The following is a 55,332-nucleotide window of genomic DNA, read 5'->3' as shown; positions in this document are numbered from 1 at the left end:
GTCGCGGGCGTCGTTGCGGGAAAGCTCCGCGCGCTCGCGCGGATGCAGCGCGCTGGCCGGGGCCTCGCCGGCGGCGGCCGCGTCGACGCGCTCGCCGCGCAGCGCCGCGGCCGCGGCCGCGCCCTCCATGCCGAACAGGCTGCGCAGGTGCAGGTCGCGCTGCGGAAACGGGATCGCGATTCCGTGGCGCTTGAGCGCGGAATCCAGTTCCCACAGGTATGCGGCCTCGATCGCCGCGTTGCGCCGCGCCGCGGCCTCGTTGAGCCACACCGCGAGAATGAACTCGACCGCGCTGTCGCCGAAGTTCACCAGCCACACCTGCGGCCGCTTGTCGCCTTCGGTCGCCAGCGTGAAGGGCACCTGCGCGGCGGCCTCCAGGGCGGCCTTCTTGACCAGCTCCTTGTCGACCCCGTAGGCGACGCCGAAGCGCACCCGGATCCGCCGGTTCACCGAGCCATGGGTCCAGTTGACCACCCGGCCGCTGACGAACTCGGAGTTGGGAACGATCACGTCGATGTTGTCGTTGGTGGTGATCAGCGTGGCGCGGATGTTGATGGCCCGGACCGTGCCGCGCAGTTCGGCATCGAGCTCGACGAAGTCGCCGACCTTGAGCGAACGGTCGAACAGCAGGATCAGGCCGGCCACGAAGTTGCTGAAGATCGCCTGCAGCCCGAAGCCCAGGCCGACCCCGAGCGCGCCGGCGAACACCGCGAACTTGCCGACCGGAATCCCGGTCGTCTCCAGGGCCAGCAGCACGCCGAGCGCCAGCACCAGGTAGTGGACCAGTCGCGACACGGTGTACAGCGAGGCCTGGTTGGCGTTCGGATGGCGGTTGCCGTAGCGCCGGATCCCCCGCCTCAGCAGCACCGAGACCAGCCATGCCAGCAGCAGCGCCAGCAGTGCCGCCGACACGGTGCCCGGGGTGACCGTCACCTCCGATACCCGCAGCAGCGGGTAATCGAGCAGCGCGCGCAGGCCGACGATGGACCGCGCGCTGGCCTCCACGACCGGGGACGCCGCCGCGCTCATTCCGGCCCGCCGCGCTCGCCGGCACGACCGGCCGACCCTCCGGCCGCCGCGGCGGCCGTCGCGCGCGCCGGCGGCCGCATCGTGCCGCTCGTGGGCGCGAGGCTCATGCCGCCTACAGCAGCACCCGGCGCATGTCGCCGAGCAATTGCGCCAGGTATGCGGTGAAACGCGCCGCGGCGGCGCCGTCGATCACCCGGTGGTCGTAGGACAGCGACAGCGGCAGCAGCAGGCGTGGCTGGAACGCCTGGCCGTCCCAGACCGGCCTGGTCGCCGACTTCGAGACGCCGAGGATGGCGACCTCCGGCGCGTTGACGATCGGCGTGAAGCTGGTGCCGCCGATCCCGCCCAGCGAGCTGATCGAGAAACAGCCGCCCTGCATCTCGGCCGGGCCCAGCTTGCCGTCGCGGGCCTTCTTCGCCAGCGCCGAGGTCTCCTGGGCGATCTCGATCACGCCCTTGCGGTCGACGTCGCGCACCACCGGCACCACCAGACCGTTCGGGGTGTCTGCGGCGAAGCCGACGTGGAAATACTTCTTCAGGGTGAGGGTCTCGCCCGCGGCGTCGAGCGAGGCGTTGAACTGCGGGTACTTCTGCAGCGCGGCCACGCTGGCCTTCATCAGGAAGGCGAGCATGGTCAGCTTTATGCCGGCCTTCTCGTTCTCCTTGTTCAGGGCGACGCGCAGCGCCTCCAGCTCGGTGATGTCGGCATCGTCGTGCTGGGTGACGTGCGGGATCATCGCCCAGTTGCGCGCGAGGTTGGCGCCGGAGATCTTCTGGATCCGCGACAGCGGCTTCTCCTCCACCTCGCCGAACTTGGAGAAATCCACCTTCGGCCACGGCAGCAGCGAAAGTCCGCCGCCGGCACCACTGGCGCCGGCCGCGGTCGTACCGCCGCCCTGCAGCGCCCCCTTGACGAACTGCTGTACATCCTCGCGGGTGATGCGGCCACCACGCGCGCTGCCGGCGACCCGTCCCAGATCGACCCCCAGCTCGCGGGCGAACAGCCGGACCGCCGGACTGGCGTAGGGCACCTTGTCCGGCATCACCGCGTCGGCGTCGAAGCGCACCGGCGGCTCGCCGCCGCCGGCCGCGCGGTGCTGCATGGCGGCCTCGGCGATGTTGTCCGGGCGGCGACCGGGGGAAGCCGGCTCGGCGGAGGTGTCGTCGCTGTCATCGGCCGGCGCCGCGGCCTCGGGCTGCGCCGGCGCCGGCCGCGCCGCACCCTTCGCTTTCTCGCTGTCGGCGGCCCCGTCGTCCCCGGACGGCCTGGCGTCCCCGGACCCGGCGTCCGGCTTCGGGGCCGTCTCCTCGCCGGCACCCGCGTCCGCGGCCTCGACCATCGCCACCACGCTGCCTTCGGAAACCTTGTCGCCGACCGCGACCTTCAGTTCCTTGACCACGCCCGCGAACGGCGCCGGCACTTCCATCGTCGCCTTGTCCGACTCCAGCGTGACCAGGCCCTGGTCGGCCTCGACGCGGTCGCCGACCGCCACCAGGACTTCGATCACCGGCACGTCGTCGTAGCCACCGATGTCGGGGACGCGTGCTTCCTTCAGGTCGGCCATGCGGCACTCCGCGCTGCGAGGGGGGAAGAGCCGTATTGTGGCCGCAGCGGCGCCGGCCGCCAACCGCAGCCAAAAAAAAGCCCCCGGGGGATGCGGGGGCGGAGGAGGAGCGGCGGCACGCAGCCGTCGCCGGGGGTCAGGCGCCGTCTGCGCGACGCCTCGATGTGCGCTCGACCTGCAACAGGTCGAGCGGGCGTCCGTCGGGCAGCCGGTACTCGAGGGCATCGTCGATCCGGTCCAGCGCCTCCATGCGGGCGCACAGGCGTTCGGCCTTGCGCCCCAGCGCCTCGGCGCGCGGCTCGATCAGCGCCTCGAGTTCGGCGTCGAGGTTCTCCATGCGTTCAAGGCGCGCCACGTCGCCACCGAACGCGGCGCGCACCGCGCCGCTCACGATGTCGCCCATCACCGTCGGCAGCACCTCGCGCACCGCCAGGCCGATGGCCTCGCCGAGCTCGTCGTTGCTGAAACGGTTGGCCGACATCGAGCCTGCCAGCCGTCGGTCCAGCTTGGCGCGCGCGGTTTCCAGCCTGCCGCGGGTGGCGTCGGGGTCGCTGCTGAACCCGGCGGCCACCTCGCCCAGCGCGATGAATGCGATCTCGGTCGCCTCGCGGCCGATGTCGCGGGCCAGCGGCACCACCGCCCGGGCCTCGCGCTCGTAGTCGACCAGGCGCCGGCGATCGGCGCTGTCGAGCGGCACCCAGGCGTCGTCCACGAACAGGCGGCCCCGGCGCATCACCAGGCGGCGCGGCGCGCCCGAATCCCGGGTGAGGATGACGCTGCGCTCGGAGAGCGAGAAGTCGTAGTCGCTGTCGACGTTGCAGGAGACGTCGACCTCGTTCGCGGCAGCGCCGCCGCACGCCAGCAGCAGTACCGCGGCCCCGATCCGTCGCTTCATGCGCATGTGCTCTCCCGAAACGCGTTGCCGATGCGCGGAGTCTGCGCGAGCGCGCCCCGCGAAGCGTGTGCCGGTGGATGGCATGACTTTCGTCAGGTGGCGGCGAACTCGCTGCAGCGCCGGTGAAACGCGGGTGGGGCGCGGCGGACAAGTTCAATCCCCGCGTGCGCGGCGACCAGGGCAAGATCGGCACCATCGAGCAGCAGCCGGTGGCCGTGAGCGGCCAGTACCACTTCGGCCACCCCGACACCGCCTTCCGGCCGTTCGTGGGGCTGGGCTACTACCGGTCCGACATCGGCAACGAGGATCTCAATCCGGGCGGCGACCACGTCGGCCTGACCACCCCGAAGGGCGCGATCGGCACCGTGGGCCTGGACTTCAACATCAACCCGACCTGGTTCGCCCGTGCCGACGCGCGCTACATGCGCGCCCGCACCGACGCCGAGCTGGCCGGCGAGACCGTCGAGCGCGACATCGAGCTCGATCGCTGGACCGTAGGCGTGGGCGTCGGCGCCCGGTTCTGACGGCGCAAGACCCGTGAAGCGGCGGGCGGACCCGGCCGGGTCCGCCCGTCAGGCGAGCCGCACCCGCCGGCGCAGCCCCCAGGCGTAGGCGGCGTGGTAGCCCAGCAGCAGCCCGCCCGCGGCGAACACCCCTGCCGGCGCCGTGAGCCATTGCCACGCGGACTCGCCGCCGGTGTCGGCGGGAATGCCCTGCAGGCGCCGCGCGAGCTGCCACAGCCCCAGCCCGATGCGGGTCGCGACCAGGATCACGAGCGCCCGCGCCAGCCAGCGATTGGGGGTGTAGTGCAGCCCGGTCGGCAGATATTCGAAGCGGGTGATCGATAGCCCGGCCCGGGCCAGCAGTACACCGGCGAGCAGGCCCGCCGCCGCGTGCGCCAACGCGGCCTCGATCCACACCCCCGACATGGCCGCTCCGGCCAGGAACAGCGCCGCCGAGACCGGCAGCAGAAGCGCGTTGAGGCGCACCGCCCAGGCCGGCGCGCGACGCCTGGCGCCGCCGGCGCGCAATTGCAGCCAGAGCCCCAGCGGCCACAGCAACAGCACCGCGACGAGGCCGAACAGCACGAGCACCGGAATCAGCAACAGCGGCATGGTGGCAGCCTGGGCGGAACGGGGTGAAGCGGATGCATCGCCGGCACGCTCAGGGCTGCGCCCCGATCGCGAGCACGCGCTCGCGGCGCAGCAGGTACAGCCCGCTGGCGATGATGATCGCCGCGCCGATCCAGGTGGGCGTGTCGGGCAGCACGCCCCAGACGCCCAGGTCGAGCAGCACCACCCAGACCAGGCCGGTGTACTCGAGCGGCGCGATCCGCGACGCCTCCGCCAGCCGGAAGGCGTGGGTCAGCGCCACCTGCGCCAACGCCCCGCTGACGCCCACCCCGGCCACCGCCCACACGTCGTGCGCGCGCATCGGCCGCCAGTCCGGCCAGGCCAGGGCGCCGGCGCCGAGCGCCAGCAGCAGCAGGAACCAGAACACCATCGCCTCGGTGCTGTCGCGCTGCGCCAGGATCCGCACGGTGATCGCCGCGGCCGCATAGCAGGCCGCCGCCCCGAGCAACGCCAGCCCGGCCAGGGTCATCACGCCCTCGCCGGTCGGCCGCAGCACCACCAGGACCCCGGCCATGCCCAGGGCGATCGCGGTCCAGCGGCGCGGCCCGACCCGCTCGCCCAGGATCGGGACCGCCATCGCGGTGACCAGCAGCGGCGCCACGAACACGATCGCGTAGGCGGTCGACATCGGCATCCGCGCCAGACCGTAGACGAAGCCGGCCATCATCGCGATGCCGAGCGCCCCGCGCACCAGGTGCAGGCGCCAGTGCACCCGCAGCAGGGTGGCCGCGCGCCCGCCCAGCAGCACCCAGGCGAACACCAGCGGCAGCGCCGCGGCGCCGCGCAGCGTGGCCACCTGCAGCGGCGGGTAGTCGGCCGCCAGCCACTTCATGCCGGCATCCATCAGCGCGAAAAGCGCCACCGCGAGCAGCATCCAGGCGGCGCCGCGGCGCGAGGGGTCGTCGATCGAAGCGGCCACGGGAGCGCCTGCGGTGGGGGCGCATAGGGTATGGCCTGCCGCGGGCGGCAGCCATCTCCGGCCGGGTCCCGGCAGCGCGCCGCGCGCGGTGCGCATGCTCCGGGCGCTCCGGGCAGAATAGGGCCATGAACCGCGAAGCCGTCGCCAGCGACCCGATCGCCGAGACCCGCCGCTGGCTGCAGCGCGCGGTGATCGGCCTGAACCTGTGCCCGTTCGCCAAGGCGGTGGTGGTCCGCGACCAGGTGCGCTTCGCGCTCAGCGAGGCAGGCACCCCGGACATGCTGCTGCAGGCGCTGGCCACGGAGCTGGCGCTGCTGCGCGACGCCGATGCCGACGTCGTGGACACCACCCTGCTGATCCACCCGCGGGTACTGGGCGACTTCCTCGAGTACAACGACTTCCTCGATGCCGCCGACGCGCTGGTCGAGACGATGGAGCTCGATGGCGTGCTGCAGGTGGCCAGCTTCCATCCGCGGTATCGCTTCGCCGGCAGCGACGAGGACGATCCCGGGAACTTCAGCAACCGCTCGCCGCATCCGATGCTGCACCTGCTGCGCGAGGACAGCGTGGCCCGGGCGGTGGCCGCGTATCCGGACCCGGGAGTGATCGTCGAGCGCAACCTGCGCACCCTGCGCCGGCTCGGCCATGCCGGCTGGCGCGCGCTGCTGGCCGAGGAGCCGGGCGCCGCCCGCGACTAGGGCGCGAACAGGCGCGCGCGCTCCGCGGCGCCGAGCATGCGCCATTCGCCCTCGGCCAGCCCGTCGAGCGCCAGGCCGCCCACCCGGCTGCGGTGCAGCCGCTCGACCCGGTTGCCGGTGGCGGCGAACATCCGCCGGACCTGGTGGTAGCGGCCCTCGGTCAGGGTCAGCCGCGCGCGCCGGGCATCGAGCGGCTCGAGCCGCGCCGGCTTCAGCGGGGTGCGCTCCGAGTCCAGCAGCAGGGTACCGCTGGCGAACAGTGCCGCCTCGTCGCCGCGCAGCGGCTCGGCCAGCGCCGCCTCGTACACCTTGGGCAGGCTGGATTTCGGCGCGATGATCCGGTGCAGCAGCGCGCCGTCGTCGGTCAGCAGCAACAGGCCGCTGGTGTCGCGGTCCAGACGCCCCACGGTCGACAGTTGCGGCGAGCGCAGCCGGAAGCGCGGCGGCAGCAGGTCCAGGACCACCCGCCCGGGATCGCGGGTCGAACAGGTGTAGCCGGCCGGCTTGTGCAGCATCAGCAGCACCCCGTGCGCAGGATCGAGCGGCGCGCCGTCGAGCCGGACCTCGGCATGCGCCACCACGTCGTCGGCATACAGCGGTTCGCCCGCGGCGTCGGTGACCCGGCCCGCGCGGCACAGCGCTGCGACCTGCCGGCGGCTGCCGTAGCCGAGGTTCGCGAGCAGGCGGACCAGCTTCACTTCCGCGCCTTCCGCGCCTCGACGACCTTGAAGCCGGCCTGCTGGGCGACCATGCGTACCTCGCCGAAGCCGGCGCCCAGCGCCTGCTCGTAGGGCAACTGGCGGTTGGCGACCAACCACAGCGCGCCGCCGGGCCGCAGCGCCTGCGCGGCGACCTCGATGAAGCGGCGGCCCAGCTCCGGCAGCGGGGCCCGGCCATGGCCATGGAACGGCGGGTTGGTGACGATGAAGTCGTAGCGCCGCGGCAGCCCGGTGGCGACGTCGTGCCAGTGCCAGCCCAGCGTCACCCGCGCGGCGTGCGCCGCCAGGTTGCCCCGTGCCAGGTCCAGCGCACGCCGTTCGGCCTCGTAGAGGTCCAGCGCGGTGACGGCCGGGCAGCGCTGCAGCAGCTCGGCCGCGAGATAGCCGTAGCCCGCGCCCAGGTCGGCGCCATGCCCGGCAAGGCTCGGCGGCAGGTGCGCGGCCAGCAGCGCCGAGGCGGCATCGACCCGGTCCCAGGCGAACACGCCGGGGCGGCTGAGGAAACGCCCGCCGGCGACCGCCCGCGGCGCGTCGAGGCCGCGCCACTGCGCGGCGAGCGCGGCGTCGCCGTCCTGGCCGGCCCGCGCCCAGAAGACCCGGCAGTGGTGCTTCGACAGCACCTGCACGGGGCCGGCGATGCGTGCCAGATCCGCCTGCCCGGATTTCGCTCCTTCGTCGTTGGCGAGGCTGGCGACGATCACTCCGTCGTCGGCCGCCCGATCCAGCGCGCGGGCGTACAGCGCGCGCGCTTCGTCGCGCTGCCGCGGCGGCAGCAGCAGCACCAGCCGGTGGCGCGATTCGCCGCCTTCGGTCACCCGGTAGCCGTCGCGCTGCAGTGCGTCGAACAGCGGACGGAAGGTCTGCTCGCACAGCACCCCCTGGCGGCCATGGCGCGCCAACGCGGCGCCAGGACGGGCGCGCAGGAACAGCACCGGCGGCACTCCATCCGCGGCTTCGGGCCAGCCGAGCCGGCCCTCGGCGAAGGGCAGCAGCAGGGTTTCGAGTGCGGGATCGCCTGCGGCGCTCGGCACGGGCGGCACACCATCTTGCGGACGAATGCCGATTCTACGCGTGGCGGGCGGCCGCGCCGGCGCCCATCGGACTGCGCTCGGCGTCGTTGGCCGCGGGCAGCGGATCCGGAGCGAGCCGGGCCTTGCAGCGCAGCAGCTCGAGGTCGTTGATGCGCAACATGTTGCGGCGCCTGCTGATCAGCCCGCTGCGGTGCCAGCGCTGCAGCTGCGCATTGAGCTTCGGGCGGCTGACGTTGACCATCGCGGCGAGGATGCCCTGGGTCGGCGGCAGGGCGATCTCGCCGGCGCTCCCGCATCCCCCTCCCTGGGCCTGCAGGCAGGTGAGCAGGTGCCGCGCCAGCCGCGACTCCAGCCGGTGCAGGCACATCGTCTCCAGGCCGTCGATCGCCTGGCGCAGGTCGAGGCACAGCGCCGCATGCGCGCGCGCAGCCACCACCGGGTCGGCCAGCAGCAGCGGGAAATGGCGACGCTGCAGCCTCAGCACCCGCGTCGGTCCGCGGGCGATCGCGGTGAAGCTGTGACGCTGCCGGTCGACCAGCACCGCGGCATCGACGGTCCCGCCGGCCTCGACCGCGCCGACGATCAGCTCCTGACCATCGGGCCCGTATAGCACCCGGAAGATCTGGCCGCCCAGCACCAATGCCAGGAACTCGCCGGGGTCGTTCTTGAAGAACAGGATCTCGCCTGCGCCCAACCGGCACTCGTGCGCATGGCCGAGCAGGTGGTCGAGCAGCTCGGCCGGCGATCCGCGCAGCAGCGCGCAGTTCTCCAGGATCGGGCGGATGTCGCGGCCCGGTTTCGCCTGTGCACCCATCAGCGCTCCCTGTCGCGCCGATCGCGCCTCTGCGGCGGCGTCCTCGCCGCGCGCGCGCGGCAATCCCCCGACCGTCGTCCCTGCATGCGCTCGCTCATCCCGCCCCCCTGTCGGTCCGGCGTCCCCCGCGCCTCGCGGGGGACGCCATCGTCGCCTTGCGTGGCTTACAGGCCCGACGGGGTCGACGGCGGGCGGAAGGCGTTGAGCACGGTGAGCAGGCTGCTCAGGTTGTCGGACACGCCGGTCTGCGCGACCTTTTCGCTGGCGCCGGCCGCGGCGGTGGTGTCGAGGCTGTAGACCTGCATCACCCCCTGGTTGGTACCGGCCTGGGCCAGCGTGTTCTGCTGCTGCTGCGCCGCCACCGCGTTCTCGTAGAGGATGCCGGTGGAGTGCGCCAGGCTCTGGAACATCGAGGCCATGCCGAACGCCGGCGCCTCGGCGATCACCTTGACGTTGGACTGGGTGACCGCGTCGGTGATCTGGTTGTTGACGGAAGTGGGGTATGCCATGGGATGGATCTCCTGGGTGCGGAATCAGACGCGTGCACGGGCCCTGATGGCGCCGGCGGCGTCACGGATACGACTGCCGGCCTCAGCGCCGGAACGAGTCGAGGACGGTCAGCAGGCTGGTCAGGTTGTCGGCCACCCCGGTCTGCGCGACCTTCTCGGTGGCGCCGGCCGCCGAGGTGGTGTCGAGGCTGTAGATCTGCATCACGCCCTGGTTGGCGGCGGCCAGCGCCAGCGTGTTCTGCTGCTGCTGCGCGGCGACCGCGTTCTCGAACAGGATGCCGGTCGAGTGCGCCATGCTCTGGTAGATCGAGCCCATCGCGAACGCCGGCGACTCGCCGATGACCTTGACGTTGGACTGGGTGACCGCGTCGGTCACCTGATCGTTGACTGCGGTTGGAAAAGCCATGTGTGTCTCCTGGTGTTGGCGGCACGGCGTGGGCCGTACGATCCGAATAACGTTGCTCGCTTCGATCCGTGAACAAGGGAAAGCGGATCCGTCCGTGGACCCGCCCGGGGATCGCTAGCCCGGTGCGCCGGGGCCGGGCGGCGGCGGTGCGCTGGGTGCGTCGGGCGTGGCGCGTGCGGGGGGTGCGGCAGGCGTGGGCGGGGCCGCAGCGGCGCGCACTTCGCGCAACAGCGCCTCGACCCGGCTGGCCAGCGGCGCCAGTTGGCGCTCGAAGCACTCCTGCACCTCGGCCCTGACCAGATTGGCCAGGCGGTCGGCGATCTGCGCGATCAGGATCCGGCCCGCCGGGGAATCCTGCCCGTCGGGCGGCAATGCGGAGGGACGCAGCTCGGCCAGGCTCCCGGCGCTCTCGACCATCCGCAGGATGGCGCGGTCTTCCTGCTCGCGCTCGCTGGCCATGCGCTGCGCGAGCCGGCGCGCACCGTCCAGGACGTCCCGCATCGCCGCCTGCGCCTGCGCACGGGCGTCCCGGATCGCCTGCGCCGCGGCCTGGCCTGCAGGCGGGCCGGCACTCCCGCCGCGCTCGAGCGACTGCCGGAAGCGCGCCAGCTCCTGCGTCTCCGCGGCGCTCAGCGGACGCTCCAGCCAGCGCTCGGCCAGCGTGTGCAACTGGGCGGAAAGCGGGTCGTCGGATGCGGTCATGGTCGTCTCCAGGACAGTCGGTTCATGGGTCGACGGACCGGCTGCCGTCGATGCTCGATGCGGGAAGCTGGCGCACGAGCGCTGTCATCCGCCGCCCTTGCGGGCGGCCAGCAGGCTGGCGTACTTGTCGATGCTCTGGTCGATCCGGTCGATCGCGAAGCTGGCCGATTCGGCCTCCATCGCCCCGGCGGCGGCGGCCACGGCGGCGGCGGCGGCCATCATCACGTCGGTCGCGAGCACGCCGAGCGCGTCCTCGGCCGCCTGCGGCAGCTTCTCCGCTACGAGGTTCTGGGTCATCTGCTTGAGCAGCACGCCCTGGCTGGCCAGGGCCAGCTTGCTGACGCCATCGAAATAGGCGGCCGCGGACTGTGCGACCAGCCCGGAGGCCTGGGCGATCATCATGTCCGGCCCGATCGCCACCTGCGACGGCGCGTAGGCCGTGGTCTCGGCATTGCTGGCCCGCACCGCCTGCACGATCTTCTGGTTGAGCGCATCGGCCGCGGGCGCGGGCGCGGCGGCCTGCGCCAGCAGGTGGCGGTTCATCGTCGCCAGCGTGGTCGGCTGGGTGGGAATCGGTGCGGGTGCGGGTGCAGGTGCCGGTGACGGCGAAGGCGCCGGTGGAGGGGGCGGCGGGGGCGGGGCCGCTGCCGCCGCATCGGCCGTGCCCGCCGCGGGCTTCGCCGCCCGCTTCCTGCCGAACCACGGCGCCACGGCTCAGCCCTCCCGCCGAGGCGCCGGCAGCGGCCGGCGTGCGGAGCGGGCGCGGCGATCGCGGCCGGCGCCGATCACGGCTTCTCTCCGATCGCCATGATCAGCGCGACGGCCTTGGAGATCACCGCGCTGGAGATCTGGTTGAGCGCCTGCTGGCTGTGCACGGCGTTCTGCAGCGCCAGGCCGGTGGAATGGCTGGAAACCTGGTAGAGCGAGGCGATCGCCTGCGCCGGCGCTTCGGCCACGACCTTGACGTTGGTCTGGGTCACCGCGTCGGTGATCTGCGAGTTCACTGGCGTGCTGTCGGCCATGGACCTGTCCTGTGCTGGGCGGCGCTGGCCGCCGGGAGCGGATGGGAGGCGGCCCGCGGCCGGCACCGGCCGGGTTCGCGGGCTACCCTTGCTTGAACGCAGCGCGGCGCGAAGCGTGAACCCCGCGCCCGCTACTCGTCCGAGGCGGCCTTCAGCCGCTGCCTCAGCAGCTGCACGCGCTTGCGCGCCAGCGGCTGGGTGATCCGCAGCCTGGCGGCGATCACCGGGTAGGGCAGGTCCTCGACGAAGCGGTAGGCGAACAGCCGGCGCTGGTCGCGGCTCAGTTCCGCCACCGCGGCCACCACCCTGTGCAGCTGGTCGTGCAGCTCCAGCCACTGCGGCGCGGCCAGCCCCTGGCCGGCGGCGTTCTCGACGGCGCCCTCGGCGGCGCCGCGGTCGATGGTTTCGGCTTCGCGCTTGCCGCGCCGGACCGCATCGAGGAATACGTGGCGCAGCACCACGTACAGGAAACCGCGCGGATCGGTCATCGCATCCGGCGAGCGGCGCATGAACAGCAGCGCCTTGATCGCGGTGTCGGCGATCAGGTCCTCGGCGCGGTCGCGCTGCCCCGCCGCCAGCCGCAGCGCGCGGCGCCGCAGTTCGGGCAGTTCCGCGCGCCACGCCGCGACGAACATTTCATCGGCGATCTGGAAATCGCCGCACTCCGGTGTTCGGTATTCCATGCCTGCTCCCCCCCCTGGTCCTTCGGGCGAGTCTCGGCAGCCGGGGCGCCCGCGGCCTGTTACCTGCGGGACAGGGACCAGTCCCGCGATCGGCGGGCTGGTTCCGATAGGCAACGAGTCACGCTCCGTGGCGGAAGGCAGTCACGGATTCGATGCGGGCCGCTGCCTGTCGCCGCGCGACGGACGCGCGGGAGCGGGTCATGAACGGCGCCTCGCCGGCGCATGCAATGCCAACCATTGCTTCATCGCATGCAAACGTCGCGCCTGCGACTGTCGCCGCATCCCCCAACCAAGGAGCCCTGCATGCGCGCACTCTTCGTCGGCGGCGTGGTCGACAACAGCGAGCTGGACCTGGAAGGCGAGGTACCGCCACTGCACTATCCGGCGGATGGCGGCGGTGGCCGGCCGCGCTACCGCCTGCACCAGATCGGGCGCCAGGACGGCGCCGTCGCGTATGCGGTCTACGGCGCCCCGGAACTGCCTGCCGAGCAGATCAGGCAGGTCGCCGAGGAGCGCGCGTACGCCCGCAGGTTCGAGGCCGAGCCGCAGGACGTCGAATCCTGACCGCGGCGCGGGCTCAGCCCTGCAGTTCGCGCAGGGTTACCGAAGGCGGCGCGTCCAGCACGCGCCGCGTCGCCACCAGCCCCGCCAGCAGGGTCATCAACACCCCGAGTCCGCCGCCGGCTGCGGCCAGGCGCCAGTTCGGATTCCAGGGCAGGTCGAAGACCTGGCTGGCGACGACCCCCGAGAGCACCGAAGCGGCGATCGCCGCCACCAGCCCGGCCAGCAGGCCGATCGCGGCGAACTCGGAGGCCTGGGCCAGCCGCAACTGGCGGCGGCTGCCGCCGAGCACGCGCATCACCCCACCCTCGAGCAGGCGTTCGTCCTGGCTGGCGCTCACCGCTGCCAGCAGCACCAGCACCCCGGCCCCCAGCGAGAACCAGAACACCGCCTGCACCACCACCGAGACCTGGTCCGCGGTGCTGCGCACCTGCGCCAACACCGCATCGACGTCGATCACCGACAGATTCGGGTAGCGCTCGACCAGCTCGGCGGTGAAGCGGTTGCGCTCAGGCGGCACGCTGACCGCGGTGATGTAGCTGGCCGGATAGCCGTCCAGCGCCCCGGGCGAAGCGAGCACGAAGAAGTTCGGCCGGAAGCTCTCCCATTCCACGCTGCGCAGGCTGGTGATCGGCGCCTCCAGGCGCTGGCCGGCGATATCGAAAGCGACCCGGTCGCCGATGCGCCAGCCCAGCGACTCGGCGAAGCCCTCCTCCACCGAGAATTCCGGGCTCGCCGGCACGCCTTCCCAGAAGGTGCCTGCGGTCACCTTGTTGTCGTCGCGCAGGGTCTCGGCGGTGGACAGGTTGAACTCGCGCTCGGCGCGGCGCCGGGTACGCGGATCCGCGTCGGCGTAGCGCTCGCCCGCCACCGCCTGGCCGTTGTGCGCGAGCAGGCGCGCGCGCACCATCGGGAACAGCACCGGCGGGTCGACCCGCTGCTCTTCCATGAACGCGCGCACGCCGTCCAGCTGGTCGGGCTGCACGTTGATGATGAAGCGGTTCGGTGCGTTCTCGGCCAGCGCCATCTGCCAGCGGTCGAGCAGGTCGGTGCGCACGAAGGTGAGCAGCAGCAGCGCCATCAGCCCCAGCCCCAGCGCCGAGATCTGCGCGATGCTGGTGCCGGCGCGGCGGCTGACGTTGGCCAGCCCGTAGCGCAGGCTGCCGCGCAGCCGCCCGCGCAGCCGCCGCAGCAGCGCCACCAGCGCCCAGGCCAGCAGTGCCAGCACCGCCAGGGTGGCGACGATGCCGACCAGCATCGCGGTGGCCAGTTCCGCCGAACCCGCCTTCCACCACAGCAGCGCGCCGAGGCCGGCGAACCCGGCCAGCGCGACCAGCAGCGCGCCTGGCTCCACCGGGTCCAGGTCGCGCCGCAGCACCCGCAGCGCCGGCACCCGCCGCAGCGCCAGCACCGGCGGCGCGCCGAACGCCAGCAGCACCACCATGCCGACGCCATAGCCCTGCAGCACCGGCAGCCACCCGGCCGGCGGCAGCGAGACCTTCAATGCGTCGGCGATCCAGCCCGCCACCGCCCACTGCAGCACGAATGCCAGCACCACCCCCACCGTCCCGGCGATCAGCCCGAGCAGCAGCAGCTCGCCGACGTGGATCCCGACCAGGGTGCGCTGGGTGGCGCCGAGGCAGCGCATCACCGCGGCGCCGGACAGGTGCCGTTCGCTGTGGCGCCGCGCCGCCATCGCCACCGCGACCGCCGCCAGCACCACCGAGACCAGCGCGGCAAGGCCCAGGAACCGGCCGGCGCGGTCGAGCGCCGAGCGAACCTCCGGGCGCGCGTCCTGGATCGTCTCCAGCCGCTGCCCGCGCTGCAGCCCGGCGCGAACTTCGGCGGCGAAGCCCTCGACCGCGCCGATGTCCCCGGCCACCACCAGCCGGTAGCGGATCCGGCTGCCTTCCTGCACCAGGCCGGTGGCGGGCAGGTCGGCGAGGTTGAGGAAGACCTTGGGCGCGACGTTGAAGTAGTCGATCGACGCGTCCGGCTCCTGGACCACCAGCGCGACCAGGCGCAGGCGCAGTTCACCGATGCCGATCTCGTCGCCGAGGCGCGCGCCCAGGGTATCGGCGCCGGCCCGGCTCATCCACACCGTGCCCGGCGCGGGCACGCCGCCGGCGTCGCGTTCGGCGCCGCCGCGCGCGTCGACGATGCGGAACGCGCCGCGCAGCGGGAAACCTTCGGCCAGCGCGCGCAGGTCGCCCAGGCGCGGCTCGTCGCCGGCGCGGATCATGCTGTCGAGCTCGACGGTCTCGGTGCGGCGCAGGCCGGCGGCGTCGGCGGCCGCGCGCACGGCCTCGTCGATCGGCGCGTCGGCGCGCAGCACCGCGTCGCCGCCGAGCAGGCGGTTGGCCTCGACCGCGAGCGCGCGCGCGGCGCGGTCGGTGACCAGGCCCACCGCGGTCACCGCCAGTACCGCCAGCACCAGCGCCGCCAGCATGATCCGCACCTCGCCGGCGGCCAGGTCCCGGCGCAGCTGGGTCCAGGCCAGCGCCGCGACCCTCATGCGCCGGACACCAGGCGGCCGCCGTCCAGCCGCAGCACCCGGCCGCAGCGCGAGGCCAGGTGCTCGTCGTGGGTCACCAGCACCAGGGTGGTCCCGGCCTCGGCGTTCATCGCGAACAGCAGCTCGATGATCGCCTGCCCGGTGCGGGTGTCCAGGTTGCCGGTGGGCTCGTCGGCGAACAGCAGCGACGGGCCGGTCACGAAGGCGCGCGCCAGCGCCACCCGCTGCTGCTCGCCGCCGGACAATTGCCGCGGGTAGTGGCCCAGGCGCTCGCCCAGGCCGACCTTGCGCAGGGTCTCCTCTGCCGGCCCGCGGGCGTCGGCATCGCCGCGCAGTTCCAGCGGCAGCATGGCGTTCTCCAGCGCGGTGAGCGAAGGCAGCAGCTGGAAGCTCTGGAACACGAAGCCGACCTTGCGCGCCCGGACCCGGGCGCGGCCGTCCTCGTCCAGGGTCGACAGCGGCACGCCGTCGAGCCGCACCTCGCCGCTGCTGGGGGTGTCGAGCCCGGCCAGCAGCGACAGCAGCGTGCTCTTGCCCGAGCCGGAGGCGCCGATGATGGCGACGCTGTCGCCGTGGGCGATGCGGAACCCGACCCCGTCGAGGATGGTCAGCTCGCCGGACGGCAGCGGCACGCGCTTGCCCAGGCCGGCAACCTCGAGCGCGTGGCGGGTCTGCGCGGGGGTGGCGGGGGAGGAGTCGGCCATGTTGGTCCTCGTGCGGGGGAATCGGCGATCATCGGCGGCGGCGATTAAACGATTTTTAAGCGCTTCCGGCTCGACTGGCGCCCCGGCCGCGGCGGCGCCTATGCTGGCGGCCACGATCATCGGAGCGGGGAATGGCGTTGCGAAACCACGGGTATGCGGCCTTCCGCCGCCAGTTGCAATGTGCCATCGGCTGGGGACTGCTGCTGGCGGCCGCGTTGTTTTCGGTGGCCCAGGCTGCGGAACCGGCGCCGGCGCGCACCGCCGGCGAAGCGCCGCGCACCCTGCTGGTGATGGGGGATTCGCTGTCGGCCGGCTACGGCATGGCCGCGTCCGAGGGCTGGGTGGCGCTGCTCGGCGAGGACCTGGCCGGAATGCGCCCGGGCTGGCGGGTGGTCAACGCCAGCATCAGCGGCGAGACCAGCGCCGGCGGCTCCTCGCGGATCGTCGGCGAGCTCACGCGCCACCGGCCGGACGTGGTGGTGATCGCGCTGGGCGCCAACGACGGCCTGCGCGGCCTGCCGATCCGCGAGATGCGCCGCAACCTGGCGCGCATGATCGGCGCTTCGCAGCACGTCGGCGCGGAGGTGCTGCTGGTCGGCATGCGCATGCCGCCGAATCTGGGCGGCGACTACACCCGCCGGTTCGAGGCGCTGTACCGGGAGCTGGCGGAGTTCTTCGGGATCCCGCTGCTGCCGTTCCTGCTCGAGCCGATCGCGCGCGACCGCCAGGCGTTCCAGGACGACAACCTGCATCCGACGGCGGAAGCCCAGGGGCGGCTGCGCGACCACGTGCGCGCGGCGCTGGAGCCGTTGCTCCGGGCCGATGCGGACGCACCGGCCGGCACGGCCCGCTGAGTTCGGCGTTGCGGCCCGGGGCGCCGGGGCGCCACGGGCCGGCGTGCAGCGGCAAGCTGAACCGACGACGACCGCGACCGGCGGACCGGCCGGCGCCGCGTTGCATGCGTTCGGGCGTCGGCGCAGACTCGATCACACGTCCGCGGGAGACCTGCCATGAGACTCATCCTTCCGGCACTGCTGATCGGCCTGCTCTTCGCCACCGCGGCCGAGGCCCGCGTCCGCAGCGTGACCGACCCGGAGGCGCCGCGCGCGCTGGCCGACGAAGGCCGCGTCGCCGTGGCCTGGACCGACCCGGCCCAGTTCACCGAGATCCGCCACAGCCGCAATCGCTGGGAAGCGGTGCGCGGAGACTGGGTGCAACAGCTCGCCGAGCACCTGCGCGAGAGCGCCGCGGCGCGGTTGCCGCCGGGCGAGCGGCTCGAGATCACCATCACCGACATCCGCCGCGCCGGCAGCTACGAGCCTTGGCACGGCCCGCGCATGGACCACGTGCGGATGATGCGCGACATCTACTGGCCGAAGATCTCGCTCGAGTTCCGCCGCCTCGACGCCAGTGGCGCGGTACTCGCCGAGGGGACCCGGGAACTGAGCGATCCGGGCTACCTGTCCGGCGCATCCACCCTCCGCGACTCGGATGCGCTGCGTTACGAGAAAAGCCTGCTGGACCGCTGGGTGCGCCGCGAATTCGAGGGGCCCGGGTCGCGCGCCGGCGCCGGGACGGCGCACTCCGGCGATCGTGGCAACGCGCCGGCCTAGGGATCGTCGCACCGCGCTCGCGCACGGCTCGGCCGATCCGCGCCGCATGAACCGTTGGACGCCGGCGCGGCCGCACGCGCCGTGACCGTGTATGTCGACGATGCCGTCACCCTGTGGCGGGGGCGGCGCTGGGCGCACCTGATGGCCGACACCCTCGCCGAACTGCATCCGTTCGCCGCGCGCCTGGGCATCCCGCGGCGGGCGTTCCAGAACCGCACCAGCGGCGCCCACTACGACGTGACCGCGGAACTGCGCGAACAGGCGTTGCGGCTCGGCGCGGTGGCGATCTCCCGGCACCGCGACCGCGAGCTGGTGCGCGCGGTGATCCGCAACGCCCGCGCGCAGGGGCGCGGCGAAGCGCCCTAGGGACGGCCGCGCGCCGTTGCCGCCATCAGCGCACCACGTCGAGAAAGTGCATGTGGCGCTGGTACTGGTCGAGCACGTCGTGGATCAACTCGTCCCGGTGCCAGCCCATGACGTCGTAGTCCTGCCCGCCCTCGCGCAGGTGCACTTCGGCGCGGAAGTAGCGGCTCTCTTCGACGCGCTTGCGGCGCAGGTCGCTCATCGCGAAAGACGGCGGCGCATAGGGGCGCGGCCGCACCGAATAGAAGAAATCCATCTCCTCCCCGTGGCCCACCTCGATCCAGATGCGCCCGTCCGCGGCCTCGTCCACCCGCGCTTTCATGCCGTGCTTGGCCAGTTCCGCGGCCACCTCGGCCAGCGCCGGCCGGACCTGCTGCTGCAGGAACTCCAGCACCTCCTGGCGGCGCGGATGGTGCGCCATCGCGCGCAGCCGGGTCTTCCAGTCGATCGGCCCGGCGATGCCCAGCGGCGCCAGCCGCGCCTCGCGCATGCTGAGCTGGCGGGTCACCTCCAGCCGCATCGCCCGGACCATGCCCCAGCACATCAACAGCATGACCAGGGCGAACGGCAGCGCGCTGGCGATGGTCGCCGCCTGCAGCGCGCCGAGCCCGCCGGCATACAGCAGCACCGCCGCGATCGCGCCCTCCACCACCGCCCAGAAGATCCGCTGCCATAGCGGGCCTTCATCCACGCCGCCGGAGGTCAGCATGTCCACCACCAGCGAGCCGGAGTCGGAAGAGGTGACGAAGAAGGTGATCACCAGCAGCGTCGCCAGCAGCGAGGTGATCGACGACAGCGGCAGCAGCTCGAAGAACCGGAACAGCGCCACCGAGCTGTCCTCGGCCACCGCCTCCATCAGCCCGGCCGACCCGTCCACCATGATCATGTGCAGCGCGGTGTTGCCGAAGAACGTCATCCACATGAAGGTGAACCCCAGCGGCACCAGCAGCACCCCGGTGACGAATTCGCGCACGGTCCGCCCACGCGATACGCGGGCGATGAACATCCCCACGAACGGCGACCAGGCGATCCACCATCCCCAGTAGAACAACGTCCAGCCGCCGATCCAGCCGGTGGGCTCGTACGCGTAGAGATTGAAGGTCATCGAGAACAGGTTGGAAACGTACATGCCGGTGTTCTGCACCAGCGTCTGCAGCAGGTACACGGTCGGGCCGGCGACCAGCACGAATGCCAGCAGCGTCACCGCCAGGATCATGTTGAGCTCGGAAATGCGGCGGATCCCGGCGTCCAGGCCCAGGCCCACCGACAATGTCGCCACGCCGGTGATCACCGCGATCAGGACCATCTGCGTGGCGATGCCGACCGGCACGTCGAACAGGTAGGCCAGGCCGGAATTGACCTGGATCACGCCGAAGCCCAGCGAGGTCGCCACGCCGAACAGCGTCCCCAGCACCGCGAACACGTCCACGGCATGGCCGATCGGCCCGTGGATCCGCTCGCCGATCAGCGGATACAGCGACGAGCGGATGGTCAGCGGCAGCCCGTGGCGGAAGGCGAAATAGGCCAACGACAGCGCCACCACCGCATAGATCGCCCAGGCGTGGATGCCCCAGTGGAAGAACGTGACGCGCATCGCCTGGCGCGCGGCAGCCACGGTTTCCGGATCGCCGACCGGAGGCGTGGCGTAGTGCATGATCGGCTCGGCGACGCCGAAGAACATCAGGCCGATTCCCATCCCGGCCGAGAACAGCATCGCGAACCAGGACGGATAGCTGTAGTCCGGCGAGCTGTGGTCCGGCCCCAGCTTGAGCCTGCCGAAGCTGGAAAACGCCAGCGAGACTACGAACACCAGGAAGCCGGCGACCGCCAGCACGTAGAACCAGCCGGCGCTCTCGACCACCCAGCCCTGGAGACCGCCGAAGAACGCATCCGACCAGTCCGGCGCGAACGCCCCCAGAGCGACGAACACCAGCGCCAAGGCCGCCGAGGTGAAGAATACCGGCGGATTGATCCTGTACCAGCCGGGTTTCGATGGTTGGGTTCGCTCGTTCACGTTCTTCGCTCCGGCTGTGCGCGGTCGCCGTGTCTGGCGGTGGGCCGCGCCCGGCGCGGCGCGGCGAAATCCGTCGCCGATGGGTCAGAAATAGAAGCCGACGTTGAGGTTCAGGCGAGATCGCCAGCGATCCGACCCCGGCTCGTCGATGCCGATGCCGGAGCCGCCGACGAACCACATGTTGCGGCCGGCGATCCAGTCCAGGTAGGTGAACATGGCGCCCTTGGCGAAGCTGCAGCCGGTGACGTTCTGCCACGACTCGCGCAGGCCCGGGGCGCGGGCCACCGGAAAGGTCGCACTGAGATCGTTGTAACAGGTGATGCCGTCGAACCATCCCGTGTGCGGCAGCTCCCAGGCCAGGTTGAAGGTTGGCACGTCGGCCTCGGCGGCGATTTCGAACGGAAAGCCGAATGCCGACATCGCGACCCGCGTTTCCGGCACGCGGTAGCGGTAGCGCGCCCATTGCAGCTGCAGGGTGAACGGATCACGCCGCCACTGCGCGTGCAGCGCCGCGCCCTCGTGGCGGTGGCGCCGGCCGTCCGGGCGGCGCTCCACCCGCCCGGCGAACAGCGACGCGCCGAGCTCGAGGCCGCTGCCATCGCCGCGCCGGTCGTACTCGTAGCGGAGCGCAACCCGTCCGCGCTCGCGATAGGGCAGCGCGTCGGTCGTGGCGACGTCGAACGAGTATCGGTCGTAGCGCGCGCCGGTGCCGTATTCGTCTCCGGAGAACGCCCCGACATGCCACTGGTGCGCACCCTCGCCGCGCTGCCAGACGATGCCGAGGTCGTAGTCGTCCTCGATCCCCAGGTAGTAGCCCGAGCCGAACCAGAAGCTGTGCGAGGCGTAAGGCAGCAGCCCGAACGGCACCTGCTGCACCCCGGCCCGCAGTTCCGAGGACGGACCCGGCTTCCAGCCGGCCCAGGCATGGTGGACGGCGTCGAAACCGTCGTACCAGCGGTACTGCAGCGAAAAGGAGAACCGACCGGCGTCGCCGCTCGCGTCCACCCGCACCAGTTCCGGCTCGAATCCGGTGGAAGGGCCGTAGTCGAGCCAGCCGTAGCTGAAACGGATGGCCCCGCCCAGCGAATAGTCCGGCTCCGCGGCCCCCTCCGCCGCCGGCGCCAGGGCCGGCACGCCCAGCAGGAGCAACAGATGCGGCCAGACTCCCGGCGCCACTGGCGATCCACCTCCCCGCACATCCACGAAGGGTCAGGTTAGACCGGGGAAGCGGGGGCGCCGTGAAGACGGGCCGCGGAGCGCGCGCCGGATGCCCTACCCGCCCGGCACCACCTGCAGATCGTCCCCGCGTGCGCGGACCTCGAGGTGGCGGCCGGTGCGCGGGTCGACAACGCGGTTCGGGCCGACCTGCAGCGCTCCCGGAATCAGCCTGCCGCCGCGGTCGTAGACGCGCGCGGCGGCGGGCCGCAGCGCGGTGTCGGCGGCGGCGGCCCGCTCCGGCCGAAGCGCGTTGGGCGACGGCCCCGCCGCCGGGATGACGCTCTCCTGGCGCGGCCGCGCGGAGAGATCGCCGGCGACCCCGCGCGGTGGCGGCGGCGAAGCGCGCACCCGCGGCGGCGGCAGGATTTCGGCGCGGCGGGGTTCGCCCACCTGCGCGCCAGCCGCGCCGCTCAACGCGCCCAGCGACGGCAGCAGCAGCGCCAGCATCAACCCGGTGGCGGGCGGAAGGCGGCGGAACACGCGTCGATTCATGGGCCGAGTCTAGGTGCGCCTCGCTATCGCCCGCATGAATCGCCGGGGCCCGGCCTTGCCGGCGCACAGCGGGGACCTCGCGTCGCAGCAACCCCGGCGGGCGCGGGCAATCGACGATGAACGCGCCCCTCAGCCACCGCGCCGGCAGCTGAACAGCGGGCGGTTCGCGCTGCCGGATCCCCGCGTCCAGGCGTTCGCGGTCACGCATCGTGGACATTCGGGCGGGGAAACTCGCCGCACCGTTTCCCACTGCTGGAGCACGCAATGAACGAGCTCATCAAGCGCAACCCGCGCAACACACTTGCCGCCGCGCTGTCGGTTGCCCTGATGCTCGCCGCCGGCGGCGTCATGGCCCAGGAGGCCGCGGCCGACGCCGATGCACAGGTCGACACCCAGACGCGGACGGACGCGGGAATGGAGTCCGACCAGCCCGTCAACGACACCTGGATCACCACCAAGGTCAAGTCGAGCCTGCTCGCCGACACCGACGTGGCCGGCCTGCAGGTCGAGGTCGAGACCGTCAACGGTGTGGTCTCCCTGTCCGGCGACGTCGAGAGCCGGGCGCAGATCGACGCGGCCAAGCGCATCGCCGCCGGCATCGAGGGCGTGACGAACGTGGACGCCTCCGGGCTGACCGTTGCCCCCGCAGCGACCGATCGCGATACCGACATGCGTGCCGCCGCCGACGCGCGCATGGATGCCCGGGAGGACGCGCGTATGGACGTCGGGATGGAGTCGGACCAGCCCATCGACGACACCTGGATCACCACCAAGGTCAAATCCAGCCTGCTCGCCGACACCGACGTGGCCGGCCTGCAGGTGGAGGTCGAGACCGTCAACGGCGAGGTCTCCCTGACCGGCGGCGTGGAGAGCCAGGCCCAGATCGATGCGGCCAGGCGCATCGCCGCGGACATCGATGGGGTCGCGAGCGTCGACACCTCCGGCCTGCGCGTGGAGCGCAGTGGCGATGCCGGAGCCCACAGCCACCCCCACGCCCGGGCCGACGACCATGCCAGCGCCGAGGCCGGCGCCCGCCATGCCACCGACGCCCGCGCCGAGACCGACATGGACATGGACATGGAAGGGGAGTCCGACCAGCCCATCGACGACACCTGGATCACCACCAAGGTCAAGTCCAGCCTGCTCGCCGACACCGACGTGGCCGGGCTGCAGATCGACGTCGAGACGGTCAACGGCGTGGTCACCCTGTCGGGCGACGTCGAGAGCCAGGCGCAGATCGACGCGGCCAAGCGCATCGCCGCCGACATCGAGGGTGTGGCCAGCGTCGACGCTTCCGCACTGACGGTATCGGCCACCGGCGAGTAGCCGACGCGACAACAACGAGAACCGGAGCCGATCCGGCATTCGTAGCGCTTGCGGCCGCGGCCCTGCACAGGGTCGCGGCCTTTTTCGTGGTCGATCACGCAAGGGGCGACAATGGCCGCGTCTTGCGGTATAGAAGGCGCCGGGGATGGGCCGACATGGTGGTCGGCCACCAGGGACGAAGGGGAAAACCGTGCACGACACGATGACCGGCCGCCGCCCGTGCGCGCGCGCCATGCTGACGGCTGCCCTCGCGGTGGCGCTCGCCGCTTGCGGCGGCGGCGGCGGCGGGGACAACGTCCGGCCGGACCCGGCGACACCGCCGACCACCCCGCCTCCGCCGCCTCCACCACCACCGGAGCCGCCTCCTCCGCCGGCTCCACCGCCGACCCCGCAACCGGCGGTCGACGCGCATCTGGCCCTGACCAATGCCCGGGACGCCCACGACGCCGGCTACAGCGGCGCCGGCTATCGCATCGGCGTGATCGATACCGGCATCAACCGCGATCACCCGGCGCTGGTCGGGCGGGTCATCGCCAACCTCACCTACGTCGGCCAGGACAACGATCTGGGCGTAGACGACGTGGTCGGCCACGGCACCACCGTGGCGCAGATCGCCGCGGGCGCGGCGGTCGGCGAGTGGCCCGGCGGCATCGCCCCCGGCGCCGAACTGCTCTCGGCGCGGATCATCAACGACGAGCCGCCGGAAGACGACGGCTCGGGCCAGGGCAACGAGGTGGACGGTCCGCTGGGGCTGCTGCCGATCCACGAGGACCTGATCGACCGCGGCATGCGGATCATGAACAACTCCTGGGGCGGCCTGTACTGGACCGACCCGGCAGCCACCGACCCGATCGCTTCCGAGTACCGCTCCTTCGTCCACGACCACGACGGCCTGGTGGTGTTCGCCACCGGCAACGAGTCCGGCGCGGACCCGTCCGATACCGCCGCGCTGCCCAGCCAGCCGGGACCCGGCGGCACCCGTCCGGCGGCGGACCTGGAGCGCGGCTGGCTCGCGGTAGCGGCGCTCGACACCGCCAACCCGACCGAGCTGGCCGACTACTCCAATGCGTGCGGCATCGCGATGTCGTACTGCCTGGTGGCGCCGGGCACGGTGATGTTCACCGCGCACGATGCCACGACCGGCGATCCGGACCTGTGGTACGGCAGCGGTACCTCGTTCGCCGCCCCGCAGGTGGCGGGCGCGGCCGCGCTGGTCTGGGAGGCGTTCCCGTACTTCGACAACGACCTGGTGCGGCAGACCCTGCTGGGCACCGCGGCCGACCTGGGCGATCCCGGCCCGGATGCGGTGTTCGGGTACGGCCTGCTCGATGTCGGCAAGGCGGTGCTTGGACCGGCGAGGTTCGACTGGGGCGATGTGACCGTCAACCTCCAAGGCCACATGGGAAGCATGTGGCAGAACTCCATCAGCGGCGCGGGTGGCCTGATCGTGGACGGCAACGGACAGCCCGGCAACCTCTCGCTGGAAGGCGAGAACACCTACACCGGGACCACGCGAGTCCGCGGACAAGCGGTTCTGGCCGTGAGGAACTCCCTGACCTCGCCGATCCACGTCGAGCCAACAGGCTCGGTTCAAGTGTTCGGGGGCCAGCTGCAGGGGAACGTACTGAACCAAGGCAGCCTGAGTTTCGGCCACGGCGGTGGCGCGCAGACGACATTCCGTGGCGATATCCGGAACGAGGGTTTCGTCATGGTCGGGCGCTATCCGAACGCTAGATTCAAAGGGGATTACATCCAGATAGGAGGCGGCGTACTGAGCATCTACCTGGGCGCGGACCCTCTGCATTTCGAAGGGCAGGCTACGCTGGCCGGGAATCTCGACATCAACGGCGTGGTGAGTGGCTACGTGGCACGGAGTAGCACGGAGGTACTGATCGCCGACGGTGGCGTATCGGGAGAGTTCTCGACGATGACTTGGAATCCCAGCCTGGTACTAGTCGCGACGTTCGGCTACGGGACCGATCGGGTCTGGCTGGATGTCGAGCGTGCAGACGTCGCCGCCACAGCGGGGGGACTGGCCGGCATGACAGTGTCATCACTGGACTCGGCCGTCCGGCTGGAGAATGCCTTTCGAAGAATCGATGCTCAGTTGCCAGGGGAAGGTGCCGACGATCTGCCTGCCGACAACGGCCTGATCCGCGCGGCCGGGCAGATCCAGCAGGTACAGACCGCCAGTGCGTTCACGACGATGCTCGACAGCCTGTCCGGGAAGGCCCACGCCGCAGCCTCGGCGATGACCTTCGACAGCATCGATCTCAACCGGCGTGCGCTGTCGTCGCGCTTCGGTGAACTGGCAGGGCGGCCGGCGGCCGGTGGCGAGTGGACCCAGGCGCTCGGCGGTGCCGGCTCTGGGAGCTTCGCCGGCGGCGATTACCAGATGGACGGCTGGATGCTGGGCAACGACTACCGCCTCGGCGGCTCGGGCGTGGCCGGCCTGGCCTTCGGCCAGACCCGCGCCGACAGCGCGGTGCCCGGCGCTGCGGAGCGCGGCCGCGATCGCCAGGCGCAGGGCCAGGTGTACGGCGGCTGGCTGCACGGCAACGGCTATGCGATGGGACAGCTCGGTGTCGGCCGCTACGATCGTCGCATCGACCGGCAGCTGCTGCTGGGCGGCGACCGATCCGCGGTGCAGGCCGACTATGCCGGCACGTTCGCCTCGGCCGGCCTCGAGGCGGGGTACCGCTTCGGCCTTGGCGCCACCAGCCTGACGCCGTACGCCGGCGCCGAACACGCGCGCGTCGAGAGCGACGGCTTCCATGAGCGGGGCGCCTCGGGTTTCGGCCTGCGCACCGGCGCGATCGCCTCCTCGCGGACCCAGGCGATCGCCGGCCTGCGCGCCGCGCACGCCTGGCGCGGCCTGGACCTGCGCGGCTACGCCGAGTGGCAGCACACCCTGAGCGCCGATGGCCTGGAGGTGGATGCCAGCTTCGTCGGCGTGGACGCGTGGTCGCCGCTGGCGGGGCTGCAGCCGGCGCGTTCGGGCGGCCTGGCGGGCGTCGCCGTGGATGCGTGGCTGTCGCGCGATGCCAGCCTCTCGTTCGGCTACGACCAGCGCTTCGGCCCGCGCGGCGATGCGCGCGCGGTGTCGCTGCGCTACGCACTGGGGTTCTGATGCCTGGTGTGCGGCGATGCCTGGCATCGCCGCCGCCCGCGCTCAGGCCTTCAGCTTCCAGCCGGTGCGGAAGATCCACCACACGATCGCCAGGCACGCCGCCAGGAACGCCAGCACCATCGTGGTGCTGATGGCGATGTGGACGTCGGCGCTGCCGTAGAAGCTCCAGCGGAAGCCGCTGATCAGGTACACGATCGGGTTGAACAGGGTGATCTTCTGCCACAGCGGCGGCAGCATCTCGATCGAGTAGAACGCGCCGCCCAGGAAGGTCAGCGGCATCACCACCATCAGCGGGATCACCTGCAGCTTCTGGAAGTCGTCCGCCCACAGCCCGATGATGAAGCCGAACAGGCTGAAGCTGAGCGCGATCAGCACCAGGAAGCAGGCCATCCACAGCGGATGGGCGATCTCGTAGGGAACGAAGAAACGCGCGGTGACCAGGATCAACAACCCCAGCATCACCGACTTGGTGGCCGCCGCGCCGACGTAGCCGAGCACGATCTCCACGTACGACACCGGCGCCGAGAGCACCTCGTAGATGGTCCCGGTCCACTTCGGCATGTAGATGCCGAACGAGGCGTTGGAGACGCTCTCCGACAGCAGCGACAGCATGATCAGGCCGGGGATGATGAAGGCGCCGTAGCTCACCCCGTCGATCTCGCCCATGCGCCCGCCGATCGCCGCGCCGAAGACGATGAAGTACAGCGAGGTGGTCAGCACCGGCGACACGATCGACTGGGTCAGGGTGCGGAAGGTGCGCGCCATCTCGAAGCGGTAGATGGCCTTGACGCCGTGCCAGTTCATGCGCGGGCCTCCTGCGCGCCGTTGCGCACCAGGTTGACGAAGATCTCCTCCAGCGAGCTCTCGCTCGAATGCAGGTCGCGGAAATCGATGCCGTGCTCGCCGAGGCGCCGCAGCAGTGCCGCGATGCCGGTCTCCTCGGCCTGCACGTCGAAGGTGTAGACGAGGGCCCTGCCTTCCTCGGCAAGCTCCAGCGGCAGCCCGGCGAATTCCGGCGGGATCGCCGCCAGCGGCTCCTGCAGCTGCAGGGTGAGCTGCTTCTTGCCCAGCTTGCGCATCAGCGTGGCCTTGTCCTCCACCACCACCAGCTCGCCGCGGTTGATCACGCCGATGCGGTCGGCCATCTCCTCGGCCTCCTCGATGTAGTGGGTGGTGAGGATGATGGTGGTGCCGCCCTCGCGCAGCGCGCGCACCATCTGCCACATGTCGTGGCGCAGCTCGACGTCGACGCCGGCGGTGGGCTCGTCGAGGAACAGCAGCCGCGGCTCGTGCGCCAGCGCCTTGGCGATCAGCACCCGGCGCTTCATGCCCCCGGACAGGGTCATGATCTTGCTGTCCTTCTTGTCCCACAGCGACAGGTCGCGCAGCACCTTTTCCAGGTGCGCCGGGTCGGGCGCCTTGCCGAACAGCCCGCGCGAGAAGCGCAGCGTGGCCCAGACCGTCTCGAAGGCGTCGGTGGACAGCTCCTGCGGCACCAGCCCGATCATCGCCCGCGCGGCGCGGTAGTCGCGGGCGATGTCGTGGCCGTCGACGCTCACGCTGCCCCCGCTGGCGGTGACGATGCCGCAGACGATGCTGATCAGCGTGGTCTTGCCCGCGCCGTTGGGCCCGAGCAGGGCGAAGATCTCGCCACGGTCGATGTCCAGGTCGACGCCCTTCAGCGCCTGGAAGCCGGACGCGTAGGTCTTGCCGAGGTTGCGGATGGAGAGGATCGGCTGCACGCGGGGTCCTGGTGGGGCGCGGCGCGCAGGCGCGCCGCGTCGCGATGGCGGGATCGGGAGGGCACCCAGCCTAGACGCCGGCGGCGCGCGGATAAAGCCCCTGGATTGCGGAATGATCTTCCCGCCAGCGGGATATTCGCCCTCGCCCGCAGCCCGCGCCGCGGCCGCGATCCCGGTGCTCGCCTCGCGACCGGAGCGGGCGGTCCCCTGCGCCGACACGCGGCGGCGAGGCGCACCGGGCCCCTGCTATGCTCGCCCGCAGCGTGATGGAGGGCCCGGCATGGCCAGCGAGATCACCCGGTTGCTGCAGCGCCACCACCAGGGCGACCGCGCGGCCTTCGACCGCATGGTGCCGCTGGTGTACGAACGTCTGCGCATCATCGCCCGCGGCCAGATCGCCCGCGCCGGCCGCCGCGGCCAGACCCTCGACACCACCGCGCTGGTGCAGGAAGCCTACCTGCAACTGGTCGACGAGGACGCCGTGGACTGGCAGGACCGCGCGCACTTCTTCGCCATCTGCGCGCGCTCGATGCGGCGCATCCTCGTGGACGACGCGCGGCGCCGGCATGCCGCCAAGCGCGGCGGCGGCGCCATCGACCTGACCCTGCAGCCCGACCTGATCGCGCTCGACGGCCAGTCGCAGACGATCCTGGCGGTGGACGAGGCGCTTCAGGGGCTGGCGGCGTTCAATCCCCGCCTGGCGCAGGTGGTCGAGTGCCGCTACTTCGGCGGCATGACCGAGGAGGAGACCGCGCGCGCGCTGGAGACCTCCTTGCGCACCGTCCAGCGCGACTGGATGCGCGCCCGGGCATGGCTGCTCAAGGAGCTGGCGCCGACGTGAGCGCGCGCGGCGGCGATCCGCGCGTGCGCGTCGACGCGCTGTTCGAACGGGCACTGGAGCTGGAGGGCACGGCCCGGCTGGCCTTCCTCGATCGCGAAACCGCCGGCGACCCCGGGCTTCGCGCCGAACTGGACGAGCTGCTGCGGCTGGTCGACGCGCCGGCGCCGCAGCTCGAGCCCCCGGCGCTTGCCGATGGGCCGCTGTGGCGGGCGCTCGCCGACGGGCAGGAGCGCACCGACCGCCCGGCCCCCGGCGCCGACAGCGGCCGCCGGATCGGCGCCTGGCTGCTGCTGCGCGAACTCGGCCGCGGCGGCATGGGCACGGTGTACCTGGCCGAACGCGTCGGCGGCGGCTTCGAGCAACGCGCAGCGTTGAAGCTGATCCGGCCCGGCGTGGACTCGGCCGAGTTCCTGCAGCGCTTCGCCCAGGAGCGGCAGATCCTGGCCTCGCTCGAACACCCGGGGATCGCGCGGCTGCTCGACGGCGGCCGCGACGAGCGCGGGATGCCGTGGCTGGCGATGGAGTACGTCGAGGGCCTGCCGCTGGACCGCTATTGCGACGAGGCCCGCCTGGACATCGACGCGCGCCTGGCGCTGTTCGTGCGCATCGGCCAGGCCGTCGCCTACGCGCACCGGCACCTGATCGTGCATCGCGACCTCAAGCCGTCGAACATCGTGGTGACCGCGGCCGGCGAGGTGAAGCTGCTCGACTTCGGTATCGCCAAGGTGCTGTCCGGCAGCGCCGCTGCCGCCGACGAACCGCTGACCCGCACCGCGGCGCGGATGTTCACGCCGGAATACGCGACCCCTGAGCAGGTCACCGGCGCCCCGGCCACCACCGCCACCGATGTCTACCAGCTCGGTCTGCTGCTGTACGAGCTGCTCACCGGGCAGCGCGCGCAACCGCTGGCCGGCGACTCGCTGATCGCGCTCGAGCGCAGCGTCTGTCACGGCGAACCAACGCGCCCGAGCCTGCGCGTCGCCGAGGGCGACCCGGCCGCCTGCGCCGCGCGGCGTAGCACGCCGCAGGCGCTGCGCCGGGCCCTGCGCGGGGACCTCGACAACATCGTCTGCAAGGCCCTGCGCAAGGCTCCCGAGCGCCGCTACGCCACCGCCGCGGCGCTGGTCGAGGACATCGGGCGCTGGCGCCAGGGGCGGCCGGTGCGCGCGCGCCCGGAGACGTTCGGCTATCGCACCGGCAAGTTCGTGCGCCGGCATCCCTTCGGGGTCGCCGGCGCGGCCGCCGTGCTGCTGCTGCTGGCCGCCTACGCGGTCACCGTGACCCTGCAGGCCGGGACCATCGCCCGCGAGCGCGACCGCGCCCGGGCCGAGGCCGCCCGGGCGCAGCAGGTGCAGGCACTGGTGCTGCGGCTGTTCCAGGGCGCCGACCCGGAAGCATCGGGGGGCGCCCAGCTCAGCGCCCGCGAACTGCTCGACCGTGGCTGGGAGGGCATCGAGGCCGAACTCGGCGACCACCCGCAGGTGCAGGCGGAACTGCTCGGCACGGTGGGCGAGGCCTACCGCCAGCTCGGCCTGTACGATCGCGCCGGGCCGCTGTTCGACCGCGCGCTGGAGGCGGCCGGCACGGTCGCCGGCGACGACCCACGGCTGCTCGCGCGGGCGCTGCGCAACAGCGGCCGGCTGCACATCGATCGCGGCGACTATCCGCAGGCCGGCATGCTGCTGCGCGATGCGCTGGCGCGGTTCCAGTCGGCCGCGCCGCCGCCGCACCCCGACATCGCCGACACCCTCGACGATCTCGGCCAGGCGGCGTTCCGCGCCGGCGACCACGACGCGGCGCTCGAGCTGCACCGCGACGCGCTGGCGATGCGCCGGCGGCTGTTCGGCGAGGTGCACGTGGACATCGCCCAGAGCCTAGACCGGATGGGCGTGATCGCGCGCCACCGGAGCGACTACGCCGCCGCCGAGCCGCTGCTGGGCGAGGCGCTCGCCCTGCGCCGCCGGCTGCTGCCGCCGACCCACCCGCAGCTGGCGGCCAGCCTGTCCAACCTGGCGCTGGCGCGCACCGACCTGGGCGACTACGACGGTGCCGGGGCGCTGTACGAAGAGGCGCTGGAACTGGCGACGCGGGTGTACGGCGACTCCCATCCGCAGGTGGCGCGGGTGCTCAACAACCAGGCGCGGCTGCTGCACACCCGGGGGGATCTGGATGGCGCGGTCGCGCTGCTGCGCCGGTCCCTGGAAATGCGTCGCGGTGCGCTCGGCGAGCGCCACCCGGCGGTGGCGCAGAACCTCAACGACCTCGGCCTGGCCCTCACCGAGTCCGGCGACCTGGACGCGGCAGAACCGTACTACCGCCAGGCGCTGGAGGCTTACGAGCCCGAGCACCCATGGCGCGCCGCCACCGTCTTCAATCTGGGCTGGCTGGCCGAGCTGCGCGGCGACTACGCCGGCGCCGAAACCCACTACCGCGCGGCGCTCGAGCGGCAGCGCATCGACTATGGCGACGCCCACGACCGGGTCGGCACCGACCTGTTCCGGCTCGGCGTGGTGCTGCACCGGCAGGGGCGGCTGGACGAGGCCGAGACGCACCTGCGCCAGGCGCTGGAGATCTATCGCGAGCGGCTGCCGGCGGGACACCAGCGCCTGGCCCTGGTGCTGCTGCCGCTGGGCGAGTTGCTGGTCGACCGCGGCGACCGCGCCGCGGCGCTGCCGCTGTTGCGGGAAGCCTGGCGGCTCAGGCGCGACACCTTCGGCGAAGCGGACCCGCGCACCATCGCGGCCGCGGACGCCCTGGCCCGCGCCGGCGAGCCACGCTAGCGCCTTCGGTCCACCCGCGCGTGATGCGCTGCGCGCCACCGCCGCTCCCGACGGTCACCCGCACGCGCCGCTGGTCGTCGCTCGCCGGTCTCCGCCACTTGTCGCGCGGCATCGGCAAGCACTACAGCGTCCAGGTGCCGGGGCCCAGCAGCAGCTGGCCGCTGGCGGTGCCGCCCGTGCCCGCCGCCGGCGGCGGCGGGTCCTCGGCCAGCACGGTGGCGGCGGGCGCATCGAGAAAGACGCGGCCGATCGCGGCCGCCGACGACCCTGCGGGCGCCTGGTTGCGCGCGGCGATAGGCGGCGCCACGGGCATCGGCCACCCTCGCGGCCGGTGGCTACGCGGGCGGGTAGCTGGGCGCCGGCGCCCCAGCCGAACCGGGCGGTGCCGATGACCAGGGCCCGGTGAGGGCCAGGTCCTGGCGCCCCTGCCCCGGCCCCCCGTCGTCGCCCTGGGGCTGGCGCCCCTGCCCCGGGCCGCCGTCGTCGCTCTGGGGCTGGCGTCCCTGCCCCGGCCCCCCGTCGTCGCTCTGGGGCTGGCGCCCCTGCCCCGGACCGCCGTCGTCGCTCTGGGGCTGGCGCCCCTGCCCCGGGCCGCCGTCGTCGCTCTGGGGCTGGCGCCCCTGCCCCGGGCCGCCGTCGTCGCTCTGGGGCTGGCGCCCCTGTCCGGGACCGCCGTCGTCGTCACCCTGCCGCGGTGGGGATGCGATCGCGCGCAGCCCCGGGTCGTCGGACCTTACCGGGCCGTGCGAGGGATCCACCGGCTCGGTGGTGGGCGCCTGCTGCGCAGCGGCGGTCGAATCCATGGCCGCCAGGGCGAGCAGGGCGAGGCAGGCCGCCAGGTTGGCGAATGGTCTGGTCATGTCGTTCTCCTTGGGTTGGTTTCACGGCACCGGGCCGCGGCATCGGCCATGCCGGATGGCGGTGACCGGCCGCCCTCCGTCGCGCCCGCGGCCGTGGCCGGGGCGGGCCGGGGTGCCGGGCGGGTCCCGCCGATCCGGGTGCCGCAGGGGCAGCCGGCCGGCAGGGCCCGGGATCAGCCGTCGTGGCGCGCGGGTGCCCGCGCCGGGGCCAGCCCCTGGTCGCCGCGCGGGGCCAGGTTGCCGGGCAGGCAGCGCAGTACCGGGTTCACGCCCGGCGCCACCGGCTCCCAGCCGTCGGGGCAGCCGACCGGCGGCGGCGGGGCGGCACGGCCGGGCGCCAGCGAGACCACGATATCGTCGGGCAGGCAGCGCAGCGCCGGATTGATGCCGGGCGGCGTTGGCTTCCAGCCGGCCGGGCAGGCGGTCGGGTCCGGCGGTGCCGCCGAGCCGCGGGTCGGCCGCGCCGCCACGCTGCCCGGCTGGCAGCGGAACACCGGGTTCACCTCGGGCCCGACCAGGCGCCAGCCGGCCGGGCAGGCACCGGGATCGACCGGCGCGGCACGTCCCGGCGCCGGCCGCGCGACCACGTTGTCGGGCAGGCAGCGCAGCGCGGGGTTGAGTCCGGGCGGCACCGGTTTCCATCCCTCGGGGCAACCGGGTGGCGGCGCGGCGGCCATGCGCTGCTGCGCCTGCAGCGGCTCGGACGGGAACGCCAGGCAGAGCACCGCACCGGCCATGGCAAGCAGCGGAGCGTGGCGGAAGGTGCGCGGGAGCCGGGCGGCGCCGGCAGGACGAGAGGCGATTGCGAAGGACATCGTGGACTCCTGGTGGGCGATTGGGGACTACGGCGGCTGCCGTGAGTCCGCGGCGCGACTACCGCCAACGGCGGCCGCAACCCGGACTCTCCACTGAAGTCGCAAACCCGGCGGCGATCCCGCCACTGCCTCTGCCGCCCGCCCGCCGGTGGCGCGCCCCGCGGACCGGCTGCACGACTAGCCGAGCCCCACCAGCAGGCGCCGGCAGTACGGCAGCAGCGCGGCCGCCCGCGCCAGCACGAACGCCACGAACGCCGCCCACAGCCCGTGGTTGCCGAACCGCGCCGCCAGCGGCTGCACCAGCACCAGGAACACGCCCAGCGACACCAGCCCGGCATTGCGCATCTCGCGGGTGCGGGTGGCACCGATGAAGACCCCGTCGAGCTGGAACGCGGCCACCGACACCAGCACGTACAGCGCGGTCCATGGCAGGTAGGTGGCGGCCGCATCGCGCACCGGATGCAGCGCGGTCAACGCCTCGACCACCAGCGTGCCGGACACGGCGATGCCGAACGCCAGCACCGCCGCGGTGCCGAACGCCAGCTCGCTCGACAGCCGGACCGCTCGCCGGAACCGCAGCGAATCGCGCGCGCCCACCGCCCCGCCCACCAGGGCCTCGGCCACGAAGGCGAAGCCGTCCAGGAAGAACGCGCTGAACGAGACCAGCTGCAACAGGATGTGATTGGCCGCCAGGGTGACGTCGCCGAAGCGCGCGCCCTGGTTGGCGAACCAGCCGAAGCCCAGCAGCAGGCACAGCGTGCGCACCAGGATGTCGCCGTTGGCCGCCAGCGACTGGCGCAGCCTGGCGCGATCGACGATGCGCGCCCACGGCAGGAACGGCTCGGCGTCGCGGTGTCGCCCGCGCAGCAGCCGCCACAGCAGCGCCGCCGCGACCAGGCAGGCGGCCCACTCCGCCAGCGCCGTGCCCAGACCGATGCCGCGCGCGCCCATTCCCAGCGCCGCCGCGAAATACACGTCGAGCCCGGCATTGAGTCCGTTGAGCAGCAGCTGCACCGCCAGCAGCGTGCGGACGTGCCCCAGTCCGATCAGCGCTCCGCTCAGCGCGTACAGCGCCAGCGCCGCCGGCGCCCCCCAGATCCGCGCCGCGTAGTACTCGCGCCCCACCGACTCCACCGCGGCGCTGCCGTCCATCAGTGCGAAGTAGCCGTGCGCCAGTGGCCATTGCAGCAGCCAGAGGCCCATGCCCAGGCCGACGCCCGACAGCACGGCGCGGCCGAGCGTGGCCCGCACCTCCGGCTCGTCCCCCGCTCCGTCCGCCTGCGCGACGAAACCGGTGGTCGCCATGCGCAGGAAGCCGAAGCTCCAGTAGACGAAATTGAACAGCAGCGCCCCCAGCGCCAGCGCTCCCAGGTCGGCCGCGGTGCCGAAGTGACCCATCACTGCCGTATCCACCAGACCAAGCGTCGGCACCGCGGCATTGGCGATGATGATCGGCCAGGCGCGTCGGGCGATGGCGGCGCGGGTGACGGGCGGGAGAAGGCTGGCGGCTGCGGTCATGCAGGCATGATGCCGGCTTCCTAGACCGCGGAGGCTCGCCGGGCGCCCGGGCGGCACCGGGCTGCGGCGGCGCGCTAGAGCCGCTCCACTGCGCTGGCGCGGACCAGCACCTCGTCCTGGCGGAAGCGCCGCTCCAGCTCGCCCCGATAGCCGGCCCACCAGCCGTGGTCTACATGTTCGGTCATCGCTTCGAAGAGCACGACCTCGTCGCGCTGGACCCTGCCCTCCTCGTCCTCCCACGCCCCCACCGCCGCCGAACGCACGAAGGCCGTGACCCCGCCGAAGCGATCGGTGAGCTCGCGGCGCACGCTCTCGTAGAGCGCCTTGGGGAAGGCGCTGCCATCGTCGTCGCGCAGAGGGAGAAATATCTGGATGAGGTGCATGTCAGGAGGTTCGGCGGGAAAAACGGCGTCGCCACGATGGCACCGGACGCGGGCGGCCATCGCGCGGGATGGCCGTGGCGGATCCCGTGCGAGCGACCGATCTTATGACATCCCAGGCACATTTCCGCGAGGCGGATCCCGTTCACGGCGCCCGCACCGTCGCTCTGCGAAAACCCCCTTCTCCTCCACCCGAGCCCACGCCATGAATCGATCCATCGGGAGCGCCGGAGCCTCCGCTGCGCAGCAGGTCGCACGCTGGGTGCCGCCGGTGGCGCGAGCCGGCTACGCCGCCAAGGGCGTGGTCTACGTGTTGCTGGGCTACATCGCGTTCGAAGCCGGCCTGGCCTCTGGAGAACCGCAGGGCACCACCGGTGCGCTGCAGTCGCTCGCGGACGAGCGCGGCGGGCACCTGATGCTGATGCTGATCGCGCTGGGGCTGCTCGCCCACGTCGCATGGCGGCTGGTGCAGGCGGTCCTGGACCCGGAACACCGCGAGCGCGACGCCAGGCGCATCTTCATGCGGCTGTTCTACGCATTGAGCGCGGCGATCTACGGGTCGCTGGCGTATACCGCCTGGCGGCTGGCGCGCCTGGAGCGGACCGGGGACGGCGATGGCACCGAGATCTGGGTCGCGCGGCTGCTGGAGCAACCGTTCGGCACCTGGCTGGTGATGGGGGCCGGGCTGGGCGTGATCGGCTACGGCATCCAGCAACTGGTCAAGGCGGCGCGCGGCGACGTGGGCCGCCGCATGGGAACGGCCAGCGCGGCCACGTCGCGCGCGGTCGAGGCGATCGGGCGCATCGGCACCGCCGCGCGGGGGCTGGTGCTGCTGCCGATCGGCTGGTTCGTCTTCAACGCCGGGCGCCTGTACCGCGCTTCGGCCACCGCCGACACCGGCGAGGTCCTGGGGATGCTGGAACGCGGCGGACTGCTGGCCGCGGTCGGCCTGGGCCTGTTGACCTACGGCCTGCACCAGCTCGCCAAGGCGGTGTACCGCCGGATCGAACGCCCGACCTGACTGCGCCGGCGGACCGTAACCGCGCCCGCAGCGGGCCGAGCTGGCGGGATCGGGGCCCGGGTTTCGCGAGCGATGCGCCAGGTGCCGGATGTGCCCGAATCACGGTTTCGGCGGCCGGACCGCGATCGGCCGCGGTTCCGGGCTATCGTCGCCGCCTGGCCGAACCGGTGATGCCCATGGTGTTCCGCGCGCTGCTCCTCGTGCTGCTGCTGGCGCCCGCCGCGCCCGCCCCCGCCGCCACCATCGGCGATGCCGCGCCGCTGGCGATCGGCGAAACCTTCACCATCGAGTCGCAGGTGCTCGGCGAGACCCGCCGCATCAACGTGTACCGCGCGCCCGGATACGGGGCCGCTCCCGATGCGGCGCTGCCGGTGCTGTACATGCCGGACGGCGGCATCGGCGAGGATTTCCTGCACGTCGCCGGGCTGGTGCAGGTGTCGGTGATGAACGGCACGATGCGGCCGTTCATGGTGGTCGGGATCGAGAACACCGAGCGCCGTCGCGACCTGACCGGGCCGACCGACAACGCCGAGGATCGCAAGATCGCCCCGCGCGTGGGCGGCTCGGCGGCATTCCGCGCGTTCCTGCGCGACGAGTTGATGCCGGCGATCGACGCGCGCTACGCCACCAGCGGCCAGACCGCGATCGTCGGCGAATCGCTGGCCGGGCTGTTCGTGGTGGAGACCTTCCTGCTGGCGCCGGGGCTGTTCGACCAGCACATCGCGATCGATCCGAGCCTGTGGTGGAACGACGGTGCGCTGCTGGAAGGGCTGGACGCGCACCTGGGCGGGCGCGGCGACGAGCCGGGGGTGCTGTTCCTCGCCCACAGCGGCCAGGTGGAACTCGCCGCGGCGACCGCGCGGCTGGCGTGGGCGCTGCGGGCCGCGGCGAAACCGGAGCTGCGGGTGGAGTACGCGCCGATGCCCGGGGAGCGGCACCAGACGATCTATCACCCGGCGGCGCTGGGGGCGTTTCGAGCGCTGTTCGAGGTGCCGGGGGACGAGATGGACTGATCGGCCCGCGTCACGCCGGGGGACCGGCGGGCGCCCGGGCGCGGGGCGGACCGCCGAGCCGGCCGTGGAGGCGGCCGTGGAGGCGGCCGTTGCGCGACATCAGCACCGCGATCGGCCGGGTGCCGGGGAACTCGGACAGTACGATCGCCAGCACCGCGGTGATCGGCACCGCCAGGAACGCGCCGGGGATGCCCCACAGTCCGCCCCAGGTGAGCAGGCTGGCGAGGATCACGAACGGGCTGAGGTTGAGCGAGTTGCCCATCAGGTAGGGATCGAGGAAGTTGCCGATCAAGAACTGCGCGGTCGTCAACAGCAGCAACAGGGTGATCACCGTACCCGGGTCGCCGAACTGCACGATCGCCCAGGCCACCGGGAACAGCACCCCCAGGAACGAGCCGATGTAGGGCACGTAGTTGAGCACCGCGATCAGCACCGCCCAGAAGCCGGCGAACTCCAGCCCGAACGGCGCCATCATCGCCCAGCTCACCACGCCGAGCAGCACGTTGATCAGGGTCTTGAGCGACAGGTACTGGCCGGTGCGGGTGTTGATGCTGTCGAGCACGTGGTGGATGCGCGCGACGTCCGCCGGATCGTCGGACATGGCGTGCAGCTTGGCCGGCAGCACCCGCTTCTCCAGCAGCAGGAAGGTCACGTACAGCAGCACGATCAGCACGGTCATGCCGATGCCGGTCACCGAGACCACGGTGGTGCCGATCAGGTCCTGCAGCTGGACCCGGGCGAGGAAATCCTCGCGCAGCGCGGTCCAGGTGGGCGCGGCCTGCAGCCCCAGGAACTCCGCCAGCTGCTGGATCCGCTGCAGCAGCGCGTCCTGGTAGGTGGGGACCAGCTGCACCACCCGGCCGAAATTGTTGACCACCAGCGAGACCGCGGCGGCGATGGCCACGCTGATGCCGAAGATCGACAGCGCGTAGCGCAGCGGCGCCGGCAGCCGCGGCCCGACCAGCGGCAGTGCGGTCAGCGCGCGGGCCAGGCCGATGATCACGTAGACCACCAGCACCCCGAACACCATCGGCACGAACACCTGCTTGCCGACGTACAGCACCCAGCCGACGATCAGCGCCAGCGCGGCACCGTGCACCACCGACTGCAGGCGGTCGCCCCGGACCATGCTCAGGCGGCTCCGTGGCGCGGGCCGCGACAGCGCTGGGCGGGCGGCGGGGGCGGGGTCGACGCGGGCATGCGGGATCCGGAGCGGGCGCGCGGGACGCGCGGCGCTGCATTCTGGCATCGAAGACGTGATTCCGGGGTCGGCGGCGGCGCGCCGCTGCGTTGCGCGGGAAACGGTGGCGTGCGCAGCGCGGATCCGGCCTAATTGGCGGCCCCGACACTCTCAGCGGACCCACCATGCAATACCTGCTGCTGGTCTACACCGACGACACCCTGCTCGAGGCGCTGCCCGAAGGGCAGTTCGACACCATGATGCGCGGCTGCCTGCAGCATGCCGACCAATTGCGCGGGCAGGGCAAGCTGCTGGATTTCAAGCAGCTGGAAGCGCCGGCCAGCGCGCGCTCGGTGCGCATCCGCGGCGGCCGCGCCAGCGTCACCGACGGGCCGTTCGCCGAGAGCAAGGAGGTGCTGGCCGGGTTCAACCTGGTGGAAGCGGACAGCATCGAGGAGGCGGTGCGGATGGCGCAGGAGTTCCCCTGGGCCGGCACCGGCTGCATCGAGGTGCGGCCGGTGCGTGACGTGGACGCGGTGCGAAAGCGCGTCGGCGCCTGAGCCCTGCCGGCCCTGCGGAGGCGTCTCAGTTTCCGTCGCTGGCAGGGAGCAGGGGTGGCACCGCCATCTGTGTCGCTGCGGTGTGCCGGGGCCGGCGGGGATCGCCGCCGACGCCGCGGCCTTCGCGGCCATGGGCCGTTCGTCCGGGCAGCCGCGCTGCGGGACAACCTCCGCGGCGCCGCCCTTCATGCGCCGGTCCCTCGCAGGAGCGCGCCACGCACGCCAAAGCCGGCGCGGCATGCCGTGCTCCGAATCACCGTCAACCCGGCCGGCGCTGCGACCGCCGCTCCCGCGTTCACATGGTCTGATTGTCGGCGCCGTTAGCTTGTCGGCTGCAGAACGCCGCCGCGGCGGCACCATCGACGGCACCAGGGAGCGCACGATCCGACACCGCGACTGGCATCGCTGGACCCGCGGCGCGATCGCGACAGCGGGCGCGGGCGCGCTGTGCGCCTGCGCCGGGCCGCAGTCCACGCTCGACCCGGCCGGCCCGGCCGCGGCGCAGGTCGCGCAGACCTGGTGGCTGATGTTGGGCGCTGCGGCGGCGATCTGGGCGCTGGTGCTCGCGCTGCTGCTGTACGCCCTGTTGCGCGGCCAGAACACCCGCGCGCTGGCGCGGCCGCAGCGGCTGATCGTCGGCGGCGGGCTGGTGCTGCCGGCGCTGGCGCTGGCGGCGCTGCTGGTGTACGGCACCGTCACCAGCGGGCGCGTGACCGGCCTGGGCGCCGAGGTCGATGCGGTGGTCGAGGTCGAGGCGCGGCGCTGGCAGTGGCGGTTTCGCTATCTGGGTACCGACGGCAGCCTGCGCGCCACCTCGGTCGACGAGCTGGCCTTGCCGCGCGGGCAGATGGTGGAGTTCCACGTGAGCAGCGTCGACGTGATCCACAGCTTCTGGATCCCGCGCCTGGGCGGCAAGATCGACGCCATTCCCGGCCGGGTCAACCGGCTGCGGCTGCGCGCCGACCGCGCCGGGCCGATGCGCGGCCAGTGCGCCGAATTCTGCGGACTGGAACATGCGCACATGGACTTCGCGGTGCGGGTGCTGGAGCCCGACGACTGGTCCGCCTGGCTGGAGGCACGCGGCGTCGCGGCCCCCGCCGCAGCCGAAGTCGCCGCCGGCACCGGCCTCGATGGCGCAGTCGGCGCCGATGCGGCGCCGGGGACCGCACCATGACCATCGCGCGCGAGTCCATCAGCGAGGACACCAATCGCTCGCGCCTGGCCGAGCTGGCGGGGATCTGGGCCAACGCGCCGGGCTGGCGCGGGCAGCTCACCGCGGTCAACCACGGCACCGTGGGGCTGCGTTTCATCGCCACCGGCTTCGCCTTCCTGCTGGTCGGCGGGATGCTGGCGATGTTCATCCGCCTGCAGCTGGCCTGGTTCGACGCCGAGGTGCTGGACCCGCGGCGCTACAACCAGTTCGTGACCATGCACGGCACCACCATGATGTTCCTGTTCGCGGTGCCCATCATGGAAGGCTTCGCGATGTACCTGCTGCCGAAGATACTCGGCGCGCGCGACCTGCCGTTCCCGCGGCTGTCGGCGTTCGGCTACTGGTGCTACCTGTTCGGCGGGCTGTTCCTGTATTCCAGCTTCCTGTTCGACGCCGCGCCCGACGGCGGCTGGTTCATGTACGTGCCGCTGACCGACGCCACCTATTCGCCGGGCATGGGCGCGGACTTCTGGCTGATCGGGGTGACCTTCGCCGAGATCGCCGCGGTCACCGCGGCGGTGGAGATCATCGTCGCGATCCTGCTCACGCGCGCGCCCGGCATGGACATCCGCCGCATGCCGCTGTTCGCCTGGGCGATGCTGGTGACCGCATTCATGGTGGCGTTCGGGTTCCCGCCGCTGATCCTGGCCTCGATCCTGCTCGAGATCCAGCGCGCGTTCGATTTCGCGTTTTTCGAGGTCGCCCGCGGCGGCGACCCGCTGCTGTGGCAGCACCTGTTCTGGCTGTTCGGCCACCCCGAGGTCTACATCATCTTCCTGCCGGCGGCGGGGGTGGTGTCGATGGTGGTGGCGACCTTCGCGCGGCGGCCGATCGTGGGCTACACCTGGATCGTGCTGGCCACCGTGGCCACCGGTTTCCTCAGCTTCGGGCTGTGGGTGCACCACATGTTCGCGGTCGGCATCCCGCTGCTGGCGCTGGGGTTCTTCAGCGCCGCGAGCATGGCGGTGGCGATCCCGATGGGGATCCAGGTGTTCTCCTGGATCGCCACGCTGTGGTCGGGCAAGCCCTGGCTGCGGGTGCCGATGCTGTACCTGTTCGGCTTCTTCTTCGTGTTCGTGCTCGGCGGGCTGACCGGGGTGATGCTGGCGCTGGTGCCGTTCGACTGGCAGGCGCACGACACCCACTTCGTGGTCGCGCACCTGCACTACGTGCTGATCGGCGGGCTGATGTTCCCGCTGTTCGCCGGCCTGTACTACTGGCTGCCGCTGGTGGGCGGGCGGATGCCATCCGAGAGCCTCAGCCGCACCGCGTTCTGGCTGGTGTTCGTGGGCTTCAACCTGACCTTCCTGCCGATGCACCTGACCGGGCTGCTGGGCATGCCGCGGCGGGTCTACACCTACCCGGCCGAGCTCGGCATCCAGTGGCTGAACCTGCTGTCGACCGCGGCCGGCTTCGTGCTGGCGGTGGGCACCCTGGGCATCCTGATCGACGCGGCATTGAGCCTGCGCCTGGGCCGGCGCTGCGCGCGCGATCCGTGGAACGCCGGCACCCTGGAGTGGGCGATCCCGCAGCCGGTGCCGCAGTACAACTTCGCCTCGATCCCGCGCGCCGGCGACCGCTACCCGCTGTGGGCGGATCCGGCGGTGGCCGAGGAATCCGCACGCACCGACGGGATCCTCGGCGACCCGGCGGCCGGGCGCCGCGAGCTGCTCGGCACCGGGCTGCTGTCGGCCACGCCCGAGCAGGTGATCCGGATTTCCCATTCCACCTGGCTGCCGCTGCTGGCGGCGCTGAACATCGCGGCGCTGCTGGCCTGCTTCATCGCCAAGCTGTACCTGGGCGCGGCGCTGCTGCTGGCGCCGCTGCTGGCGCTGTTCGCCGCCTGGGCCTGGAGCACCGGCGACCGCCACGCCCCGGCGCGGATCGACGCCGCGCCGGGGCTGGCGCTGCCGTCGCAGTATGCGGCGCGCAACGCGCCGGGCTGGTGGGCGCTGGTGATCGGCCTGCTGATCGACGGCTCGCTGTTCGCCTCGCTGGTGTTCGCCTATTTCTACCTGTGGCTGGGCAGCCCGGCCTGGCCGCCGCCGGGCATCGCCACCGGCGGCTGGGCGATGCCGCTGCTGGCGCTGGCGCTGCTGGTCGGCTGCGCGGTGGCCGCGGAACTGGCGCACCGCGGCAGCCGCGGCGCGCAGGGCGGTGGCGGCGGCTGGCTGCTGGCGACCGCGCTGGGCGCCGGGTTCGTGGTCGCGCATGTCTCCGCCCTGGCCGGTCCGGTGGGACCGCCGCAGGCGCACGCCTACGCGTCGGTGGTATGGACGCTGGCCGGCTTCCACGCGGTGCACGTGGCGGTGGCGATGCTCGCGTCCGGGTTCGTCTGGGGCCGGATCCGCCACGGTCTGGCCGGACCTGCGCGTCCCCTGGAGCCGCGCATCGCCGCCGGGCTGTGGCGCTATGCGCTCGGCCAGGGCGCGGTGGCGTGGGCGGTGATCCACCTGTTCCCGAGGCTGGCGTGACCGCGCGGCGCCTCGGCCCGCTGCGCCTGACCGGCATGGCCGCGCCGATGGCGGTGTGGGCGCTGCATTTCGTGGTGGTCTACAGCCTGCAGGGCCTGGCCTGCGCCGAGGGCTGGCAGCGCAACCGCGTTGCCGGCGTGGAGGCGGCGAGCTGGTGGCTGCTGCTGATGACGCTGCTGGCGCTGGCGGCGATCGCCTGGCTCGGGCTGCGCGCCTGGCGCGCCTGGCGGACGGCGCGGGCGGAACCGGGTGCCGGGGCCGAGGCGCGCCGGCACCGCTTCACCGCCTCGGTGACCGCGCTGCTGGCGCTGCTGGCGGCGATCGCGGTGGTGTTCACCACCATTCCCGTGCTGCTGCTGGCGCCCTGCGCCTGAGGAACCGATGGTCAAGAAGCATCTTTCGCAACCGGTCCCGCGCACCCGCAGCCATACGGTCGAAAGCCGGATGTCGATCGCCCACCACCCGATCCACCCGATGCTGGTGGTCTATCCGATCGCGCTGCTCAGCCTGGTGTTCCCGGTCGACCTGGTGTTCCTGTGGATCGGCGACGGGTTCTGGGCGCAGCTGGCCTACTGGCTCAACGCGGTGGGGCTGGCGATGGGCCTGGTGGCGGGGGCGATCGGCACCTTCGACATGTTCTCGATCCGCGTGGTGCGGCACCACGTCTCGGCCTGGAACCATTTCATCGTCGCGGTGATGGTGCTGGCGATGGCCGCGCTCGGGGTGTGGCTCCGTGCCCCCGGCGCCGAGGCCGCGGTCTGGCCCTGGGGCCTGCTGCAGTCGGCGGCGATGCTGCTGCTGGTGATGGTCGCCGGCTGGCTCGGCGGCACCCTCAGCTTCCGCCACGGCATCGGTGTGTACGGCGACGAGGAATCGCACGAGCTCGGCAAGGACGAGCCGCCGGCCGAATGACGCGGACCGCTAGCGCGCCGCCGCGACCGGCGGGGCCGGCAGGTCGCCGGCGGTCTGCGGCTTGGCCCCGGTGAGCGCGGCGATGCCGAGCAGCAGCGCCAGCGGCACCCAGCCGGCGACGCGGTAGAACCAGACCCCGTGGCGGTCGCGCCCGTGCCCGAGCTCGTACAGCAGCAGCCCGAAGTACAGGTGCAGCAGCACCGCCAACGCCACCACGACCAGCTTCATCACCAGCCACGCCCCGGTGGGACCATAGGCGATCAGGATCATGCCCAGGGTCACGGTGACGATGGCGGCCGGGGTGGCGATGCGGAAGAACAGCGCGTTGGTCACGGGGTTGAAGTACTCCCGCACTGCGTCCTCCTCCTCGCGGTGCCGCGCCGAGAGCAGGCGCGGCAGGAAGAACAGCCCGGCGAACCAGACCGCCATCGCCGCGATGTGGAGGAACTTCAGCCAGAAATACATGCGGACCTTCCGCGGACGCCGCACCCAGCTTACGTCGCCGCGTGCGAAACCGGCGTTCATCCCGCCAGCACACCGGCCGCGCCAGCTGGAGACATCGCATTGGCCGTCGCCGATCCGCTCTTCGTAGGCGCGGCCCATGGCCGCGAAAACCGGCGCGGTAGCCAGTGCCGGGGGATCACCGCCATGCCTGCCGGATCCGCCCGCGGCCTTCGCGGCCATGGGCCGCTCGTACGGGGGGTTGCCGACGCTTCGACCGGCGGCCTGCTACGGTCGGTGGCGATGCGCGCGCCCAGCCGACCTTCGCCACGATCCCGGTCCGCCCAGTTCGGGCGGCCGCCCGCGGTTGGCGTCGGGGCGCTGCTGGCCTGCGGGCTCGGCGCCTCCCTCCCCGCGTTCGCGCACCAGCGCGAGGGCGTGCCGACGCTGGCCACCGCCTGGTCGCTGTCGCCATGGCTGCTCGTGCCCCTGGCTCTGCTGGTGCTGCTCTACGCCATCGGTCTGGCGCGGCTGTGGCGGCGCGCCGGCGCCGGCCATGGCGTGGGCAGCGCGCAAGCGTGCGCATTCGCCGCCGGGATCCTGGCGCTGCTGCTGGCGACGGTCTGGCCGCTCGACGCGCTCGGCGAGTGGTCGCTGGCTGCGCACATGGGCCAGCACATGCTGCTGCTGGCGCTGGTGCCGCCGCTGCTGCTGGCGGGCCGGCCGCTGGCGGTGGCGGCGGTGGCGCTGCCGCGGCGCGGGGCGCAGGCGCTGCATCGCGCAACGCACCGCACGCTGGAGCGCCTGGCGCTGGCGCTCGCGATCGCGGCGGCGGCGCACGTCGCGGTCATGCTGGCCTGGCACCTGCCATCCGCCACCGCGGCGGCGCTGGCCAGCGACCCCGTGCACTGGCTGATGCACGGCAGCTTCCTGGCGGCGGGGCTGTGGTTCTGGGCGGCGCTTTGGCGGCGTATCCGCATGCCCGATACCGGCGCCGGCGCCGGGGTGGTGGCGCTGGTGGCGGTGATGATGGCCATGGGCCTGCTCGGCGCGCTGCTGACGTTCTCGCCCCGGCCGCTCTACCCGGTCTACGTGCAGCGCGCGCCGCTGCTCGGGCTGGACCCGCTGGCCGACCAGCAGCTGGCCGGCATCGTGATGTGGATTCCGAGCGCCCTACCCTACCTGTTCGGCGGCCTGTGGCTGCTGTGGCTGGGCTTCGACCGCATCGGGCGCCGCGACGCCGGCCCGGCGCCGCGGGCCGGCGACCGGCCCGGTCGCCCCCGGGCGCGCGGCGCGTCCCGGGCGGCCGACGATCGGCCGGCCCGAACCGCGCCGCGGCCGGCACCGGGGCCCGGGCCTCAGAACCGGTAGGCCGCCGAGAACTCCCAGGCGCGGCCGAAGATCGGCCGGCCGAGGAACACGTCGCCGGTCACCGCGTCGCCGACGATGCGCGCATTGGCCTCGGTCAGCCCGATCTCGTCGGTGAGGTTGCTGCCGCTCAGACGGAACTCCCAGTTGTCGCCGACGTAGGCCGCGACACCGGCGTCGACGGTCTGGTAGGAAGGGATCCGCTGCTGGTTCTCGGGGTCGGAGTAGCGGCGGCCGACGTAGGTGTAGGTGGCGTAGAGCTTCAGGTCCGCCCACCCCGCCGGCAGGAAATAGCTCGGCGTCACCCGGTACTGCAGGCTCGGCTGGCGCCGCACCTCGTTGCCGGTGTTGTCGCCGAAGTTGCGGTATTCCGCCTCGACCCAGTTGCCGGTCAGCGCGACCTCGAAATTGTCGAACGGCCGCAGCGCGCCCTCGAACTCCAACCCGTGCGCGCGCGAGTCGCCGATCGCGGTGACGTTGGTGCCGTCCGGAAGGAACAGCTGGAACGGCAGGCCCTCGAACTCGTTGTAGAACGCGGTCAGGTACAGGTCGAAGAGCTCGTTGCCGCTCTTCAGGCCGATCTCGTACTGGTCCACCTGCTGGGTGTTGTCCTGGCCGTCGCGCAGGTTGTCGAACTGCGGGAAGAAGAACCCGGAGTTGACCCGCGCGAACACGCTGGCGGCGTCGCTCATGCGCCAGTTGAGGCCGGCGGTCCAGGAAACCTCGTCGTTGTCGTAGCGCAGGCTGCGGTAGCTGCCGTCGCGCAACGAGGCGCCGTTATTGTACAGGGTGGTCGGATCGCCGTCGTAGTCGGCGGCAACGGCGTTGGAGATCAGCGCGTCGACCTTCTGCTCCTCGTAGCGCATCCCGGCGTCGAAGCGCAGCACCTCGTTGATCTGCCACTCGTGGGCGAGGAAGCCGGCCAGGTTCTCGCCGTCGTAGCGCGCGTCGAGGGCGAAGAACGGCGCGCCGGCGAAGCCGTCGCGGGTGACCGCCACGCCGTTGTCCAGCGCCACGTCGATCCGCCGCGCGTTCGGCTCCACCGTCAGCAGCATTTCGTTGCCGAGGTACCAGCGGTCGTGCGAGGAGTAGTTGGCGTAGTAGGCGCCGCCGGTCAGGGTGTGGCCGGGAGCGAGGTCGAAGCTGAGCCGGGTCTCGCTGGTGAACGAGTCGAGCGCCTTGTCCACCACCCACCAGCCGGCGGTGAGCACCTGCTGGTCCGGATCCACCGCGCCGCCGCCGTTGACAAAGCTGGCGCTGGCCGAGGAGGCCGGTCCGCCGGCGGCGGCGACCACGGCGGGATCGTCGTTGGCGTCCTCGATCGCGTCCTCGAGCCAGGAGCCGAGGGTCTGCGGGTTGGCGCCGGTGAACAGGCCGTTGGTGGGCGCGTCGCCGCTGAGATAGTTGCTGCGGTGGCTGAGGCGCCAGCCGCCGAAATCGAGGTCGAGGATCGCACCGAACAGGTCGACGTCGGCGCCGCGGCCCTCGGCCAGGTCGCGGCGGATGGTCTCGCCGGGGCCGACCTCGATGTCGACGTGGCGGAAGTCCCCGCCCAGCAGGGTGTCGCTGCCCGGGTCGAAGCCGGGAAAGGCGTCGACGTCGCGGCCGCCGTCGCGCGAGATCAGCGGCACCGCGGTGAAGAACGCGTTCTTGTCGTCGAGCATGCGGCCGTAGAGGGTGAGCTCGCCGTTGTCGAACCAGCGGGTGAGCGTTGCGCTGAGCTGGCCGCCCTCGTCGGCCGGGAACTGGGTGTCGCGGATGCCGTCGGTGCTGCGCCAGAAGCCGCCGACGCTGTAGCTCCACTGGTCGTTGATCGGCGCGCCGTAGAAGCCGTCGACCCGGCGCTGGCTGCCGCTGCCGGTGGTCAGGCGCAGGCTGCCCTCCGGGGCCAGTCCGCCCTTCTTCTGGATGAAGTTGATGGTGGCGCCCGGCTGGCCGTTGCCGAAGATCGGGCTCGGCCCGCCGCGCAGCACCTCCACGGTCTCGACGGTGTCGTCGATGCGGAACAGCGAGGAGTTCTCCAGGAACGAGACGGTCGGCGGCGGGTACAGCGGCGAGCCGTCCAGCTGCACGGTGATGAACGGCGCGTCGGAGCCGCCGGGGAAGCCGCGCACGTCGATGTTGGCGCCGGTGGTGCCGCCGGCCGACTCGGCCCAGACGCCGGGCACGATCTTGAGCAGGTCGGCGGTGCTCTTCGGCGCGGCCTCCTGCACCTGTTCGAGGGTGGCGGTGGTGATCGAGTAGCTCGCGTCGCGCTTGCGCAGGCCACCGGCCTGGGCGGCGCCGCTGACCACGATGGTGTCCAGCTCGGTGGCGTCGGGCTGCGCCGGATCGGCCTGTTCCTGCGGCTGCTGCGCGCCGGCCACCGCCGGCAGCAGGGCCAGCGCGACCGCGAGCGCCAGCGGCGTCCTCTGGGTGATGTGCATCGGTACTCCTCCCTCGATTCTTCTGCCTGGATCCCCCCGCGCCCGCACTGGCCGGCGCCGAACCGCGGGACCATAGCCCTGCCGCGTACGCCCGGCAATCTAGGGGCAACCCGGTCCGTGACCGGACGCGCGCGCCGATTGCGACAGCGCGCACGGCACCTTTCACCCACCGCTGCGCCGCGCGCTGCTAGCGTCGGCGTTCCGCCCGAGGAAGCCGCCGGTCATGCGCCTGCTGGTCCTGCTGTCCGCCATCGCCATGCCGCTGGTCGCCTGGCTGTCCCAGCGCGGCATGTTCGGCCCTGACCAGGGCACCGTGTCGGATCGCTACCCCACACTGCTGGTGGCGGCCGGCTACGCGTTCTCGATCTGGGGGCTGATCTTCCTGCTCGACCTGGCCTACGCGGCCTGGCAGGCGACCGGCGGGCGCCGCCGCGAGCCGCTGCTGGGGCGGATCGCGCTGCCGGCGGCGCTGGGCTTCGCGCTCACCGCGGCGTGGATGCCGCTGTTCTCGCAGGGACTGTTCTGGCTGTGCCTGGTGGTGATCTTCGCCGCGCTGGCCTGCCTAGGGTGGTGCGCGCTGCTGCTCTCGCGCCCCGGCACCGACGCGCTGGCGTGGGCGGCGCTGTCGCTGCACGCCGGCTGGCTGTCGCTGGCGGCGTTCCTCAATCTCGCGCAAGCGATCCTCGCCTATCGGTGGCTGCCGACCGGAGACATGCTCGGCTGGAGCCTGGCGCTGTTCGCCACCGCGGCGGCGGTGCTGCTCGGGCTGAACCAGCGCATGCGCGGCAACCTGGCCTACGTGGCGGCGGCGCTGTGGGGGCTGGGCGCGGTCTACGTGAAGCAGTCGCGCTCCGGACTGGACGGCGCCGAGGCGGCGGCCTGGACGGCGCTGGCGATCGCGCTGCTGCTGGGGCTGCAGACGTTGTGGCTGCGGCGCCGCGGAGGCGGCATGGCGACACCGTTGCCGGGCGGCGGCTGATCGCTCGACGCCTGCGGAGCTTCCGGGGAAGGCGTCGCGGGTGGCGGGCCGGGGGAGACGTGACCAGCCGCCCCGAGACTCGCCGGGGCGTCACATATCCCGGCCCGCTGGACTGGAAACGATGCGGCGCCTGGCCGGCGGGCAGGCCTGCGCGACGGGATCCAGGCGCGCGCTACTCGCTGCCGATCACCTCGCCGCTGCGCGGATCGATCCGCAGCTCCAGCTGCTGGCCGTTCGCGTCGTCGGCCTCGGCGCGCCACAGGCCGTCTTCGAAGTCGATGTCGTGGATGTTGGTATACCCGGCGGCCGAGAGCCGCGCCTCGATGTCCGAGCCGGTGAGGTTGGAGACCTGGTCCTCGGGATAGACCTCGCCGCTGGCCGGATCGATCCGGAGGTCGACCCGGTTGCCGTCGGCGCTGCTTGCGTCGGCCTCCCACATGCCCCCTTCGAACGCGATGTCGTCGACGTTGGTGTAGCCCTCGGCCTCGAGCGTCGCGCGCACCTGCGCCTCGGTCATCGGCTCCTGCGCCTGGGCGGCGGCAGCGGCCAGGGCGCAGGCCAGGGCCAGGGGGGCGGCTGCGCGGATCGGGAAGGTCTTCATGCGGGAACTCCCTGGGGAAGGTGGGCGCAGTCTCGGCGCGGGTCGGCGAAGCGCAGGTGAACCGCGGTTCGTGCCGTTGCGCGGCGTTCAGCGCGCGCAGGCACGGCAGATGAATGGAGATCGACATCGCATTGACGCAGCGCGGCCCAGGATGGCCGTTCCCCCGTTCCAATGGAGCCCCGCCCGGCGCATGCAGGACTGGAGCCAATTCGGCGCGATCGCGTGGCCCCTGCTGATCGCGCTGGCGCTGGGCTTGCTGGTACGCCGGGCGCTGCTGGTCCTGGCCGCCCATGCCCGGGCCCGCGCGGCCACCCATCTGCGCGCCCGCATCGCCCAGGTGGTGGCGGTTCCGGCGGCACTGGCCCTGCCGCTGCTGTTTCTCAGCATCGCGGTCACCGCCACGCCGCTGCCGCCCGAGTGGGCCGGCCGGATCCAGCACTGGCTGGGGATCGGCACGCTGCTGTGCCTGACCTGGCTGCTGGTACGGGCGGTCGGCGCGGTCGAGCGGCGGATTCTGCGCGAGCATCCGGTCGACGTGGCCGACAACCTGCAGGCGCGGCGGGTGCAGACCCAGACCGCGGTGATCAGCCGCGTCATCCAGGGCGCGATCATCCTGGTCGGCGTGGCGCTGGCGCTGATGACCTTCCCCGCGATCCGCCAGATCGGCGCCACCCTGCTGGCCTCGGCCGGCATCATCGGCCTGATCGCCGGCATCGCCGCCAAACCGGTGTTCGGCAATCTCATCGCCGGGCTGCAGATCGCGCTGGCCCAGCCGATCCGGCTCGACGACGTGGTCATCGTCGAGGGCGAGTGGGGCCGCATCGAGGAGATCACCAGCACCTACGTGGTGGTGCGGATCTGGGACGAGCGGCGCATGGTGGTGCCGCTGCAGTGGTTCATCGAGAACCCCTTCCAGAACTGGACCCGCAGCAGCGCGGAGCTGCTGGGTACCGCGTTCCTGTGGCTGGACTACCGCACGCCGATGGACGAGGTGCGCGCGGAACTGCAGCGGCTGTGCGAGCGGGACTCTCGCTGGGACGGCCGGGTGTGCGTGGCGCAGGTGACCGAGACGGCCGAGACCACCATCCAGGTACGGCTGCTGGTCAGCGCCCGCGATTCGGGCAGCCTGTTCGACCTGCGCTGCGCGGTGCGCGAGGGCATGATCGATTTCCTGGCAGCGCGCCACCCCGGCGCGCTGCCGCGGCTGCGCGCCGAGGTGCACGAGCCCGGCGCCGGCGCCGGCGCGCCGCGACGGCGCGGCAGCGGCGGAGAAACCGACTCGCCGGGGGCCGAGGAGAGTCGCGAGGCCGACCCCGCAGCGCCGCCCGCGGCGCGACCGTCCTGATGGCGTCGGCCTCTACTGCCGCGAGCGTGGCGCCCTTCGCCGGCGCACCGCGGCTGTCGGTGGTGGTGCCGGCCCATGACGAGGCACGCCGGATCGGCGCCACCCTCGCCGCGCTGCACGCCGCCGCCGCGGCCGCGGGCGTGCCCTACGAGATCGTGGTGGCCGACGACGCCTCCACCGACGCCACCGCCGCCATCGCCGCGGCGGGCGGCGCGCGCGTGCTGCACGTGGCGCACCGGCACATCGCCGCCACCCGCAACGCGGGCGCGCGCGCCGCCGCCGGCGACTGGCTGCTGTTCGTCGACGCCGACACCCGCGTGGATGCCGCGGTGCTGCGGGCGGCGCTGGCGGCGCTGGCCGGAGGCGCGGCCGGCGGCGGTTGCGCGGTGCGGCTCGACGGACGCCAGCCGCTGTACGTGCGCGCGCTGGTCTCGCTGTCGGTGCTGGGGTTCCGGCTGGCGCGGATCGCGCCGGGATGCTTCCTGTTCTGTACCCGCGCCGCGTTCGAGGCCGCGGGCGGCTTCGACGAGCGCTGGTACGCCGGCGAGGACGTGGCGATCAGCCGCGCGCTGGCGCGTGCCGGCCGCTTCGTGGTCCTGCGCGAGCACGTGCTCACCTCGGGACGCAAGCTTCGCACCCACTCGCCGCTGCAGCAGCTCGCCCTGCTCTGGCGCCTGGCCCTACGCGGCCGCGGCATGCTGCGTTCGCGGCAGGGGCTGGAACTGTGGTACGGCGAACGCCGCGAGCATCCCGACGAACACCCGGCGGACGGCCGCGCCCCGGCGGCGGCCGAGGCCAGGCGTCCGCCGGACCCGCCATGACGTGCCGTGGACCCCGCCGGGGCGAGACTGGACGTCCACCCGCACCCGGAACGCGACCATGACCCTGCGCGCCTTCGGCATGAACTGCACGCTCACCCGCGGCCCCGCCCCCTCCTCCACCCAGAAATTGCTCGACCAGGTGCTCGAGGCGATCGCCGCGCAGGGCGCCGAGACCGAACAGGCGCGCGTGGTCGACCTGGACGTCAAGCCCGGCGTGAGCGCCGACGAGGGTGGCGGCGACCAGTGGCCGGAACTGCGCCGGCGGGTGCTGGAGGCGCAGATCCTGGTGCTGGCCACGCCGATCTGGCTGGGGCAGCCCTCCAGCGTCGCCAAGCGCGTGCTCGAGCGGATGGACGCGTTCCTCGGCGAGATCGACGACCAAGGCCGCTACCCCACCTTCGGCCGCGTCGCGGTGGCCGCCGTGGTGGGCAACGAGGACGGCGCGCACCACGTGACCGCCGAGCTGTACCAGGCGCTGGCCGACGTCGGCTTCACCGTGGCCGCCGGCGCCGCCCCGTACTGGGTGGGCGAGGCGATGGGCAGCACCGACTACAAGGACCTGGACGACACCCCGAAGAAGGTCGCCGACAGCATCCGCACCGCCGCCAGCAATGCCGTGCACCTGGCGCGGATGCTGCAGAAGCACCCCTATCCCGCGCCGCTGGCCTGAGCCCCGCGCGCGAGGCCGGCGGCCGTTTCGATGCCCCGGCCCGACTAGAATCACCGCCCCGCTGCCGCCGATTCCGCCATGACCCCCAACCCCCTGCTCGACTTCTCCGGCCTGCCGCGCTTCGACGCGGTCCGCCCCGAACACGTCGGCCCCGCCCTCGACGCGCTGCTGGCCGAAGCCGAGGCGGCGGTGCGAAGCGCCGAAACGGCGGCGCCGGTGACCTGGGAGAATTTCGTGACCCCGCTCGAGGACGCCACCGAGCGCCTGGATCGCGCCTGGGGCCAGGTCACCCACCTGCAGGCGGTGATGAACTCGAAGCCGCTGCGCGAGGCCTACAACGCCAACCTTCCGCGGGTCACCCGCTTGCGCAGCGCACTCGGACACAACCTGGCGCTCTACCGGCAGTTCCGTGCGCTGGCCGACGCACCGCAGTTCGCCGGCTTCGATCCGGCACGACGGCGGGCGGTGGAGAACGCGCTGCGCGATTTCCGCCTCGGCGGCGCCGAACTGCCGGACGACGCCAAGGCGCGGTTCGCCGAGGTCCAGGAGGAGCTCGCCGCGCTGTCGGCGAAGTTCTCGGAGAACGTGCTCGACGCCACCGACGCCTTCTCGCTGTACGTGGAGGATCCCGCGCGCCTGGCCGGACTGCCCGCCGACGTGGTCGCCACGTGCCGGGCGGCGGCGGAAAAGGACGGGCGGCCTGGTTACCGCCTGACCCTGCAGATGCCCTGCTACCTGCCGGTCCAGGCCTATGCCGACGATCGCGCGCTGCGCGAGGCGCTGTACCGCGGCTACGGGGTACGCGCCTCGGAGCACGGGCCGGCGGAGCTGGACAACTCGGCGCTGATCGAACGCATCCTGGCGCTGCGCGCGGAGCTGGCGGCGCTGCTCGGGTTCGGCAGCTACGCCGAGGTCTCGCTGGCCACCAAGATGGCCGGGTCGGCGGAGGAAGTGCTGGCGTTCCTGCGCGACCTGGCCGGGCGCGCGCTGCCATTCGCGCGCCGGGATCGCGCCGAGCTGGAGGCCTTCGCCCGCGACACCCTCGGGCTCGAGGCGCTGCAACCGTGGGACCTGGCCTACGCCAGCGAGAAGCTGCGCCAGTCCCGCTACAGCGTCTCCGGGCAGGAAGTGAAGCAGTACTTCACCGAGCCGAAGGTGCTGGCGGGGCTGTTCGGACTGATCCACGACCTGTACGGCCTGCGGGTCGAGCCCGACCAGGCCCCGGTGTGGCACGACGACGTGCGTTTCTACCGGCTGGTCGACCGCGGGGATCGCCTGGTCGGCCAGTTCTACCTGGACCTCTACGCCCGCGAGGGCAAGCGCGGAGGTGCCTGGATGGACGACTGCCGCAACCGCCGCACGCGCGCCGGCGGCACCCAGACGCCGCTGGTGTACCTGGTCTGCAATTTCGGCCGCGGCGGCGACGGCAGGCCGGCGACCTTCACCCACGAGGAGGTCACCACCCTGTTTCACGAGATGGGCCACGGGCTGCACCAGCTGCTGACCCGCATCGGCGAGCTGCCGGTGGCGGGCATCAACGGCGTGGAGTGGGACGCGGTGGAGCTGCCCAGCCAGTTCATGGAGAACTTCTGCTGGGAATGGGAGCGGGTGGAAGGGATGACCGCGCACGTCGACAGCGGCGAGCCGCTGCCGCGGGCGCTGTTCGAGCGCATGCTGGCCGCGCGCAACTTCCAGAGCGGAATGCAGACCGTGCGCCAGCTCGAGTTCGCCCTGTTCGACATGGAGCTGCATGGCCGCGCCGGCGCCCCGGAGGAAGGCGTACTGGCGCTGCTGGAGCGCGTGCGCGACGAGGTCGCGGTGAACCGCCCGCCGGCCTGGCACCGCTTCCCGCATCAGTTCGCGCACGTTTTCGCTGGCGGGTACGCGGCCGGGTACTACAGCTACAAATGGGCCGAGGTGCTGAGCGCCGACGCCTACGCCGCCTTCGAGGAGGCCCCGGAGCGGCTGGCGGAAACCGGCGCACGCTTCCACGACGAAATCCTCGCGCGCGGCGGCAGCCGCCCGGCGCTGGAGAACTTCCGCGCCTTCCGCGGCCGCGAGCCGCGCATCGACGCGCTGCTGCGCCACAGCGGCATGGCGGCCTGAGGACGCAGCGGTCGCGAGGCGCGGCCGGCACCCGCGCATTCGTAGGAGATTCTATGTTCGGCTGCAACGGTCTCAGGTCGGTTGTGGGCGGTATTGGGCTCCGCTCTTGAGCAGGGCGAAGGCGAGCCGGGCGAGCTTGCGGGCGACGATGACCAGACTCTGGATGCGGGTCAGGCCCCGGGCCAGGTTGGCTTGGTGCAGCTGGTGCCATCGGCCCCTGCGCGAGGCGGCCATGGCGGCGTTGTGCAGGAGGCGTCGGGTCTCGCTGTCGCCCTGCTTGGTGAGTTTGCGGCGGCCACGTTGGCGGCCGGAGTCGCGGATTCGAACGTCCAGGCCCAGGAAGGCGATGAAGGCGTCGCTGCTGCGGAACGCGCCGCGCAGGTAGGCGGTGGTCAAGGCCGTGGCATTGAGCTTGCCGATGCCCTCGATGGCGCCAACCCGCTTGATCTGGTCCTGCAGCCCGGACTTTTCCACTTGGTGCTGCAGCAGCCGGTCGATCGACGCCAGCAGTCGATCCAGGCGTTCCAACAGGCTGCGGCACGCGGTCCGCAGCTCCGGCACCCCGGCCAGGCTCTGGCGCACCGCCACGCCCATCTTGACCAGCTTGGCGCGGCGGTTGAGCAGGCGCTTGAGGCGGGCGTAGCCGGGCGGCGGGGCCACCCAGGGGCGTAGATGGTCGTACTCGTGGCGCAGGTAGCGCCACAGCAGCTTCGCATCGGCCAGGTCGGTCTTGGCCCGACCGCCGACGCTGTCGCGGTAGCGGTTGAGCCGGAAGCCGTCCACCACGAACAGGGCGTGGCCCTTCCGGCTCGCCTGCTCCAGTACCTGCAGGTGATAGGTGCCGGTGGCTTCGACGGCGATCCTGGCCGGTCCGGTCAGGGTCTTGAGCCAGGCCTTGATCTGCTTGGTGGTGTTGACCACCGTGATGAAGCTGCTGCCGTCATAGATGGCCAGCTCGGCCTTGCTGACGTCGATGCCGATGCACAGGGGGTGTTCTGTTGTCATGACAGGATCTCCGAGGTAGCGTGGATCAGCCTGTCGGGGCCCCGGCGCTCGCTTGCCGAGATGGTCGGTCCGGCGCCACACGCCGGCCGATGGATTCCTCATGGGCGCTGTGGTGGGGGGGACGAAATCTCCTACGGTCTGTGCCAAAGGCCAGATGCGGCTCAGGTCCCTCCGCCCCGACAGGCCCAAACATACAAGCGG

At 72.5% G+C, this 55,332-nt stretch carries 53 protein-coding genes and 1 pseudogene (1 of these 54 only partly in view); 23 read left to right on the top strand and 31 right to left on the bottom strand.

What is annotated here, in order from left to right; genetic code table 11:
• The 3 genes from QFW77_RS17860 to QFW77_RS17850 all read right to left on the bottom strand — a co-directional run.
• Window positions 1-1,029, bottom strand: the 5' portion of a protein-coding gene (locus QFW77_RS17860; protein WP_280576191.1) for a mechanosensitive ion channel family protein. The gene continues 75 nt to the left of window position 1, outside the view; 1,029 of the gene's 1,104 nt are visible here — the first part of the coding sequence; the start codon lies at window positions 1,027-1,029; its stop codon lies off the left edge, out of view.
• Window positions 1,030-1,141: 112 nt separating this feature from the next.
• Entirely contained in the window at window positions 1,142-2,593 is a 1,452-nt protein-coding gene (locus QFW77_RS17855) for a dihydrolipoyllysine-residue acetyltransferase (protein WP_280576189.1), read from the bottom strand.
• 136 nt (window positions 2,594-2,729) lie between these two features.
• The gene (locus QFW77_RS17850) at window positions 2,730-3,488 is read right to left on the bottom strand and encodes a DUF2884 family protein (RefSeq protein WP_331487973.1); all 759 of its coding nucleotides are present in this window, start codon (window positions 3,486-3,488) and stop codon (window positions 2,730-2,732) included.
• Window positions 3,489-3,622: 134 nt separating this feature from the next.
• Between QFW77_RS17850 and QFW77_RS17845 the strand changes: the two are divergent.
• Window positions 3,623-4,012 (top strand): annotated as a pseudogene (locus QFW77_RS17845) (OmpW/AlkL family protein); the annotation flags it as partial.
• Window positions 4,013-4,060: 48 nt separating this feature from the next.
• Here QFW77_RS17845 and QFW77_RS17840 read toward each other — a convergent pair.
• Together QFW77_RS17840 and QFW77_RS17835 are read right to left on the bottom strand one after the other, a co-directional pair.
• A complete protein-coding gene (locus tag QFW77_RS17840; RefSeq protein ID WP_280576187.1) occupies window positions 4,061-4,603 on the bottom strand; it encodes a DUF1453 domain-containing protein in 543 nt (180 codons plus the stop codon).
• A gap of 49 nt (window positions 4,604-4,652) precedes the next feature.
• On the bottom strand, window positions 4,653-5,540 hold the full coding sequence (locus tag QFW77_RS17835) for a DMT family transporter (RefSeq protein WP_280576186.1): 888 nt from the start codon (window positions 5,538-5,540) through the stop codon (window positions 4,653-4,655).
• Window positions 5,541-5,665: 125 nt separating this feature from the next.
• On the opposite strand from QFW77_RS17835, the gene QFW77_RS17830 reads away from it, so the two are divergent.
• Window positions 5,666-6,238: a DUF1415 domain-containing protein gene (locus tag QFW77_RS17830; RefSeq protein ID WP_280576185.1), complete on the top strand. Its 573-nt coding sequence runs from the start codon at window positions 5,666-5,668 to the stop codon at window positions 6,236-6,238.
• On the opposite strand, the gene QFW77_RS17825 is transcribed toward QFW77_RS17830, so the two are convergent.
• The 9 genes from QFW77_RS17825 to QFW77_RS17785 form a co-directional block, all read right to left on the bottom strand.
• Complete coding sequence (locus QFW77_RS17825; RefSeq protein ID WP_280576183.1) at window positions 6,235-6,936, bottom strand: pseudouridine synthase; 702 nt, start codon at window positions 6,934-6,936, stop codon at window positions 6,235-6,237. The genes QFW77_RS17830 and QFW77_RS17825 overlap by 4 nt on opposite strands.
• Window positions 6,933-7,997, bottom strand: a complete 1,065-nt coding sequence (locus QFW77_RS17820) for a class I SAM-dependent methyltransferase (RefSeq protein ID WP_425603379.1) — start codon at window positions 7,995-7,997, stop codon at window positions 6,933-6,935. The genes QFW77_RS17825 and QFW77_RS17820 overlap by 4 nt, the downstream gene beginning before the upstream one ends.
• Window positions 7,998-8,022: 25 nt before the next feature.
• Window positions 8,023-8,802, bottom strand: a complete 780-nt coding sequence (locus QFW77_RS17815; protein ID WP_280576181.1) for a Crp/Fnr family transcriptional regulator — start codon at window positions 8,800-8,802, stop codon at window positions 8,023-8,025.
• Between the two features lie 164 nt (window positions 8,803-8,966).
• Window positions 8,967-9,311 carry a RebB family R body protein gene (locus QFW77_RS17810; protein WP_280576180.1) on the bottom strand — a complete coding sequence of 115 codons (345 nt, stop codon included), beginning with the start codon at window positions 9,309-9,311 and terminating at the stop codon, window positions 8,967-8,969.
• 82 nt (window positions 9,312-9,393) lie between these two features.
• Window positions 9,394-9,717, bottom strand: coding sequence for a RebB family R body protein (locus QFW77_RS17805; RefSeq protein WP_280576179.1), 324 nt, complete (start codon window positions 9,715-9,717; stop codon window positions 9,394-9,396).
• 114 nt (window positions 9,718-9,831) lie between these two features.
• The gene (locus tag QFW77_RS17800) at window positions 9,832-10,419 is read right to left on the bottom strand and encodes a hypothetical protein (RefSeq protein ID WP_280576178.1); all 588 of its coding nucleotides are present in this window, start codon (window positions 10,417-10,419) and stop codon (window positions 9,832-9,834) included.
• Between the two features lie 84 nt (window positions 10,420-10,503).
• A complete protein-coding gene (locus tag QFW77_RS17795; protein ID WP_280576177.1) occupies window positions 10,504-10,962 on the bottom strand; it encodes a hypothetical protein in 459 nt (152 codons plus the stop codon).
• A 242-nt stretch (window positions 10,963-11,204) separates the two neighbouring features.
• Entirely contained in the window at window positions 11,205-11,441 is a 237-nt protein-coding gene (locus QFW77_RS17790; RefSeq protein ID WP_280576176.1) for a RebB family R body protein, read from the bottom strand.
• A gap of 131 nt (window positions 11,442-11,572) precedes the next feature.
• Entirely contained in the window at window positions 11,573-12,124 is a 552-nt protein-coding gene (locus QFW77_RS17785) for an RNA polymerase sigma factor (RefSeq protein ID WP_280576175.1), read from the bottom strand.
• Window positions 12,125-12,427: 303 nt separating this feature from the next.
• Between QFW77_RS17785 and QFW77_RS17780 the strand changes: the two genes are divergently transcribed.
• Window positions 12,428-12,688 (top strand): hypothetical protein, encoded by a 261-nt coding sequence (locus tag QFW77_RS17780; protein ID WP_280576174.1) that lies wholly within the window; start codon window positions 12,428-12,430, stop codon window positions 12,686-12,688.
• Between the two features lie 13 nt (window positions 12,689-12,701).
• On the opposite strand, the gene QFW77_RS17775 is transcribed toward QFW77_RS17780, so the two are convergent.
• Window positions 12,702-15,200 carry an ABC transporter permease gene (locus QFW77_RS17775; RefSeq protein ID WP_280576173.1) on the bottom strand — a complete coding sequence of 833 codons (2,499 nt, stop codon included), beginning with the start codon at window positions 15,198-15,200 and terminating at the stop codon, window positions 12,702-12,704.
• A complete protein-coding gene (locus QFW77_RS17770; RefSeq protein WP_280576172.1) occupies window positions 15,197-15,904 on the bottom strand; it encodes an ABC transporter ATP-binding protein in 708 nt (235 codons plus the stop codon). The genes QFW77_RS17775 and QFW77_RS17770 overlap by 4 nt, the downstream gene beginning before the upstream one ends.
• Window positions 15,905-16,035: 131 nt before the next feature.
• On the opposite strand from QFW77_RS17770, the gene QFW77_RS17765 reads away from it, so the two are divergent.
• The 3 genes from QFW77_RS17765 (at window position 16,036) to QFW77_RS17755 (ending at window position 17,883) form a co-directional block, all read left to right on the top strand.
• A complete protein-coding gene (locus QFW77_RS17765; RefSeq protein ID WP_280576171.1) occupies window positions 16,036-16,758 on the top strand; it encodes an arylesterase in 723 nt (240 codons plus the stop codon).
• Window positions 16,759-16,914: 156 nt separating this feature from the next.
• Window positions 16,915-17,517, top strand: coding sequence for a DUF3016 domain-containing protein (locus tag QFW77_RS17760; protein ID WP_280576170.1), 603 nt, complete (start codon window positions 16,915-16,917; stop codon window positions 17,515-17,517).
• Between the two features lie 81 nt (window positions 17,518-17,598).
• Window positions 17,599-17,883, top strand: a complete 285-nt coding sequence (locus QFW77_RS17755; RefSeq protein WP_280576459.1) for a DUF4031 domain-containing protein — start codon at window positions 17,599-17,601, stop codon at window positions 17,881-17,883.
• Between the two features lie 25 nt (window positions 17,884-17,908).
• On the opposite strand, the gene QFW77_RS17750 is transcribed toward QFW77_RS17755, so the two are convergent.
• The 3 genes from QFW77_RS17750 to QFW77_RS17740 form a co-directional block, all read right to left on the bottom strand.
• Window positions 17,909-19,894 carry a BCCT family transporter gene (locus QFW77_RS17750; RefSeq protein WP_280576169.1) on the bottom strand — a complete coding sequence of 662 codons (1,986 nt, stop codon included), beginning with the start codon at window positions 19,892-19,894 and terminating at the stop codon, window positions 17,909-17,911.
• Between the two features lie 84 nt (window positions 19,895-19,978).
• On the bottom strand, window positions 19,979-21,070 hold the full coding sequence (locus tag QFW77_RS17745; protein ID WP_280576168.1) for a putative porin: 1,092 nt from the start codon (window positions 21,068-21,070) through the stop codon (window positions 19,979-19,981).
• A 96-nt stretch (window positions 21,071-21,166) separates the two neighbouring features.
• Entirely contained in the window at window positions 21,167-21,604 is a 438-nt protein-coding gene (locus tag QFW77_RS17740) for a hypothetical protein (RefSeq protein ID WP_280576167.1), read from the bottom strand.
• Between the two features lie 264 nt (window positions 21,605-21,868).
• Here QFW77_RS17740 and QFW77_RS19185 point away from each other — a divergent pair, with 264 nt between their 5' ends.
• Together QFW77_RS19185 and QFW77_RS17730 are read left to right on the top strand one after the other, a co-directional pair.
• Window positions 21,869-22,930, top strand: a complete 1,062-nt coding sequence (locus QFW77_RS19185) for a BON domain-containing protein (protein WP_280576166.1) — start codon at window positions 21,869-21,871, stop codon at window positions 22,928-22,930.
• A gap of 202 nt (window positions 22,931-23,132) precedes the next feature.
• Complete coding sequence (locus tag QFW77_RS17730; protein WP_280576458.1) at window positions 23,133-26,060, top strand: autotransporter serine protease; 2,928 nt, start codon at window positions 23,133-23,135, stop codon at window positions 26,058-26,060.
• Between the two features lie 42 nt (window positions 26,061-26,102).
• Here QFW77_RS17730 and QFW77_RS17725 read toward each other — a convergent pair whose 3' ends face one another.
• A complete protein-coding gene (locus tag QFW77_RS17725) occupies window positions 26,103-26,864 on the bottom strand; it encodes an ABC transporter permease (protein WP_280576165.1) in 762 nt (253 codons plus the stop codon).
• Window positions 26,861-27,802 (bottom strand): ABC transporter ATP-binding protein, encoded by a 942-nt coding sequence (locus QFW77_RS17720; RefSeq protein ID WP_280576164.1) that lies wholly within the window; start codon window positions 27,800-27,802, stop codon window positions 26,861-26,863. Before QFW77_RS17720 ends, QFW77_RS17725 begins: the two co-directional genes overlap by 4 nt.
• A 280-nt stretch (window positions 27,803-28,082) precedes the next feature.
• On the opposite strand from QFW77_RS17720, the gene QFW77_RS17715 reads away from it, so the two are divergent.
• Together QFW77_RS17715 and QFW77_RS17710 are read left to right on the top strand one after the other, a co-directional pair.
• Window positions 28,083-28,643 carry a sigma-70 family RNA polymerase sigma factor gene (locus QFW77_RS17715; RefSeq protein ID WP_280576163.1) on the top strand — a complete coding sequence of 187 codons (561 nt, stop codon included), beginning with the start codon at window positions 28,083-28,085 and terminating at the stop codon, window positions 28,641-28,643.
• Window positions 28,640-31,423, top strand: a complete 2,784-nt coding sequence (locus QFW77_RS17710) for a serine/threonine-protein kinase (RefSeq protein WP_280576162.1) — start codon at window positions 28,640-28,642, stop codon at window positions 31,421-31,423. The genes QFW77_RS17715 and QFW77_RS17710 overlap by 4 nt, the downstream gene beginning before the upstream one ends.
• 121 nt (window positions 31,424-31,544) lie before the next feature.
• Here QFW77_RS17710 and QFW77_RS17705 read toward each other — a convergent pair whose 3' ends face one another.
• From QFW77_RS17705 to QFW77_RS17685, 5 genes are all read right to left on the bottom strand, one after another.
• Entirely contained in the window at window positions 31,545-31,736 is a 192-nt protein-coding gene (locus tag QFW77_RS17705) for a hypothetical protein (protein ID WP_280576161.1), read from the bottom strand.
• Between the two features lie 22 nt (window positions 31,737-31,758).
• Window positions 31,759-32,283, bottom strand: coding sequence for a hypothetical protein (locus QFW77_RS17700; RefSeq protein ID WP_280576160.1), 525 nt, complete (start codon window positions 32,281-32,283; stop codon window positions 31,759-31,761).
• 173 nt (window positions 32,284-32,456) lie between these two features.
• Window positions 32,457-33,098, bottom strand: coding sequence for a hypothetical protein (locus QFW77_RS17695; RefSeq protein WP_280576159.1), 642 nt, complete (start codon window positions 33,096-33,098; stop codon window positions 32,457-32,459).
• Between the two features lie 177 nt (window positions 33,099-33,275).
• On the bottom strand, window positions 33,276-34,616 hold the full coding sequence (locus QFW77_RS17690; RefSeq protein WP_280576158.1) for an MATE family efflux transporter: 1,341 nt from the start codon (window positions 34,614-34,616) through the stop codon (window positions 33,276-33,278).
• Between the two features lie 74 nt (window positions 34,617-34,690).
• On the bottom strand, window positions 34,691-34,999 hold the full coding sequence (locus tag QFW77_RS17685) for a hypothetical protein (RefSeq protein ID WP_280576157.1): 309 nt from the start codon (window positions 34,997-34,999) through the stop codon (window positions 34,691-34,693).
• 202 nt (window positions 35,000-35,201) lie between these two features.
• Here QFW77_RS17685 and QFW77_RS17680 point away from each other — a divergent pair, with 202 nt between their 5' ends.
• Window positions 35,202-36,017: a DUF1206 domain-containing protein gene (locus tag QFW77_RS17680; RefSeq protein WP_280576156.1), complete on the top strand. Its 816-nt coding sequence runs from the start codon at window positions 35,202-35,204 to the stop codon at window positions 36,015-36,017.
• Window positions 36,018-36,193: 176 nt separating this feature from the next.
• The gene (locus tag QFW77_RS17675; RefSeq protein WP_425603388.1) at window positions 36,194-37,030 is read left to right on the top strand and encodes an alpha/beta hydrolase; all 837 of its coding nucleotides are present in this window, start codon (window positions 36,194-36,196) and stop codon (window positions 37,028-37,030) included.
• A 10-nt stretch (window positions 37,031-37,040) separates the two neighbouring features.
• Here QFW77_RS17675 and QFW77_RS17670 read toward each other — a convergent pair whose 3' ends face one another.
• Complete coding sequence (locus QFW77_RS17670; RefSeq protein WP_280576154.1) at window positions 37,041-38,159, bottom strand: AI-2E family transporter; 1,119 nt, start codon at window positions 38,157-38,159, stop codon at window positions 37,041-37,043.
• Between the two features lie 236 nt (window positions 38,160-38,395).
• On the opposite strand from QFW77_RS17670, the gene QFW77_RS17665 reads away from it, so the two are divergent.
• The 5 genes from QFW77_RS17665 to QFW77_RS17645 all read left to right on the top strand — a co-directional run bounded on the left by QFW77_RS17665 (window position 38,396) and on the right by QFW77_RS17645 (window position 43,369).
• Entirely contained in the window at window positions 38,396-38,770 is a 375-nt protein-coding gene (locus QFW77_RS17665) for a YciI family protein (RefSeq protein ID WP_280576153.1), read from the top strand.
• A gap of 325 nt (window positions 38,771-39,095) precedes the next feature.
• Complete coding sequence (gene coxB, locus QFW77_RS17660; protein WP_280576152.1) at window positions 39,096-39,944, top strand: cytochrome c oxidase subunit II; 849 nt, start codon at window positions 39,096-39,098, stop codon at window positions 39,942-39,944.
• Window positions 39,941-42,457, top strand: coding sequence for a cytochrome c oxidase subunit I (gene ctaD, locus QFW77_RS17655; protein WP_280576151.1), 2,517 nt, complete (start codon window positions 39,941-39,943; stop codon window positions 42,455-42,457). The genes coxB and ctaD overlap by 4 nt, the downstream gene beginning before the upstream one ends.
• The gene (locus QFW77_RS17650; RefSeq protein WP_280576150.1) at window positions 42,454-42,831 is read left to right on the top strand and encodes a hypothetical protein; all 378 of its coding nucleotides are present in this window, start codon (window positions 42,454-42,456) and stop codon (window positions 42,829-42,831) included. The genes ctaD and QFW77_RS17650 overlap by 4 nt, the downstream gene beginning before the upstream one ends.
• 7 nt (window positions 42,832-42,838) lie before the next feature.
• Window positions 42,839-43,369 (top strand): DUF2231 domain-containing protein, encoded by a 531-nt coding sequence (locus tag QFW77_RS17645; protein WP_280576149.1) that lies wholly within the window; start codon window positions 42,839-42,841, stop codon window positions 43,367-43,369.
• A 9-nt stretch (window positions 43,370-43,378) separates the two neighbouring features.
• Here the strand turns inward: QFW77_RS17645 and QFW77_RS17640 are convergent, their stop codons facing one another.
• A complete protein-coding gene (locus QFW77_RS17640; protein WP_280576148.1) occupies window positions 43,379-43,834 on the bottom strand; it encodes a CopD family protein in 456 nt (151 codons plus the stop codon).
• Window positions 43,835-44,113: 279 nt separating this feature from the next.
• Between QFW77_RS17640 and QFW77_RS17635 the strand changes: the two genes are divergently transcribed.
• On the top strand, window positions 44,114-45,181 hold the full coding sequence (locus tag QFW77_RS17635) for a cytochrome c oxidase assembly protein (RefSeq protein WP_280576147.1): 1,068 nt from the start codon (window positions 44,114-44,116) through the stop codon (window positions 45,179-45,181).
• Here QFW77_RS17635 and QFW77_RS17630 read toward each other — a convergent pair.
• Entirely contained in the window at window positions 45,169-47,604 is a 2,436-nt protein-coding gene (locus QFW77_RS17630) for a TonB-dependent receptor (RefSeq protein ID WP_280576146.1), read from the bottom strand. The genes QFW77_RS17635 and QFW77_RS17630 overlap by 13 nt on opposite strands.
• A gap of 223 nt (window positions 47,605-47,827) precedes the next feature.
• Between QFW77_RS17630 and QFW77_RS17625 the strand changes: the two genes are divergently transcribed.
• Window positions 47,828-48,583 (top strand): TspO-related membrane protein, encoded by a 756-nt coding sequence (locus tag QFW77_RS17625; RefSeq protein ID WP_280576145.1) that lies wholly within the window; start codon window positions 47,828-47,830, stop codon window positions 48,581-48,583.
• 172 nt (window positions 48,584-48,755) lie between these two features.
• Here QFW77_RS17625 and QFW77_RS17620 read toward each other — a convergent pair whose 3' ends face one another.
• A complete protein-coding gene (locus QFW77_RS17620; protein WP_280576144.1) occupies window positions 48,756-49,184 on the bottom strand; it encodes a PepSY domain-containing protein in 429 nt (142 codons plus the stop codon).
• Window positions 49,185-49,374: 190 nt separating this feature from the next.
• Between QFW77_RS17620 and QFW77_RS17615 the strand changes: the two genes are divergently transcribed.
• The 4 genes from QFW77_RS17615 to QFW77_RS17600 all read left to right on the top strand — a co-directional run bounded on the left by QFW77_RS17615 (window position 49,375) and on the right by QFW77_RS17600 (window position 54,126).
• Window positions 49,375-50,529 (top strand): mechanosensitive ion channel family protein, encoded by a 1,155-nt coding sequence (locus QFW77_RS17615; protein ID WP_280576143.1) that lies wholly within the window; start codon window positions 49,375-49,377, stop codon window positions 50,527-50,529.
• Window positions 50,529-51,350, top strand: a complete 822-nt coding sequence (locus QFW77_RS17610; RefSeq protein WP_280576142.1) for a glycosyltransferase — start codon at window positions 50,529-50,531, stop codon at window positions 51,348-51,350. The genes QFW77_RS17615 and QFW77_RS17610 overlap by 1 nt, the downstream gene beginning before the upstream one ends.
• Window positions 51,351-51,408: 58 nt before the next feature.
• Window positions 51,409-52,020: a flavodoxin family protein gene (locus tag QFW77_RS17605; RefSeq protein WP_280576141.1), complete on the top strand. Its 612-nt coding sequence runs from the start codon at window positions 51,409-51,411 to the stop codon at window positions 52,018-52,020.
• Window positions 52,021-52,098: 78 nt separating this feature from the next.
• Window positions 52,099-54,126: a M3 family metallopeptidase gene (locus tag QFW77_RS17600; RefSeq protein ID WP_280576140.1), complete on the top strand. Its 2,028-nt coding sequence runs from the start codon at window positions 52,099-52,101 to the stop codon at window positions 54,124-54,126.
• A 72-nt stretch (window positions 54,127-54,198) separates the two neighbouring features.
• Here the strand turns inward: QFW77_RS17600 and QFW77_RS17595 are convergent, their stop codons facing one another.
• On the bottom strand, window positions 54,199-55,131 hold the full coding sequence (locus QFW77_RS17595; RefSeq protein ID WP_280573192.1) for a transposase: 933 nt from the start codon (window positions 55,129-55,131) through the stop codon (window positions 54,199-54,201).
• Window positions 55,132-55,332 lie beyond the last annotated feature (201 nt).

The organism is Luteimonas endophytica (genome assembly GCF_029887875.1).
In the GTDB taxonomy this organism is placed as follows: domain Bacteria; phylum Pseudomonadota; class Gammaproteobacteria; order Xanthomonadales; family Xanthomonadaceae; genus Luteimonas; species Luteimonas endophytica.
This window is presented reverse-complemented; position numbering and strand designations above follow the sequence as displayed.

What these genes read in the sequence shown, in the direction of transcription:
- QFW77_RS17855 (WP_280576189.1), bottom strand. Translation starts at nt 2,593, where the DNA reads ATGGCCGACCTGAAGGAAGCACGCGTCCCCGACATCGGTGGCTACGAC.
- QFW77_RS17850 (WP_331487973.1), bottom strand. Translation starts at nt 3,488, where the DNA reads ATGAAGCGACGGATCGGGGCCGCGGTACTGCTGCTGGCGTGCGGCGGC.
- QFW77_RS17840 (WP_280576187.1), bottom strand. Translation starts at nt 4,603, where the DNA reads ATGCCGCTGTTGCTGATTCCGGTGCTCGTGCTGTTCGGCCTCGTCGCG.
- QFW77_RS17830 (WP_280576185.1), top strand. Translation starts at nt 5,666, where the DNA reads ATGAACCGCGAAGCCGTCGCCAGCGACCCGATCGCCGAGACCCGCCGC.
- QFW77_RS17815 (WP_280576181.1), bottom strand. Translation starts at nt 8,802, where the DNA reads ATGGGTGCACAGGCGAAACCGGGCCGCGACATCCGCCCGATCCTGGAG.
- QFW77_RS17810 (WP_280576180.1), bottom strand. Translation starts at nt 9,311, where the DNA reads ATGGCATACCCCACTTCCGTCAACAACCAGATCACCGACGCGGTCACC.
- QFW77_RS17805 (WP_280576179.1), bottom strand. Translation starts at nt 9,717, where the DNA reads ATGGCTTTTCCAACCGCAGTCAACGATCAGGTGACCGACGCGGTCACC.
- QFW77_RS17800 (WP_280576178.1), bottom strand. Translation starts at nt 10,419, where the DNA reads ATGACCGCATCCGACGACCCGCTTTCCGCCCAGTTGCACACGCTGGCC.
- QFW77_RS17795 (WP_280576177.1), bottom strand. Translation starts at nt 10,962, where the DNA reads ATGAACCGCCACCTGCTGGCGCAGGCCGCCGCGCCCGCGCCCGCGGCC.
- QFW77_RS17790 (WP_280576176.1), bottom strand. Translation starts at nt 11,441, where the DNA reads ATGGCCGACAGCACGCCAGTGAACTCGCAGATCACCGACGCGGTGACC.
- QFW77_RS17785 (WP_280576175.1), bottom strand. Translation starts at nt 12,124, where the DNA reads ATGGAATACCGAACACCGGAGTGCGGCGATTTCCAGATCGCCGATGAA.
- QFW77_RS17780 (WP_280576174.1), top strand. Translation starts at nt 12,428, where the DNA reads ATGCGCGCACTCTTCGTCGGCGGCGTGGTCGACAACAGCGAGCTGGAC.
- QFW77_RS17775 (WP_280576173.1), bottom strand. Translation starts at nt 15,200, where the DNA reads ATGAGGGTCGCGGCGCTGGCCTGGACCCAGCTGCGCCGGGACCTGGCC.
- QFW77_RS17770 (WP_280576172.1), bottom strand. Translation starts at nt 15,904, where the DNA reads ATGGCCGACTCCTCCCCCGCCACCCCCGCGCAGACCCGCCACGCGCTC.
- QFW77_RS17765 (WP_280576171.1), top strand. Translation starts at nt 16,036, where the DNA reads ATGGCGTTGCGAAACCACGGGTATGCGGCCTTCCGCCGCCAGTTGCAA.
- QFW77_RS17760 (WP_280576170.1), top strand. Translation starts at nt 16,915, where the DNA reads ATGAGACTCATCCTTCCGGCACTGCTGATCGGCCTGCTCTTCGCCACC.
- QFW77_RS17740 (WP_280576167.1), bottom strand. Translation starts at nt 21,604, where the DNA reads ATGAATCGACGCGTGTTCCGCCGCCTTCCGCCCGCCACCGGGTTGATG.
- QFW77_RS19185 (WP_280576166.1), top strand. Translation starts at nt 21,869, where the DNA reads ATGAACGAGCTCATCAAGCGCAACCCGCGCAACACACTTGCCGCCGCG.
- QFW77_RS17730 (WP_280576458.1), top strand. Translation starts at nt 23,133, where the DNA reads ATGACCGGCCGCCGCCCGTGCGCGCGCGCCATGCTGACGGCTGCCCTC.
- QFW77_RS17725 (WP_280576165.1), bottom strand. Translation starts at nt 26,864, where the DNA reads ATGAACTGGCACGGCGTCAAGGCCATCTACCGCTTCGAGATGGCGCGC.
- QFW77_RS17715 (WP_280576163.1), top strand. Translation starts at nt 28,083, where the DNA reads ATGGCCAGCGAGATCACCCGGTTGCTGCAGCGCCACCACCAGGGCGAC.
- QFW77_RS17705 (WP_280576161.1), bottom strand. Translation starts at nt 31,736, where the DNA reads ATGCCCGTGGCGCCGCCTATCGCCGCGCGCAACCAGGCGCCCGCAGGG.
- QFW77_RS17700 (WP_280576160.1), bottom strand. Translation starts at nt 32,283, where the DNA reads ATGACCAGACCATTCGCCAACCTGGCGGCCTGCCTCGCCCTGCTCGCC.
- QFW77_RS17695 (WP_280576159.1), bottom strand. Translation starts at nt 33,098, where the DNA reads ATGTCCTTCGCAATCGCCTCTCGTCCTGCCGGCGCCGCCCGGCTCCCG.
- QFW77_RS17690 (WP_280576158.1), bottom strand. Translation starts at nt 34,616, where the DNA reads ATGACCGCAGCCGCCAGCCTTCTCCCGCCCGTCACCCGCGCCGCCATC.
- QFW77_RS17685 (WP_280576157.1), bottom strand. Translation starts at nt 34,999, where the DNA reads ATGCACCTCATCCAGATATTTCTCCCTCTGCGCGACGACGATGGCAGC.
- QFW77_RS17680 (WP_280576156.1), top strand. Translation starts at nt 35,202, where the DNA reads ATGAATCGATCCATCGGGAGCGCCGGAGCCTCCGCTGCGCAGCAGGTC.
- QFW77_RS17675 (WP_425603388.1), top strand. Translation starts at nt 36,194, where the DNA reads ATGGTGTTCCGCGCGCTGCTCCTCGTGCTGCTGCTGGCGCCCGCCGCG.
- QFW77_RS17670 (WP_280576154.1), bottom strand. Translation starts at nt 38,159, where the DNA reads ATGGTCCGGGGCGACCGCCTGCAGTCGGTGGTGCACGGTGCCGCGCTG.
- QFW77_RS17665 (WP_280576153.1), top strand. Translation starts at nt 38,396, where the DNA reads ATGCAATACCTGCTGCTGGTCTACACCGACGACACCCTGCTCGAGGCG.
- ctaD (WP_280576151.1), top strand. Translation starts at nt 39,941, where the DNA reads ATGACCATCGCGCGCGAGTCCATCAGCGAGGACACCAATCGCTCGCGC.
- QFW77_RS17645 (WP_280576149.1), top strand. Translation starts at nt 42,839, where the DNA reads ATGGTCAAGAAGCATCTTTCGCAACCGGTCCCGCGCACCCGCAGCCAT.
- QFW77_RS17640 (WP_280576148.1), bottom strand. Translation starts at nt 43,834, where the DNA reads ATGTATTTCTGGCTGAAGTTCCTCCACATCGCGGCGATGGCGGTCTGG.
- QFW77_RS17635 (WP_280576147.1), top strand. Translation starts at nt 44,114, where the DNA reads ATGCGCGCGCCCAGCCGACCTTCGCCACGATCCCGGTCCGCCCAGTTC.
- QFW77_RS17630 (WP_280576146.1), bottom strand. Translation starts at nt 47,604, where the DNA reads ATGCACATCACCCAGAGGACGCCGCTGGCGCTCGCGGTCGCGCTGGCC.
- QFW77_RS17625 (WP_280576145.1), top strand. Translation starts at nt 47,828, where the DNA reads ATGCGCCTGCTGGTCCTGCTGTCCGCCATCGCCATGCCGCTGGTCGCC.
- QFW77_RS17620 (WP_280576144.1), bottom strand. Translation starts at nt 49,184, where the DNA reads ATGAAGACCTTCCCGATCCGCGCAGCCGCCCCCCTGGCCCTGGCCTGC.
- QFW77_RS17615 (WP_280576143.1), top strand. Translation starts at nt 49,375, where the DNA reads ATGCAGGACTGGAGCCAATTCGGCGCGATCGCGTGGCCCCTGCTGATC.
- QFW77_RS17610 (WP_280576142.1), top strand. Translation starts at nt 50,529, where the DNA reads ATGGCGTCGGCCTCTACTGCCGCGAGCGTGGCGCCCTTCGCCGGCGCA.
- QFW77_RS17605 (WP_280576141.1), top strand. Translation starts at nt 51,409, where the DNA reads ATGACCCTGCGCGCCTTCGGCATGAACTGCACGCTCACCCGCGGCCCC.
- QFW77_RS17600 (WP_280576140.1), top strand. Translation starts at nt 52,099, where the DNA reads ATGACCCCCAACCCCCTGCTCGACTTCTCCGGCCTGCCGCGCTTCGAC.
- QFW77_RS17595 (WP_280573192.1), bottom strand. Translation starts at nt 55,131, where the DNA reads ATGACAACAGAACACCCCCTGTGCATCGGCATCGACGTCAGCAAGGCC.